This window comes from Pedobacter gandavensis, assembly GCF_032677645.1.
Lineage (GTDB): Bacteria > Bacteroidota > Bacteroidia > Sphingobacteriales > Sphingobacteriaceae > Pedobacter > Pedobacter gandavensis_A.
Window position 1 is genome coordinate 57,672 of sequence record NZ_JAVTSB010000007.1, and the last position, 56,357, is coordinate 114,028.

Annotated in this window: 61 protein-coding genes, 1 tRNA gene and 1 pseudogene (2 of these 63 cut by a window edge); 36 read left to right on the plus strand and 27 right to left on the minus strand. The window is 40.6% G+C overall.

Annotated elements, in window-relative coordinates; genetic code table 11:
- On the minus strand, positions 1-952 hold the 5' portion of the coding sequence (locus R2Q66_RS12645; RefSeq protein WP_316749475.1) for a dihydroorotase. Its footprint begins 383 nt before the window's first position; only the first 952 of its 1,335 coding nucleotides appear in the window; its start codon is at positions 950-952; its stop codon lies beyond the left edge, outside the window.
- Between the two features lie 26 nt (positions 953-978).
- A complete protein-coding gene (locus R2Q66_RS12650) occupies positions 979-2,904 on the minus strand; it encodes a M1 family metallopeptidase (RefSeq protein WP_316749477.1) in 1,926 nt (641 codons plus the stop codon).
- Positions 2,905-3,017: 113 nt separating this feature from the next.
- Here R2Q66_RS12650 and R2Q66_RS12655 point away from each other — a divergent pair, with 113 nt between their 5' ends.
- Genes R2Q66_RS12655 through R2Q66_RS12670 form a run of 4 tightly spaced genes read left to right on the plus strand, consistent with a single transcriptional unit; the run spans position 3,018 to position 5,404 of the window.
- The gene (locus tag R2Q66_RS12655; protein ID WP_316749479.1) at positions 3,018-4,349 is read left to right on the plus strand and encodes a DEAD/DEAH box helicase; all 1,332 of its coding nucleotides are present in this window, start codon (positions 3,018-3,020) and stop codon (positions 4,347-4,349) included.
- Positions 4,350-4,359: 10 nt separating this feature from the next.
- Positions 4,360-4,638 carry a hypothetical protein gene (locus tag R2Q66_RS12660; RefSeq protein ID WP_316749481.1) on the plus strand — a complete coding sequence of 93 codons (279 nt, stop codon included), beginning with the start codon at positions 4,360-4,362 and terminating at the stop codon, positions 4,636-4,638.
- Complete coding sequence (gene gldC / locus R2Q66_RS12665) at positions 4,639-4,974, plus strand: gliding motility protein GldC (RefSeq protein WP_316749483.1); 336 nt, start codon at positions 4,639-4,641, stop codon at positions 4,972-4,974.
- Positions 4,975-4,981: 7 nt separating this feature from the next.
- A complete protein-coding gene (locus R2Q66_RS12670; RefSeq protein WP_316749485.1) occupies positions 4,982-5,404 on the plus strand; it encodes a hypothetical protein in 423 nt (140 codons plus the stop codon).
- Between the two features lie 59 nt (positions 5,405-5,463).
- Here the strand turns inward: R2Q66_RS12670 and R2Q66_RS12675 are convergent, their stop codons facing one another.
- Both R2Q66_RS12675 and R2Q66_RS12680 read right to left on the minus strand, forming a co-directional pair.
- On the minus strand, positions 5,464-5,979 hold the full coding sequence (locus R2Q66_RS12675) for a DUF421 domain-containing protein (protein WP_316749487.1): 516 nt from the start codon (positions 5,977-5,979) through the stop codon (positions 5,464-5,466).
- Positions 5,980-6,020: 41 nt separating this feature from the next.
- Positions 6,021-6,518 (minus strand): methylated-DNA--[protein]-cysteine S-methyltransferase, encoded by a 498-nt coding sequence (locus R2Q66_RS12680; RefSeq protein WP_316749488.1) that lies wholly within the window; start codon positions 6,516-6,518, stop codon positions 6,021-6,023.
- An 81-nt stretch (positions 6,519-6,599) separates the two neighbouring features.
- Here R2Q66_RS12680 and R2Q66_RS12685 point away from each other — a divergent pair, with 81 nt between their 5' ends.
- The 14 genes from R2Q66_RS12685 to R2Q66_RS12750 all read left to right on the plus strand — a co-directional run bounded on the left by R2Q66_RS12685 (position 6,600) and on the right by R2Q66_RS12750 (position 17,642).
- Complete coding sequence (locus tag R2Q66_RS12685; protein WP_316749490.1) at positions 6,600-6,944, plus strand: hypothetical protein; 345 nt, start codon at positions 6,600-6,602, stop codon at positions 6,942-6,944.
- 300 nt (positions 6,945-7,244) lie between these two features.
- On the plus strand, positions 7,245-7,904 hold the full coding sequence (locus R2Q66_RS12690; protein WP_316749988.1) for a heme exporter protein CcmB: 660 nt from the start codon (positions 7,245-7,247) through the stop codon (positions 7,902-7,904).
- Positions 7,905-8,044: 140 nt separating this feature from the next.
- Entirely contained in the window at positions 8,045-8,707 is a 663-nt protein-coding gene (ccsA, locus tag R2Q66_RS12695) for a cytochrome c biogenesis protein CcsA (protein WP_316749492.1), read from the plus strand.
- Between the two features lie 47 nt (positions 8,708-8,754).
- Entirely contained in the window at positions 8,755-8,958 is a 204-nt protein-coding gene (locus tag R2Q66_RS12700; RefSeq protein ID WP_316749494.1) for a CcmD family protein, read from the plus strand.
- Positions 8,959-9,126: 168 nt separating this feature from the next.
- Positions 9,127-10,548: a Glu/Leu/Phe/Val dehydrogenase gene (locus R2Q66_RS12705; protein ID WP_316749496.1), complete on the plus strand. Its 1,422-nt coding sequence runs from the start codon at positions 9,127-9,129 to the stop codon at positions 10,546-10,548.
- 157 nt (positions 10,549-10,705) lie between these two features.
- Complete coding sequence (gene msrA / locus R2Q66_RS12710) at positions 10,706-11,368, plus strand: peptide-methionine (S)-S-oxide reductase MsrA (protein ID WP_316749498.1); 663 nt, start codon at positions 10,706-10,708, stop codon at positions 11,366-11,368.
- A 157-nt stretch (positions 11,369-11,525) separates the two neighbouring features.
- Positions 11,526-11,936: a cytochrome c maturation protein CcmE gene (locus R2Q66_RS12715; RefSeq protein WP_316749500.1), complete on the plus strand. Its 411-nt coding sequence runs from the start codon at positions 11,526-11,528 to the stop codon at positions 11,934-11,936.
- Between the two features lie 5 nt (positions 11,937-11,941).
- Positions 11,942-14,407 carry a heme lyase CcmF/NrfE family subunit gene (locus tag R2Q66_RS12720; RefSeq protein ID WP_316749503.1) on the plus strand — a complete coding sequence of 822 codons (2,466 nt, stop codon included), beginning with the start codon at positions 11,942-11,944 and terminating at the stop codon, positions 14,405-14,407.
- 72 nt (positions 14,408-14,479) lie between these two features.
- A complete protein-coding gene (locus R2Q66_RS12725; protein WP_316749505.1) occupies positions 14,480-15,241 on the plus strand; it encodes a Rossmann-like and DUF2520 domain-containing protein in 762 nt (253 codons plus the stop codon).
- A gap of 44 nt (positions 15,242-15,285) precedes the next feature.
- A complete protein-coding gene (locus R2Q66_RS12730) occupies positions 15,286-15,618 on the plus strand; it encodes a 2Fe-2S iron-sulfur cluster-binding protein (protein ID WP_062547207.1) in 333 nt (110 codons plus the stop codon).
- Positions 15,619-15,637: 19 nt separating this feature from the next.
- On the plus strand, positions 15,638-15,880 hold the full coding sequence (iscX, locus tag R2Q66_RS12735; RefSeq protein WP_062547208.1) for a Fe-S cluster assembly protein IscX: 243 nt from the start codon (positions 15,638-15,640) through the stop codon (positions 15,878-15,880).
- Between the two features lie 5 nt (positions 15,881-15,885).
- Positions 15,886-16,413: an HAD-IIIA family hydrolase gene (locus R2Q66_RS12740; protein WP_316749510.1), complete on the plus strand. Its 528-nt coding sequence runs from the start codon at positions 15,886-15,888 to the stop codon at positions 16,411-16,413.
- A 177-nt stretch (positions 16,414-16,590) separates the two neighbouring features.
- Positions 16,591-16,968 carry a hypothetical protein gene (locus R2Q66_RS12745; protein WP_316749512.1) on the plus strand — a complete coding sequence of 126 codons (378 nt, stop codon included), beginning with the start codon at positions 16,591-16,593 and terminating at the stop codon, positions 16,966-16,968.
- 92 nt (positions 16,969-17,060) lie between these two features.
- Entirely contained in the window at positions 17,061-17,642 is a 582-nt protein-coding gene (locus R2Q66_RS12750) for a Maf family nucleotide pyrophosphatase (protein WP_316749514.1), read from the plus strand.
- Here R2Q66_RS12750 and R2Q66_RS12755 read toward each other — a convergent pair.
- The 8 genes from R2Q66_RS12755 to R2Q66_RS12790 all read right to left on the minus strand — a co-directional run bounded on the left by R2Q66_RS12755 (position 17,606) and on the right by R2Q66_RS12790 (position 24,816).
- Positions 17,606-18,544, minus strand: coding sequence for an exopolyphosphatase (locus tag R2Q66_RS12755; RefSeq protein WP_316749516.1), 939 nt, complete (start codon positions 18,542-18,544; stop codon positions 17,606-17,608). The genes R2Q66_RS12750 and R2Q66_RS12755 overlap by 37 nt on opposite strands.
- Before the next feature lie 5 nt (positions 18,545-18,549).
- Positions 18,550-19,884 (minus strand): ABC transporter permease, encoded by a 1,335-nt coding sequence (locus R2Q66_RS12760; protein ID WP_316749518.1) that lies wholly within the window; start codon positions 19,882-19,884, stop codon positions 18,550-18,552.
- 4 nt (positions 19,885-19,888) lie between these two features.
- Positions 19,889-20,794, minus strand: coding sequence for an ATP-binding cassette domain-containing protein (locus R2Q66_RS12765; protein ID WP_316749520.1), 906 nt, complete (start codon positions 20,792-20,794; stop codon positions 19,889-19,891).
- A gap of 144 nt (positions 20,795-20,938) precedes the next feature.
- Positions 20,939-22,117, minus strand: coding sequence for a molecular chaperone DnaJ (gene dnaJ, locus R2Q66_RS12770; protein WP_316749522.1), 1,179 nt, complete (start codon positions 22,115-22,117; stop codon positions 20,939-20,941).
- A 6-nt stretch (positions 22,118-22,123) separates the two neighbouring features.
- Positions 22,124-22,705, minus strand: a complete 582-nt coding sequence (locus R2Q66_RS12775) for a nucleotide exchange factor GrpE (protein ID WP_316749524.1) — start codon at positions 22,703-22,705, stop codon at positions 22,124-22,126.
- A gap of 126 nt (positions 22,706-22,831) precedes the next feature.
- Positions 22,832-23,515 carry a cell division ATP-binding protein FtsE gene (locus R2Q66_RS12780; protein WP_316749526.1) on the minus strand — a complete coding sequence of 228 codons (684 nt, stop codon included), beginning with the start codon at positions 23,513-23,515 and terminating at the stop codon, positions 22,832-22,834.
- A gap of 2 nt (positions 23,516-23,517) precedes the next feature.
- Positions 23,518-23,721 carry a fructose-6-phosphate aldolase gene (locus tag R2Q66_RS12785; RefSeq protein ID WP_265841295.1) on the minus strand — a complete coding sequence of 68 codons (204 nt, stop codon included), beginning with the start codon at positions 23,719-23,721 and terminating at the stop codon, positions 23,518-23,520.
- Between the two features lie 75 nt (positions 23,722-23,796).
- Positions 23,797-24,816 (minus strand): acyl-CoA reductase, encoded by a 1,020-nt coding sequence (locus R2Q66_RS12790; RefSeq protein ID WP_316749530.1) that lies wholly within the window; start codon positions 24,814-24,816, stop codon positions 23,797-23,799.
- 75 nt (positions 24,817-24,891) lie between these two features.
- Here R2Q66_RS12790 and R2Q66_RS12795 point away from each other — a divergent pair, with 75 nt between their 5' ends.
- A complete protein-coding gene (locus R2Q66_RS12795) occupies positions 24,892-25,242 on the plus strand; it encodes a 4Fe-4S dicluster domain-containing protein (protein ID WP_316749989.1) in 351 nt (116 codons plus the stop codon).
- Positions 25,243-25,295: 53 nt separating this feature from the next.
- Here the strand turns inward: R2Q66_RS12795 and R2Q66_RS12800 are convergent, their stop codons facing one another.
- The gene (locus tag R2Q66_RS12800) at positions 25,296-25,751 is read right to left on the minus strand and encodes a universal stress protein (RefSeq protein WP_265841298.1); all 456 of its coding nucleotides are present in this window, start codon (positions 25,749-25,751) and stop codon (positions 25,296-25,298) included.
- Positions 25,752-25,957: 206 nt separating this feature from the next.
- Here R2Q66_RS12800 and R2Q66_RS12805 point away from each other — a divergent pair, with 206 nt between their 5' ends.
- Both R2Q66_RS12805 and R2Q66_RS12810 read left to right on the plus strand, forming a co-directional pair.
- The gene (locus R2Q66_RS12805; RefSeq protein WP_316749534.1) at positions 25,958-27,400 is read left to right on the plus strand and encodes a serine hydrolase; all 1,443 of its coding nucleotides are present in this window, start codon (positions 25,958-25,960) and stop codon (positions 27,398-27,400) included.
- A gap of 46 nt (positions 27,401-27,446) precedes the next feature.
- Entirely contained in the window at positions 27,447-28,229 is a 783-nt protein-coding gene (locus tag R2Q66_RS12810; protein ID WP_316749536.1) for a C40 family peptidase, read from the plus strand.
- 19 nt (positions 28,230-28,248) lie between these two features.
- Here R2Q66_RS12810 and R2Q66_RS12815 read toward each other — a convergent pair whose 3' ends face one another.
- The 10 genes from R2Q66_RS12815 to hisG all read right to left on the minus strand — a co-directional run bounded on the left by R2Q66_RS12815 (position 28,249) and on the right by hisG (position 36,805).
- The gene (locus R2Q66_RS12815; RefSeq protein WP_316749538.1) at positions 28,249-28,725 is read right to left on the minus strand and encodes an OsmC family protein; all 477 of its coding nucleotides are present in this window, start codon (positions 28,723-28,725) and stop codon (positions 28,249-28,251) included.
- An 87-nt stretch (positions 28,726-28,812) separates the two neighbouring features.
- Positions 28,813-29,709, minus strand: a complete 897-nt coding sequence (locus R2Q66_RS12820) for a WD40 repeat domain-containing protein (protein WP_316749540.1) — start codon at positions 29,707-29,709, stop codon at positions 28,813-28,815.
- 7 nt (positions 29,710-29,716) lie between these two features.
- Positions 29,717-30,307 (minus strand): bifunctional phosphoribosyl-AMP cyclohydrolase/phosphoribosyl-ATP diphosphatase HisIE, encoded by a 591-nt coding sequence (hisIE, locus tag R2Q66_RS12825; RefSeq protein ID WP_316749542.1) that lies wholly within the window; start codon positions 30,305-30,307, stop codon positions 29,717-29,719.
- Positions 30,304-31,059, minus strand: a complete 756-nt coding sequence (gene hisF / locus R2Q66_RS12830) for an imidazole glycerol phosphate synthase subunit HisF (protein ID WP_316749544.1) — start codon at positions 31,057-31,059, stop codon at positions 30,304-30,306. Before hisF ends, hisIE begins: the two co-directional genes overlap by 4 nt.
- A 4-nt stretch (positions 31,060-31,063) precedes the next feature.
- Positions 31,064-31,813, minus strand: a complete 750-nt coding sequence (hisA, locus tag R2Q66_RS12835) for a 1-(5-phosphoribosyl)-5-[(5-phosphoribosylamino)methylideneamino]imidazole-4-carboxamide isomerase (protein WP_316749546.1) — start codon at positions 31,811-31,813, stop codon at positions 31,064-31,066.
- A gap of 1 nt (position 31,814) precedes the next feature.
- A complete protein-coding gene (hisH, locus tag R2Q66_RS12840) occupies positions 31,815-32,408 on the minus strand; it encodes an imidazole glycerol phosphate synthase subunit HisH (RefSeq protein ID WP_316749548.1) in 594 nt (197 codons plus the stop codon).
- Complete coding sequence (gene hisB / locus R2Q66_RS12845) at positions 32,408-33,541, minus strand: bifunctional histidinol-phosphatase/imidazoleglycerol-phosphate dehydratase HisB (protein WP_316749550.1); 1,134 nt, start codon at positions 33,539-33,541, stop codon at positions 32,408-32,410. The genes hisH and hisB overlap by 1 nt, the downstream gene beginning before the upstream one ends.
- A 6-nt stretch (positions 33,542-33,547) precedes the next feature.
- The gene (gene hisC / locus R2Q66_RS12850; RefSeq protein WP_316749551.1) at positions 33,548-34,591 is read right to left on the minus strand and encodes a histidinol-phosphate transaminase; all 1,044 of its coding nucleotides are present in this window, start codon (positions 34,589-34,591) and stop codon (positions 33,548-33,550) included.
- 2 nt (positions 34,592-34,593) lie between these two features.
- Positions 34,594-35,880 (minus strand): histidinol dehydrogenase, encoded by a 1,287-nt coding sequence (gene hisD / locus R2Q66_RS12855; protein ID WP_316749552.1) that lies wholly within the window; start codon positions 35,878-35,880, stop codon positions 34,594-34,596.
- Positions 35,881-35,953: 73 nt separating this feature from the next.
- Complete coding sequence (gene hisG / locus R2Q66_RS12860) at positions 35,954-36,805, minus strand: ATP phosphoribosyltransferase (RefSeq protein WP_316749554.1); 852 nt, start codon at positions 36,803-36,805, stop codon at positions 35,954-35,956.
- A gap of 291 nt (positions 36,806-37,096) precedes the next feature.
- Between hisG and R2Q66_RS12865 the strand changes: the two genes are divergently transcribed.
- The 14 genes from R2Q66_RS12865 to R2Q66_RS12930 all read left to right on the plus strand — a co-directional run bounded on the left by R2Q66_RS12865 (position 37,097) and on the right by R2Q66_RS12930 (position 51,238).
- Positions 37,097-38,674 (plus strand): L,D-transpeptidase family protein, encoded by a 1,578-nt coding sequence (locus R2Q66_RS12865; protein WP_316749556.1) that lies wholly within the window; start codon positions 37,097-37,099, stop codon positions 38,672-38,674.
- A gap of 21 nt (positions 38,675-38,695) precedes the next feature.
- Complete coding sequence (locus tag R2Q66_RS12870; protein WP_316749558.1) at positions 38,696-40,744, plus strand: BatA domain-containing protein; 2,049 nt, start codon at positions 38,696-38,698, stop codon at positions 40,742-40,744.
- Positions 40,741-42,003 carry a dihydroorotase gene (locus R2Q66_RS12875; RefSeq protein ID WP_316749560.1) on the plus strand — a complete coding sequence of 421 codons (1,263 nt, stop codon included), beginning with the start codon at positions 40,741-40,743 and terminating at the stop codon, positions 42,001-42,003. The genes R2Q66_RS12870 and R2Q66_RS12875 overlap by 4 nt, the downstream gene beginning before the upstream one ends.
- Positions 41,996-42,667 carry a hypothetical protein gene (locus R2Q66_RS12880; RefSeq protein WP_316749562.1) on the plus strand — a complete coding sequence of 224 codons (672 nt, stop codon included), beginning with the start codon at positions 41,996-41,998 and terminating at the stop codon, positions 42,665-42,667. The genes R2Q66_RS12875 and R2Q66_RS12880 overlap by 8 nt, the downstream gene beginning before the upstream one ends.
- 17 nt (positions 42,668-42,684) lie before the next feature.
- Entirely contained in the window at positions 42,685-43,227 is a 543-nt protein-coding gene (locus R2Q66_RS12885) for a DUF4199 domain-containing protein (RefSeq protein WP_316749564.1), read from the plus strand.
- Positions 43,228-43,327: 100 nt separating this feature from the next.
- A complete protein-coding gene (locus R2Q66_RS12890; RefSeq protein WP_316749566.1) occupies positions 43,328-44,281 on the plus strand; it encodes a glycosyltransferase family 2 protein in 954 nt (317 codons plus the stop codon).
- Positions 44,282-44,284: 3 nt separating this feature from the next.
- Positions 44,285-45,253: a glycosyltransferase gene (locus tag R2Q66_RS12895; protein ID WP_316749569.1), complete on the plus strand. Its 969-nt coding sequence runs from the start codon at positions 44,285-44,287 to the stop codon at positions 45,251-45,253.
- The gene (locus tag R2Q66_RS12900; protein WP_316749571.1) at positions 45,250-46,128 is read left to right on the plus strand and encodes a hypothetical protein; all 879 of its coding nucleotides are present in this window, start codon (positions 45,250-45,252) and stop codon (positions 46,126-46,128) included. Before R2Q66_RS12895 ends, R2Q66_RS12900 begins: the two co-directional genes overlap by 4 nt.
- Before the next feature lie 9 nt (positions 46,129-46,137).
- Positions 46,138-47,667, plus strand: a complete 1,530-nt coding sequence (locus R2Q66_RS12905; RefSeq protein ID WP_316749573.1) for a GH3 auxin-responsive promoter family protein — start codon at positions 46,138-46,140, stop codon at positions 47,665-47,667.
- Positions 47,668-48,819: a 1-deoxy-D-xylulose-5-phosphate reductoisomerase gene (locus R2Q66_RS12910; RefSeq protein WP_316749575.1), complete on the plus strand. Its 1,152-nt coding sequence runs from the start codon at positions 47,668-47,670 to the stop codon at positions 48,817-48,819. It begins immediately after the preceding gene.
- Between the two features lie 37 nt (positions 48,820-48,856).
- A complete protein-coding gene (rseP, locus tag R2Q66_RS12915) occupies positions 48,857-50,191 on the plus strand; it encodes an RIP metalloprotease RseP (protein WP_316749577.1) in 1,335 nt (444 codons plus the stop codon).
- A gap of 4 nt (positions 50,192-50,195) precedes the next feature.
- Positions 50,196-50,732: a Fe-S protein assembly co-chaperone HscB gene (hscB, locus tag R2Q66_RS12920; protein WP_316749579.1), complete on the plus strand. Its 537-nt coding sequence runs from the start codon at positions 50,196-50,198 to the stop codon at positions 50,730-50,732.
- 81 nt (positions 50,733-50,813) lie between these two features.
- The gene (locus tag R2Q66_RS12925) at positions 50,814-51,098 is read left to right on the plus strand and encodes a DUF3817 domain-containing protein (protein WP_316749581.1); all 285 of its coding nucleotides are present in this window, start codon (positions 50,814-50,816) and stop codon (positions 51,096-51,098) included.
- Between the two features lie 60 nt (positions 51,099-51,158).
- A tRNA-Leu gene (locus tag R2Q66_RS12930) sits at positions 51,159-51,238 on the plus strand.
- A gap of 722 nt (positions 51,239-51,960) precedes the next feature.
- Here the strand turns inward: R2Q66_RS12930 and R2Q66_RS23910 are convergent.
- From R2Q66_RS23910 to R2Q66_RS12945, 4 genes and pseudogenes are all read right to left on the minus strand, one after another.
- A pseudogene (locus R2Q66_RS23910) lies at positions 51,961-52,740 on the minus strand (recombinase family protein); the annotation flags it as partial.
- The gene (locus R2Q66_RS12935; protein WP_316749583.1) at positions 52,737-52,940 is read right to left on the minus strand and encodes a hypothetical protein; all 204 of its coding nucleotides are present in this window, start codon (positions 52,938-52,940) and stop codon (positions 52,737-52,739) included. The gene R2Q66_RS12935 and the pseudogene R2Q66_RS23910, both read right to left, overlap by 4 nt.
- 687 nt (positions 52,941-53,627) lie before the next feature.
- Entirely contained in the window at positions 53,628-54,725 is a 1,098-nt protein-coding gene (locus tag R2Q66_RS12940; RefSeq protein ID WP_316749585.1) for a hypothetical protein, read from the minus strand.
- Positions 54,726-54,729: 4 nt separating this feature from the next.
- Positions 54,730-55,533 carry a sigma factor-like helix-turn-helix DNA-binding protein gene (locus R2Q66_RS12945; protein ID WP_316749587.1) on the minus strand — a complete coding sequence of 268 codons (804 nt, stop codon included), beginning with the start codon at positions 55,531-55,533 and terminating at the stop codon, positions 54,730-54,732.
- Between the two features lie 348 nt (positions 55,534-55,881).
- On the opposite strand from R2Q66_RS12945, the gene R2Q66_RS12950 reads away from it, so the two are divergent.
- On the plus strand, positions 55,882-56,357 hold the 5' portion of the coding sequence (locus R2Q66_RS12950) for a hypothetical protein (protein WP_316749590.1). The gene runs 46 nt beyond the window's last position; 476 of the gene's 522 nt are visible here — the first part of the coding sequence; its start codon is at positions 55,882-55,884; the stop codon falls past the right edge of the window.

The window sequence follows — 56,357 nt, forward strand, 5'->3', positions numbered from 1 at the left end:
TTTCGGCAATCGTATGCGGAGCATGGTCTGTCGCGATGATGTCGATATGGCCATCCAATACGCCTTTTAAGATCGCATCTTTGTCCTGCTCTGTTTTTACTGCCGGATTCCATTTGATCCAGTTGCCTTTAGTGGCATAATCTCTATCGTCGAACCAAAGGTGGTGTACACAGGCTTCGGCAGTGATTCTTTTATCTTTTAATGGGGTAATGTTATCAAATAACGCGACTTCTTTTGCTGTAGAAATATGCAGAATGTGTAAACGCGTCTGGTATTTTTTAGCAAGTTCTACCGCCATTGACGAAGAAATATAGCAAGCTTCTGCACTTCTGATGAGTGGGTGCATGTCTATGGTGATGTTATCGCCATATTCCGCTTTATAACGCGCCATGTTTTCTCTGATGGTCTTTTCATCTTCACAATGTGTAGCCACCAACATCGGTGCTTCTTTGAAAATGTTTTCTAAAACCGTCGCATTGTCTACCAACATATTTCCGGTAGAAGAGCCCATGAATACTTTAATCCCGCAAACGTTTTTAGGATCAGTTTTCAATACTTCATCCAGGTTGTCATTGGAAGCGCCCATGAAAAACGAGTAATTCGCTAAAGAAACATCGGAGGCGATTTTATATTTATCGGCCAGTAATTCCTGACTTAAAGTATTGGGAACGGTATTGGGCATTTCCATGAAGGAAGTAATCCCACCGGCAACGGCAGCCATACTTTCAGAAAATATATCCGCTTTATCGGTTAGTCCGGGTTCTCTAAAATGTACCTGATCATCGATCATTCCAGGGAAGAGGTGCAAGCCCTCTGCATTGATTTCTTTTGCGCCTTCCGCCTGGATATCTGGCGCAATTTTCACAATAAATCCCTCTTTAATCAGTACGTCAGCAACAAAGATTTGGCCTTCGTTTACCACTGAGGCCGCTTTTATCAGAATGGTGTTCATGCCTTCAAACTTAAATAAAAAAAACGTTATTTGCCCTTCCAGATGTTATCCGAAGGGGTCGCATCCATAAATATACCACCATCAACCTGAATTTTCGCAACTACCTGCTTTGCATTCAGGGGAATGACAGTGCTTTTCTGATTGGCTTTCCAAACGCCGGCAGTCTGGTGAAATACACTGCTGCTGCCATCTTTATAAGTCAGTTTGATATCAAATGGAACCGCAAAACCGCCGATATTATCCAGTTTAACCTGGTAAGCCAGCCCTTTATTAGATACTTGCTTTACCGCCAGGTCAATGTAATTGTTGCTGAAAAACCAGTTGTTCCAGTACCAGTTCAGGTTTTGTCCGGACACGTTGTTGAAGGTGTAGAAAAAGTCCCATGGAATGGGATGTTTGCCATTCCAGCGCTCCATATAGGCATGCAGGTACTTTTTAAAGTTGGCATCGCCCAGCATATCCTTTAAAGCCAGGTAGGCCAGCGCTGGTTTCACATAAGCATTATTGCCATAACCGGGACCGGAAACCTGGGTAGAAAGGCTGATAATCGGTTGATCTTCTTCGGTAGAAGGATCATTGATCCAGCGATCTACACGGAATTTTTTAAAGTTCGCATCTGCTTTCTCTTTTCCGAGTTGCGCGGTAGAGATCAGGTATTCGAAAGTCGTTGCCCAACCTTCATCCATGTGTGCATATCTGGTTTCATTGGTACCCATATAAAAAGGAAAATACGTATGTGCCACCTCATGATTCAGTACAAACTGCGAAAATTCCATATCAGGCGTACTCGAATCATTGATCATCATCGGGTATTCCATGTCCGCAAAACCTTGTACAGCGGTCATTTTTGAATAAGGATAGGCAACCCCCGGCCAGTTGTTGGAAAACCAGGATAGTGATTGTTTGGTCCAGTCCACCGCTTTTGGGAAATCCGGGGCTTTGGCATCATAAGCAGCCTGGGCACTGGCTCTTCTGCCGGTTTTAGCATCAACCAGGACACTGCCACCATCCCATAAATAATGGTTGCTCAGGGCGAAAGTCACATCTGTAATGTGATCTGCGGTAAATACCCAACTGTTCCAGTCGTTTTGTAAGGTTACCAGGCCTTTCGCCATTTCTTCTGCATTGGCAATGGAGCTTATCGCATCACTGGTATAAGATTTTTTCAGTCTTTCCGCAAAAACAGGTTGTAAGACTTCCTGAGGGTTTTGTAGATCTCCGGTAGCCCATACGACGAAGTTTTTCGGAGCTTTTACCGTCAGCTTGTAATCATTGAAATCGTTGTAAAATTCGGTTCTGTCGGTATGTGGAATATAGTCCCAGCCATTGTAATCGTCATAAACGGAAACTCTGGGGAAGGCATAGGCGACGAAAAATGTGCTGCTGTCTAACTGACCTTCTCTGCCACTTTCTTTTGATAATGGATAAGACCAGCTGATGTTGAGTTCAGCCGTTTGTCCCGGATTTAGGGGTGTTTTTAGTTTAATCCCTTCTACGGTTTCCCAATTGTCCGATTTGACGTTATATTTCTGCCCGTCGATTTGAAAAGAACTGATGCTTAGGCCTTCGCTTAAAAAGTCTTTGCTTACCGCATTGGCACGTGGAGAAGTAGGTTTATGGAGGTTGTTGACAAACCTGATGGCGATTTGACCCAGGGTATCCGGACTATGGTTGGTGTATTTTATGATTTCTGAACCAGTTACGATTTTACTAGCTGGGTCTACGCTAATGGTCATGTCGTATTTCCCTTTATTTTGCCAGTAATGCTTGCCTGGTTTACCATCTTTGGAGCGGCTTCCTTTTTCATAAGCCATTTTAATATTTCTTGGCAGGTATAAATCCTGGGCATAAACCGCGGTAGCTCCGTTAAGTAATACGGTGGTTCCGGTAAGCAATAGGGTAAAGGCTTTAGGGAAAATTGCCTTTAACCATCTGTATTGTTGTTTTTGCATTTGGTTGATTCGTTATACTTATAAAAGTACAGTTTTTATGATTTTTTAAAACAATCGCTATCATAAATAATACGTTGAGCGCTTGATCCTATAAATAATAGTATCTTTGCAAAATGCCCAAAACATTTGAAGAGTTTAACCTTAATCGACAGATTTTAAATGCTGTAGCTGATGCAGGGTTTACTGTTGCCACCCCAATACAAGAAAAATCAATAGCACCTGTACTATCAGGACAGGATATATTCGGCATTGCCGAGACAGGAACCGGAAAAACAGCGGCTTATGTTTTACCGATCCTGATGCAATTAAAATATGCTCAGGGCGATGCGCCAAGAGCTTTGGTCCTTGCACCAACCAGAGAGTTGGCGATGCAGATCACTGAACATGTCAAAATTTTCTCTAAATATACAGACTTACGTACCGTTGTCGTTTTCGGCGGTATCGGTCCAAAAACACAAATCGAACAGATTAAAGCGGGTGTAGACATTATTGTGGCTACTCCGGGAAGATTTTTAGACATCTATTTAGCCGGACACATCAATACGCAATACCTGAAGTTTTTGGTGTTGGATGAAGCGGATAAAATGATGGATATGGGCTTTATCGGCTCTATTCACCGTATTTTAGAAGTGGTGCCACGTCGTCGTCAGAACTTATTATTCTCCGCTACCATGAGTGATCTGGTACAGAAAATTGCGGGTGACTTCCTGAAACACCCAACTATTATTGAGGTAGGCATGCAAGCTACACCTGCGCAAACGGTTACGCAAAAACTGTATGAGGTTCCCAATTTCAAAACCAAGATCAATTTATTGCAGCACTTGCTGAAAAATGATGAGGAGTTCAAAAGACTGATCATTTTCTGTAAAACAAAAACTGTTGCCGACAATATTTTCAGCTTTATCGAGCGTAGATTCGGTGCAGATGCGGTAAGGGTAATCCATGCCAATAAAGGTCAGAATACACGTATCAACTCGATTAACAGCTTTAAAGAAGGAAATATCAGGGTATTGGTGGCTACAGATGTGGCTTCCCGTGGTATTGATGTTTCTGAAGTGAGTCATGTAATCAACTTCGATGTACCGATCATTATTGAAGATTATGTACACCGTATCGGACGTACTGGTAGAGCTTATGCCAAGGGAGATGCCTTGACTTTCGCTACGCCTGCGGAAAAATATTACATTGAGAAAATAGAGAAGTTGATCAGACAACAGATTCCTGTGTTACCTTTGCCAGCGGAAATTTTCGTGGAAGAGACGCCATATGAAGAACGTCAGGCAATTGCCAGATCAATTGATGACCAGAAGCGTAAGGATGATCCTGAGTTTAAAGGTGCTTTCCATGAGAAGAAACATGCAGCAGCGATTGCAGCTTCGGAAAGAGAGAAAATGAAAAATAAAGCTCCTGCCTGGAAGTCGAAGAAATTCAAAAACAAAAAGTAAAACAAGGGAATTGAAAGTAAAACTGACCCCACTTAACATCATTTCAGCGATCTTTTTAACGATTGCTGCAGTGTTGGTATTCGAAAAAAGGACGCCATCAAATTCGCATATCATCGATATACAGCCAATCCTGATTGGTTTTAGCCTGTTGATTGCGGTGGTTGCTTTTATATCCGATCAGATTTTCAGGAAGTTTATCCCTGAATTGAAAAAGATCTGGATTATCGAGTGTACAGTGATCCTTTTTACCGTTCTCTTATTTATTATTATAAAAGTCAGCATAAATTAAATGAAACAAGCAGAAATTAAAATTACCGTTGAATTAGACGACAATAATGTACCGGAAAATATCCTTTGGGAATCTACAGATTCAGAAACTAAAGACCAGGTGCCTGTGAAATCGATGATGTTAGCTCTTTGGGATCATAATTATAAGAACTCTATGCGTATCGATCTATGGACTAAAGATATGCCGGTTGATGAGATGAAAAGATTCTTTTATGAAACTTTGCAAACTATGGGTGATAGCTTCCTTAAAGCTACAGGAGAGACACTAATTGTCGAAGATCTACGCGATTATTGCGCGCATTTTGCCGATAAAATGGGAATTAACCAGCAACAATAAGGTCAGAATGAAAATTCAGGGAGTTATTGGTGCAGTAATTATGGCTGTTGGAGGATTGTGTCCTTTAATGCGCTTACCGATTATCGGAAACTGGAACTATTTTGATGTAGATCCGCGTTTAGCTACTGCTTTGTATGTGTTGGTTGCGGTTGCTTTATTAGGTTCATTTATCAATAAAACAGGCTTAATCAAATTTGCAGGTTGGGCAGTAATGGCCTTGGTTGCGATTTCACTGGTTGGTATTTATTTCAAAGTCCACGATTCTTTTGGCTTTCTTCACTTTAAAAATATGGTGAATATTGCTGCAGGAATGGTGAAATTGAAATGGGGCTGGTATGTGATTGTAGTCGGTGCCGGTGTTTTAGTGACCGTTAGAAAACCAAAAGTAGTGTTGGTGCAGGCTGCTCCGCCAGCTGTTGCCACCGTATAATAGTTGAAAATATAAAAGAGCTGACCCTTATGGATCAGCTCTTTTTTTTATAAGTCAATTTAGTTTAAACCTCCCAGCGCTTTTTGTTTTCTTTTGCGCTTGTAATGCGTTTGTTTGAGACTATCTGAACCGCTAATGATGCTAATGTTTCCATCTACTTCAAAAATCGCGAGCTTCACTTCTTTGAACTTTTCTACGCCATGTTCTCTCATGGCCTCCCTCAATTCGTCGTCAGTGATGTCTAGTTTGGCTAGCTTTTCAAAATCGAGCTTGCCATTATGGATCAGGATTTCTGGTTTTTCGGAAAGCAGATTCCGAAACCAGTTGCTTTTATACATGAGCTTTTTTAGGGCAAAGTTTAAGGCAAAAAGCACTGCGGCAGCGATCAAACCACCTTGTAAGCTGGTATTGTTACCAACCATGGCATTTTGTACCGCATTACTGATCAGTAAAATCAGCACCACATCAGTGGTGTTGAGCTGAGAAAGTTCCTTTTTACCGGTCAAACGAATGGCGACCAGCATAAAGGCGTAAACAGCGAGGCTTCTCAGAATAATATCCAGATATTGGTTCATAGGAGTAGGGGAAAATAGTTTATAAATCCGGGTTTTCAGGTTTAAAAATCAAGCGTCATTTGTCCTTTTTTACTGATGGCTCTTTCGTGATCCAGCAACCATTTTTTGCGCCATAATTCTCCGGCATAGCCCACCAGTTTGCCATTACTACCAATCACCCTGTGACAAGGTACCACAATTGCCAGTTTATTTTTACCGTTTGCAGCGGCAATCGCACGAATGGCCAATACGTTATTTTGTTGCTTAGAAAATTCCAGATAGGAGCAGGTATTGCCGTAATCAATGGTTTGTAAGGCGGTCCAGACGCCTTGCTGAAATTGCGTTCCATCTTGTTGTAATGGTAGGTTGAAGGCCGTTAATTTCCCTTCAAAATAGTCATTTAGCTGTGCTGCTGCAAGTTTGCTAAGGCTATTTTCTGAAAGGTCTTTCGTATCGCTTTCCTTGAAAGTGATTTCCCTGACCGATTCCTCCCCGGCAAAGATGTAAATCGCGCCAATCGGACTATGTAAAATACTGCAATAGCTGGTGCTCATGGGCATACTTAGGTAAAGTTTTGCTATTCAAATGTATAAAATTTTAACGCTTTAGTTTTTTTTGCTAGTATTGTCGGGATTAAAAAAATGGAAGCGCAAGAGTTTGTTGATATTGATGAGCTGGACTTCAACAGAAGTATGGCGAGGTGGGTGAAGAAAAACCCACATATTATGCGTGCAATGACAGGTCATCATTTGTTGATCCTGCTGGCTAAGGGTAATCTGCGCATTAACCTGAACCATTTTAGTCCGGATTATCAGGATAAATTTATTGACCATAATTTTGAACATTATTGTCTTAAATTTATAGACCGTCTGGATGAACCGATTGCCGGTTACCTCAGCACCTGGGGGATTCCTCAATTCGGACTTCATTTTGTCTTCCTGCTCAAAGGAAGAAGTTTTCAAAAGTACATTTCTTATCAGCTTTAGGGCTTAGGGAAGTGCGATCTACTGAACATATAAACGTGCTATTGTACTTGTATACTGCTGCTATAGTAGTGCTGGATGATGAAGAGTTGTTCAAGGGTACTTGAAGAGTCCCTGGAGTATATGCCTTAAGCAGCCTCCGCGAGCTCTTCACCGATTCTCCGGCAGTCCTTCAGCAACCAGCACCAGAATAGCCTTTTTATAGCAACGCTCCAGCAGCTTAATATTACTTTTTACCGGTATTTAACTTAATTATCCTGCTCATTAGTAAATCGGATGATTAACAATTATCTTTGCGACCGGATGAATTTAGCAGAGCAGATCAAACATTTAATAAAAAAGGAATTGTTGTTAGAGTGGCGTTCCAAATACGCTTTAAACGGGGTGCTTTTATACGTCGTGTCTACGGTATTTGTCTGTTTTTTATCTTTTGTGAGTACAGATAAGGTCACTTTAAACGCTTTATTCTGGATCATCATGCTTTTCGCTTCGATCAATGCCGTATCTAAAAGTTTTCTACAGGAGAGCAGGGGCAGGCAGGTTTATATCTATACGATTGCCAGTCCGCTAGCTTTGATTATCTCCAAAACCATTTATAATTCCTTGTTGATGATGGTGCTTACCGTGATTGCACTCGGCTTTTATATCCTTGTTTTTGATTTTAGTCCGGAGGATTTAGGCTTGTATTTACTGGCTGCTTTACTGGGCAGTCTGAGCTTTTCCACGATTTTCACGATGGTATCAGCGATTGCTTCCAAAGCTGGAAACGGTGGGATGCTAATGGCGATATTGAGTTTTCCAATCATCATTCCGGTGTTGGTGGTACTGATTAAGCTCACCAAAAACGCGATGGACGGCTTAGACCGTAGTGTGAGTCTGGACGAAATCGGTCTTTTACTCATCATTAATGCTTTAGTGATGTCGGTATCGGTATTATTATTCCCCTACCTCTGGAGGGATTAAGCTTTCCGTAAGCCTCAGGTCATTTATCAGGGTTTAAACCCAAAGAGCCGCTGTTTATCGGCTGATGTATGACTGAAATAGCAAAATTTGTAGCTACATTTACCGATTAACAGCATAAAAGAGATCAAATTTTAATGTCAATGTATAAGAACTGGTGGAAAGTATTAGGCGCAATATTGGTGATTTATTCAACCGTTGCGGGTTTTCTAATGAAAACTCCTGAATTGCCGATTATTAGAGAGAGCATCCGGAACCTTTATTTTCATGTGCCGATGTGGTTCAGCATGATTGTATTGTTCAGTATCTCTGTTTTTTACAGTGTCAAATCATTGAGAAGTAATGATCCTGCGGATGATATTAAAGCCGTAGAAAGTGTCAATGCAGGCGTGATTTTCGGTCTTTTGGGTATCGTAACCGGTGCAGTCTGGGCTAAATTTACCTGGGGACAAGCCTGGAGCTTCGATGTAAAGCAAAACTTTGCGGCCATCGCGATCTTACTTTATTTTGCTTATCTGGTACTTCGCAATGCGATTGATGAAGAACAAAAGAGAGCAAAGATTTCTGCGATTTACAATATTTTCGCCTTCCCGATTATGGTGGTATTATTGTTTGTATTGCCACGTTTATCGGATTCGCTACACCCTGGTAATGGCGGTAATCCCGGCTTTAACGCTTACGATCTGGATAAACACATGAGAATGGTGTTTTACCCCGCTTGTCTGGGCTGGATTTTAATCGGCTGCTGGATTTACAATATCCTGTACAGACTCCGCGATTTAGAAAGAAATAAATTATCGAAATAAATAGGAAACGGTCTTTCCGTAGCCTTTAAACCTCAAAAGATATTCTAATGAAAAAATTTACAGCAACCTTTTTAATGTTCTTATTGACACTGCAATTGTTCGCTCAGGAAACAGGTTCTGCCATCAGTGATACGCTTTATTCGAACGGTAAAATCTACGTGGTAGTGGCTTGTGTATTGGTAATTTTGCTTGGCTTGCTTTTCTTTCTGTTTACAATAGAAAAAAGATTAAAAAAGTTAGAAAAGAAATAAGCGACAAAAAACTTATTTTAAAATCATTTAATGCCTGTTTTGGCGCTTGTTTTGATGTAGTGTTTGCCTTACACTAAGTGATTTACCATTTGCATAAGTGGTGTTTTTTACTGCAATTTTGCAGGTAATTAGTATAAGAACTTATATTCAATTCATAAAAAACAAAGAATGGCTAATACAGCAAACGAGACAAATTTTTTTGCAGACGTATGCAAAAACTTTGACAGTGCCGCACAATTTACTTCTCATCCAGAAGGTCTGTTAACCCAAATTAAAGCTTGTAACAGTGTGTATCGTTTTCAATTCCCTATCCGCAGAGGAAACGGGTTTGAGGTAATCGATGCTTGGCGCGTGGAACATTCTCATCACATGAGTCCTACCAAAGGTGGTATTCGTTACAGTGAAATGGTAAATGAAGATGAGGTGATGGCTTTAGCTGCCTTGATGACGTACAAATGTGCGATTGTAAATGTTCCTTTCGGTGGTGCTAAAGGTGGGATCAAGATCACCCCTAAAAACTACACCGTTGGTGAGCTGGAAAACATCACCCGTCGTTATACGACAGAATTAATCAAAAAGAACTTTATCGGTCCTGGTATTGACGTTCCTGCTCCGGATTACGGATCAGGTGAGCGTGAAATGAGCTGGATTGCAGATACTTACATGACTATGAACCCAGGTCAGTTAGATGCTTTGGGTTGCGTTACCGGAAAGCCAATTGCTTTACACGGGATCCGCGGACGTAAGGAAGCAACTGGTCGTGGTGTAGCTTATGCCATCAGAGAATGTGTAGATGTAGCTGAAGATATGGCTAAAATCGGCTTTAAAGCTGGTTTAGGTGATAAACGAGTGATCGTTCAGGGTTTAGGAAACGTAGGTTACCACTCGGCTAAATTCTTAGCTGAATTTGGAGCAACTATCGTTGGTCTTTGCGAGTTTGAAGGTGCCATTTACAATGAAAACGGATTGAACATTGATGAAGTGTTTGCTCACCGTAAATTAACTGGTTCTATCTTAGGTTTCCCGGGCGCTAAAGAGTTTAAAAACTCGATGGAAGGTTTAGAGCAACCTTGTGATATTTTGGTTCCGGCAGCATTGGAAAATGTGATCACTTCGGAGAACATCAGAAACATCCAGGCGAAAATTATCGCGGAAGGTGCCAATGGTCCTTGTACTCCGGAAGCAGAAGAGATTTTCACGGAAATGGGTGGTATCATCATTCCTGATATGTACTGTAATGCAGGTGGGGTAACCGTTTCGTATTTCGAATGGTTGAAAAACCTTTCTCACGTAGCGTTTGGCCGTATGGAAAACCGTTATGCGGAAAACTCAAACAGAAACCTGATCAATACTTTAGAAAGTTTAACCGGAAAAAGCATTCCTGCTGAACACCGTTTAATGATCGTTAAAGGAGCTTCTGAATTGGAATTGGTGAACTCAGGTTTAGAGGATACCATGATCCATTCTTACCATGAAATCAGAGAAACATTAATGAGCAAACCAGGCATCCAGACTTTAAGGACGGCTGCTTTTGTAGGCTCTATAGATAAAATTGCCATTTCTTATATGAATTTAGGAATCTGGCCATAATAATTAGTCGGTTCGAGACTTTTGAGAAAAAGAGGTAGGAGGCAACTCCTCCTCTTTTTTTATGCCCGTTATTTTTGTCATTTCGATGTAGCACTTTCTAATCTGCAACATCTTTTTTTACCCGATTCCCGTATCTTGGGTTAAGCAAGGGTAAATCATGAAGACTTTCATCAGACTAGCAATACTGCTTTTATTCACGGCCTGTTCGGGAGATCAGAAACTGCAGCACCTGGAGAGTAAAGGGGGATTTGCGGTTATTGTTGCGCCAGCAGCGAATGAAAAAGTGGCGACTTTTGCCGGGGGCTGTTTTTGGGCTATACAAGAGGCCATGATGGAATTAAAAGGGGTGCATAAGGTGATCAGCGGTTATGCTGGTGGAAACACTAAAAATCCAGTTTACCAGGATTTACAGTCGCAAACCAGCGGTCATGCCGAAGCGGTTCAGGTGTATTATGATCCGTCTATAATTCCTTTCGAAACCCTTTGCAAAGCATTCTTCTATGTCCACAACCCAACACAGGTGGATGGACAAGGCGCAGACATCGGTCCGGAGTATCGTTCTATTGCTTTTTTCCGGTCGCCGGAAGAATACTATATCATTTCTGCTTTGATACGAAAGCTGGAAAATACCGATTATAAAGGCCAGACTATCGCTACAGAAATCCTTCCTTTCGAGGTAATTTATCCGGCAGAAACGGAACATCAGGATTATTATCAGCGAAACCAGGGACAGTCTTATATCAGAAATGTATCCCGGCCAAAAGTGATGAAACTGAGGGCTAAAATGCGGGAAAACATCAAATCGGAGTACCTGAAATAGCCAAAATATTTTCTTTTTCGATCATGGATCCCTGATTTACACTGTTTTTGTCAGAGAACTATCAATAAATCGTCATCAAAGTGAATTGCCTGGCTCCAAAAGATTTTAGGTAACTATATTTTTTATCTTTGTGTCAATCTAAAATTTTATTAGCATCATGAGAAAAAGTGCAATTATTGGTTTAATCACAATAGCGATCTGCGTAGGCTTCTTAATTAGTTTAAACGCCGGTACCAGCAACTATTCAACTTTTACTGAGGCTGCCAAAGATTCCAGAGAATTCCATGTGATGGGCTTCTGGGAAAAAGAAAAAGGCATGTACTATGATGCTCAGAAAGATGCCAATCATTTCGCTTTCTTTATGAAAGATGAAAAAGGGAAAGTAAACCAGGTGGTTTACAATGGCACCAAACCACAAGATTTCGAACGTTCAGAAAAGTTAGTGTTAATCGGTAAAATGAAAGACGGTACTTTTTATGCTTCAAAAATATTAATGAAATGTCCTTCTAAATACAACAACGACCTTGTTGAGGTAAAAGCGGACGGTCAGGTGATAAAATACAATTAATCTTAATGGATATACAATTTTTTGGAGAGAACCTCCTGCCCGGTAAAATCGGCCAATTCTTTATTGTTTTAGCATTTGCTGCTTCACTACTTTCTACGATAGCTTACTTTTTCGCTACTAAGAATAAAGACCTTGGAGATCGCTCATGGACACGACTAGGTCGGATTTCCTTTCTAATTAACTGGGTAAGTATCCTGGGAATCGGAGTAACTTTATTCTACCTGATTCTAAATCACAACAACGAATATTACTACGTTTGGTCGCACTCTTCGAAACAACTTCCGGTTTATTATATCGTTTCCGCGTTCTGGGAAGGACAGGAGGGTAGTTTCTGGTTATGGGCTTTCTGGCAATCGCTGTTAGGAGGAATCCTGATGTGGAGAGCCAAATCATGGGAAAATGGCGTAATGACTGTCGTGGCATTTTCGCAGGTATTCTTAACCTCGATGTTATTAGGCGTGGAGATTTTCGGAGAAAGAATTGGAAGTTCCCCATTCATCCTGTTAAGAGAAGCTATAAACCTGAAGGATAATGCCCCATTATTTGCTGATCCGGAGAACTATAAAAATTATTTAAAATACATTACCGATGGTCAGGGATTAAACCCATTATTACAAAACTATTGGATGGTGATTCACCCGCCAACGTTATTCCTGGGTTTTGCCAGTATGATCGTTCCTTTCGCTTATGCAGTGACTGGTTTATGGCAAAAGAAATATAAAGAATGGGTTAAACCTGCGATGCCATGGGCTTTATTTGCCGTAATGGTTTTAGGAACCGGTATTATCATGGGCTCTTTCTGGGCGTATGAAGCCTTAAACTTCGGTGGCTTCTGGGCATGGGATCCCGTAGAAAATGCGTCTATCATTCCATGGTTAACGCTGATTGCAGGTGTACACGTAATGATCGCTTTTAAAAATACTGGTCACTCGTTCTTTACCGCAATTATCTTAGTTATCATCAGTTTTGTACTGGTATTATACGCTTCTTTCTTAACGAGAAGTGGTATCCTTGGCGAAACTTCGGTTCACTCTTTCACGGATCTTGGGATGTTCGGTCACCTGATCTTATATAACGTGGTGTTCCTTTCTATTCCGATCGTGTTGTTGATCCTCAGATGGAAAGAATTGCCGATCACCAACAAAGATGAAGAAACTTATTCCAGAGAATTCTGGATGTTTATCGGTGCTTTAGTAGTTACTGTAGCCTGTATTCAGGTGATTTTCTCTACTTCCGTTCCAGTATTCAATGCCGCTTTCGGAACCAATTTTGCCCCTCCGATTGATGCTATAAAATATTACAACCAATGGCAGGCACCTTTTGCCATCCTGGTTACCGTGATCTCGGGTTTTGCCCAGTTCATGAAATACAAAAGAACAGACATCCGTAAATTCTACAGCAGCTTAATTGCTTCTATTGTTTTTGCCATTGTGATCACTGCAGGCTTTGTATACCTGACGAACATCTACACCAACTTAATGTACATCCTGCTTACTTTTAGCTGTGTATTTGCCATTCTTGCCAACGCAAGAGTATTGGCACAAGGGCTTGGTGGAAAACGTAAATTAGTAGGTGCAGCTGTGGCGCACATGGGTTTTGCTTTATTGTTGATTGGCGCTTTAGTTGCCGCTGCAACCAATAAACCGATCTCGATCAATACCACAAACTTTATCCCGGTAAAGGATTTTGAGAAAGCAGAGAAACCTGGTGAAAACATCGTGTTGTACAAAAATGAGCCTAAGAAAATGGGTAAGTACACGGTTACTTATACCAGAGATACCACCATTGCTCCAAACACGATTTACACCTTAAACTTTAGGGTTTATGATGAGAAAACAGGCAAGCTGAAAGAAGATTTTGAATTGAATCCACACGTTCAGGCGAATGAGAAAATGGGATTGATTGCTTCTCCGGATACCAAACATTACCTGACTTATGATGTGTATACCCACATCACCAGTGCGCCTGATAAAAAGGATACGCATGAGGATCATGAAGACCATAATCCAGAGGAAAACTATAAAGCACCTAGAATTGCCAACGTAAAACCCGGCGATACTTTACATACCAGCAGTGGTATCATTACCATCAAGGCCTTGAACAATAAGCCGGCTGCAAAAAGCCTGGTATTGGGCGAAAACGACCTTGCAGTAGGTTTACCAATAGAAGTTGAAGTGAACGGTAAAGTGTACAAAACGGAGCCTATCTTCCTGGTAAAAGGAAATAATACTTTCGATTTTGCACGTAATATTGATGAGCTGGGCTTGAGATTCAGGTTTACGAAAGTACTTCCTGATCAGGGTAAAGTAGAGTTGCAGGTTTTCGAAAAACCTCAGCAAGCTAAGGATTGGGTTGTATTTAAGTCAATTGAATTCCCTTACATCAATTTATATTGGGCAGGTACCATTGTGATGGTGATTGGATTTTTATTGTCGATCCTGAGAAGACAAAAAGAGGCTAAAGTAGTTTAATTAGATATGGCCTGAGCTTTCCTGATGATCTGATCATCAGGAAAGCTCAGGCATTTAAAAGGGGTTCTGAAAATGAAAGTAGTTTGCATCGGTTCTGGTAATGTGGCAACACATTTTTCTACTGCATTTGTTGCAGCAGGACATGAACTGATCCAGGTATGGAGTAAGAATCAGGACCATGCGGTGTTACTGGCAGATCAGGTAGGGGCCAGGGGGATTTCCTTAGTAGCGGATATCAACCTGGATGCCGATTTATACCTGATTGCGGTAAAGGACGATGCAATTCCGGAAATGATCGGGGTATTGGCGGGAGTAAATGGCCTGGTGGTACATACTTCCGGCGCAACAGACCTTAGCGTATTTCCTGCTTCGATGAAGAACTACGGTGTACTTTATCCATTACAAACCTTTTCCCGTACTAAAGCACTCGATTTTTCGAAAGTGCCGCTTTGTCTGGAAGCTAAAAATGAAGAGGTACTGGCTGTCTTGAAAAAGATTGCATTGGGTTTAAGCCCATTGGTTTATGAGGTGAATTCTGCACAAAGAAGAATCCTGCATCTGGCCGCGGTTTTTGCCTGTAATTTCAGCAACCACCTGTATGCGATTGGTCAGGATATTCTGGAAAAGAACCAGCTTGACTTTGAGATTTTAAGGCCTTTAATCATGGAAACCGCAGAGAAAGTGCAACATGCCTTTCCCCGCGATGTACAAACCGGACCGGCCATCCGCAACGATGAACAAACATTATCCAAGCATAAAGAATTGTTAACAGGGATGCCTGAACTTCAGGATCTCTATGAAACTTTAAGTAAAAGCATTAAAAAAACAGATTAATCGCTTAATTGTGGTTTTTGGTGCTTAATTTTGACACATAAATTATGAGTATTTTTAAATTAAAGATAAATTTTGAAGAGAAGGGTAAAGAGCCAATTGAACTTCCTATTGCTGGAGGGGAATCAGTTCTTGATGTATGCCATGATCACGGAATAGAGTTGCAACATAACTGCGGTGGTGTTTGTGGATGTAGTACTTGTCATGTTTACGTGACTAAGGGTATGGATAATATTCAGGAAATCTCCGATAAGGAGGAAGACTTTATTGACCGTGCTGTTCGCCCTAGAATTACTTCCAGATTAGGCTGCCAATGTGTAGTAATCAGCGGAGATATTGAAGTGACGATCCCGGATCAATCCGAATTTTTAGGCCATTAATTAACAAACAAACAGCATCATGCAAGATAAATTTGCCTTACCAATTTATTGGAACGACCACGAAGACATCGCTCAGGAATTATATGAGAAATTTGGGGACGATTTCAATGAAGCCAAAATATACCGTATCAGGTTTACTGAATTATTAGAATGGGTACTTTCTCTGCCTAATTTCAAAGGAACCAAAGAAGAAAGTTCTGAAGGACACCTGGAGCAAATCCAGTCGGCCTGGGTTTACGAATGGAGAGATAACCAAAACTAGACCTTATGTTTCTGCAAAAACTTAAAGAGATTACCACCTTCATTTTCGATGTAGATGGTGTATTGACAAACGGGGATATCCTGGCCTCAGATTCGGGGGAGTTTTTGCGGACATTTAATATTAAAGATGGTTATGCCTTGCAGCTTGCTGTAAAAAAAGGCTACCATGTTTGTATCATTTCCGGCGGTAAAGGTTTGGCTATGCAGAAACGCTTCGAAGGCTTAGGCATTAAAGCTATTTTCCTTGGCGTATCGGATAAGGTACAGGTGCTGAGTAGTTATCTGGAAAAACGTCAGCTGACCATGGCTGAGGTTACTTATATGGGAGATGACATCCCCGATTTAAAGGTCATGAAGCTCGTAGGACTCCCTACTTGTCCGGCAGATGCCGTTCCTGAAATTAAAGCCATTGCCCAATATGTATCTCCTTATACCGGTGGTAAAACTGCGGTTAGAGATATTATTGAAAAAGTAATGCGCGTACAGGAGAAATGGTTTGATGAAAACCCTGCTGCTGCCGATTCCGGTAAATAAATCTAAAGATTTTATAATTTCTCTGCTTCTTTGTGTAATAGATATGTTACATTAGGGGTGTTAAACCATGGGCTTTATTTTTCCTCTAATCTTACAAAAAAGAGGCTCAAAATACAGAACCTAATTTCGTGGATCGGTGTGTTGAACTCAGAATTTTAGACAATTTAAATGAACCACATGAAGAAATTATTAATGATCTGCGGACTGTTATTCAGTGTAATTACATTCGCACAGGCACAAGATGGCGGTCGTCAGAAAATGACACCGGAGCAAAGAGCCCAAAGAAGTGTTGAAGGTTTAACGAAAAAATTAGACCTGAATGAGGATCAGAAAACTAAAGCTACGGCGATATTTTTAGATCAGGTAGCCGCCATGGAAAAAGCCCGTGCAGCGGGTAATACGGACAAAGAGGCGAGAAGAGCAGAAATGATGAAATTATCGGAAGAGACAGATGCAAAGATTGGTGCAATTTTAACTGCCGATCAGAAAAAAGCTTACGAAACGTATAAAGCGGAACGCAAAGAACGCATGAAAAATAATAGAATGGGTCAGTGATCCATAGTGGGGGGGAAGCAATAAATTACTTTTATTGCAAATAATAAAGGCGGCCATTGGCCGCTTTTGTTATTTTTGCACAAATATATTTTATGTATCAGCAAAAACTTCCCATTATCCTGGCCTCGAAATCTCCACGCAGACAAGAGCTAATGACTGCAATGAACCTTGATTTTAAGGTCGTATTGAAAGAGGTGGATGAGACTTATCCGGAAGACTTGCTTCCAGCAGAAATCGCCGTTTATATCGCAGAGAAAAAAGCAAAAGCATTTGATGAAGACAGCAAAGGAAGTATCATCATTACTGCAGATACCATTGTTGCTTATAACGGTGAGATTCTTGGGAAACCGGAAGATGCACACCATGCTACAGAAATGCTAACCAAACTATCGGGTACCAATCACCAGGTATATACCGGCGTTAGTTTAACCCATAATGGCGAAATTCGTTCTTTCTACGATACGACAGAAGTATTTTTCAATAGGTTAACGCCGGCACAGATTCAATTTTACATTAAAAATTACCAGCCTATGGATAAGGCCGGATCTTATGGTATTCAGGACTGGATTGGTTTAATCGCTGTGGCGAAAATCATCGGTTCTTACACCAATGTGATGGGCTTGCCTACAGAACGACTTTACAAGGCTTTGGCTGAAGGTAACTGGTCTGTCTGATCTTTTAAAGCTGCAAGTACGCCCATTTTCAGGTCGTAAGTAGATAAACTCATTTGCTGAAGGTTGCCCAGCTCCAGAATATAATCTGTGAGTAGGGCGGCCATCACAATCATATCCACCCTTAATTTGATCAGACCCGGCATGTTTTCTCTTTCCGCATGACTGGAATTGATAAACCTTGCTGATAACTTCTGAAAATCTTCCAGGGGGATTTTATGGGATTTAAGGCCCTTTAAATCCAGTTCTGGATAAAGCATCCCCGTAAAAGTCTCAAATGCGCCCGCTGAACCAATCAAATGATTTGGCAGGTACTTATCTAAGTTTCCCTTTAAGTCGGCTAATTCAGTGGTTAAATGCGCTGTAATCGCAGATTTATCAGCAGTATTGATGGGGTCCGAATGAAAGTAGGCTTGCATCAGCCTTGCTGCTCCGATATTGTAACTTTTCTTCCAGAAGACCTGCTGAGGATCACAAATGATAAATTCAGTGCTTCCACCACCAATGTCCATGATTAAACAGCGTTCTTTTATAAGTCCTGTGGCTTTTACACCCTGGTAAATAAAAGCAGCTTCTTCTTCACCACTGATCACCGTAATCTCAATTCCTGCGTAACTTCTGGCGGCTTTGACAAAGTCGGCACCATTGGCCGCACTTCTGATGGCGGAGGTAGCAGTGGCTTTAACCAGGCTAACCCCATGTGTTGCGATCAGCAGACTGAATTGTTCCAGAGCCAGGAGGCCTCTTTCAAAAGCCTCCTGGATGATGATGTTGTCATTGATTCTTCCTTCGCCAAGTCTGACGGGCAGATTGGTTTTATAGATGATTTTAGCCTCAGGTCCATCCAGATCAGCGATGATCAGGTGAAAAGTATTCGTGCCTAAGTCTATAACTGCAACTTTCATTTTGATTAGTTTTTATAAGAAAACCATTTTACCATCTCTTTCAAGCTGGTTTTCTTGCCATACATTAAAATTCCTACGCGGTAGATTCTAGAGGCCAGCCAAACGGTACCTATAAATCCGACCACTAAAATAATCATTGACAGCGCCAATTGCCAATCTGGTACACCATATGGTAAACGCACGACCATGGCAATAGGAGAGGTAAAAGGGATCATCGACAGCCAAAAAGCGATAGGCCCGTAAGGGTCATTAGCCACCACGCTTAAAGACAGGGCATAACCGAGTAGTAATGGCATCATGACGGGCATCATAAATTGCTGGGTTTCCGTTTCACTATCTACTGCCGATCCGATGGCTGCATACAGCGCGCTGTAGAACAGATATCCGCCAATAAAGAAAAATATAAATACGGTAATGATTTTGGTTAGTGGTAAGCTGGACAGACTTTTCTGCATCGCTAATACCGGACTGTCCATGCCCGATGTTGCTGCCGGACTGATGGTTGTGCCGTCTTTGGCCTTCATCACCACGGCACTGCTTTCTTTCAGCTTGTCTTTTCCTACAAAAGCGGTTACAGCAACCGTAGAAATGGAAGCGGTCAGTACGATCCATAAAATGAACTGGGTGAGACCAACCAAAGCAATACCGATGATTTTGCCCATCATCAACTCGAAGGGTTTTACCGAGGAAATCATGATTTCTATGATCCTGCTGGTTTTTTCTTCAATCACGCCACGCATCACCTGGATGCCATAAAGCATGATAAACATGAACATCATGATACCGGCAATGCTACCGATAATGGTGCTGGCTCCGGCACTGGAATCTTCTTCCTTACCGCTTTCGCTAATCTTTTTGTTGTCAATATCTACGTTGGTTTCTAAGCCATCCAGATCGGCCTGTGCAATTCCGGAGGCTTTCAGCTTCTGGTTGCGGATCATGTTTTCTACATCGCCGGAGATCCTTCCGTTGAGGGATAAACCAGCTTGTTTGCTACCTAAGAGCTGAATTCCTGTCGGCTTACTCAGTTCAAAAGCTGGTATATACAAGATGTAATCGTAATCTGACTTCTTAAAAGAAGCTTTTAAGGCCTCCAGGGATTGGTCTACATAGGTATAGCTGACGTTTTTATTGGAGCTGATTTGCTCGGTTAAGGCCTTGTTGTCATTAACAACTGCTACTTTACTATGTGTTCCTTTGACCCCTTCAATGGAGAAGTAAATGATCATCCCATAAAAAGCGGCGATGATGATTGGCGTGAGTAAAGTCATGAGAATAAAGGACTTTTTCTTTACCCTAGACAGGTATTCTCTTTGTATAATGAGTAATATTTTATTCATGATTTTAGCTTTGTTGGGTTACTTTTTCAATGAAAATATCGTTCATGGTTGGGATTACTTCGTCTAATCTGCTGATGGCAACGTATGGAAGTAAGGCGGCCAGCACCTGGTTTGCGCTCTGGTTTTCCCTGATTTTGATTTTAAGTCTGGTTTTTCCATGGGTGTTCGTGTTTTCGAGCACCTCAAAGATTTCCCTGCCGTTTTCAATAGGGTATTCGCCCTGGTATTCCAGCCAATAGGTATTGTTGCGGTATTGGGCTTTGATTTCTGCCATGGGGCCGTCCAGGATCTTCTTAGAACGGTGGATCAGGGCGATATTGTCGCAAAGCTCTTCTACAGATTCCATTCTGTGGGTAGAGAAAATGAAGGTAGCACCTTCTTTATTGAGTTCCAGAATTTCGTTTTTGATCACATCGGCATTCACCGGATCGAATCCTGAGAAGGGTTCGTCGAGGATAATTAGCTCTGGTTTATGTAATACGGTAGCCACAAACTGCACTTTTTGCTGCATTCCTTTACTCAGGTCTTCCACTTTTTTGCTCCACCAATCGGCCATATCCAGTTTTTCAAACCAGTATCTGATTCTTTTGGTGGCTTCTGCGGTGCTTAATCCTTTGAGTTTAGCGAGGTACAAGACCTGTTCGCCGATTTCCATTTTCTTATACAGGCCTCTTTCTTCCGGCAGGTAGCCAATTTGAGAAATGTGTTTTACGTTGAGCCTTTCTCCGTTGAAAAGTACTTCTCCGCTATCGGGACCGGTAATTTGAGTGATGATTCGGATCAGGGAGGTTTTTCCTGCACCGTTGGGGCCTAAGAGGCCAAAGATCTTTCCTTTTTCTACGCGTAGACTGACATCATCTAAAGCGCGATGATCAGCATATTGCTTTACAATGTTATTAATAATCAGCATCTTTTAGTTTTAATGGATTAGTAGTTGTTTAGTATACTAACTTATCAAAATGTTACTGATTTTGGCATAATAATTTAAAATGCCATAAAAATGAGACATAAAAAAAGCCACCCTGAGGTGGCTTTTCTAGCTGACTACCAGAGGTTAGTCAAAATATTCTTTCATTTTTTCAAAGAAACTCTTATCATTCTTTCCTGGCTGAGGTTTGAAGTTAGGGGATTCCCTAAGTTTCTCCAGCATATTTCTTTCTTCCGAAGTTAAAGCTTTCGGCGTCCAGATGTTTACATGGATGATCTCATCACCACGGTGGTAAGAATTGATTTCCGGAATACCTTTGCCTTTCAAACGTAAAAGTTTGCCGCTTTGGGTACCTGGTTCAATTTTGATTTTAGCTTTACCATCAATAGTAGGAACTTCCGCACTGTAACCTAAAGCCGCATCAATGATAGAAACATGTAAGTCGTAAACGACATTGTTTCCTTCGCGTTTCAGGCTTTCATGAGGAATTTCTTCAATCAGGATGATTAAATCACCTGGAATTCCACCTTGAGGCGCTGCATTACCTTTACCACTCATGCTCAGTTGCATTCCATCGCTTACTCCCGCAGGAATATTGATGGTAATGGTTTCTTCACCACGTGTGATGCCTTCGCCATGACAGGAAGTACATTTAGAGGTAATCTGTGAACCGCTACCGTTACAGGTAGGGCAGGTAGAGGTCGTTTGCATTTGTCCCAAAATCGTATTGGTTACTCTGCGCACCGCACCGCTTCCACCACAGGTTTGACAAGTGCTTACCGAATTACGGTCTTTAGCACCTGAACCATCACAGGTTTTACAGCTAACTTGTTTGTTAACTTTGATTTTCTTTTCTACACCGTTGGCGATTTCTTCCAGGGTTAGTTTTACTTTAATGCGCAGGTTGGTTCCCTTCGCTACACGTCGGCCACCACCACGAGATTGCTGACCGCCGCCGCCGCCAAAGAAGCTATCAAATGGGCTGCCGCCACCACCACCGAAGATGTCTCCAAACTGACTGAAGATATCTTCCATGTTCATGCCGCCACCACCATAGCCGCCACCGCCGCCAGAAGCACCACCAACACCCGCATGTCCGTAATGGTCATAGCGTTGTTTTTTCTCCGGATTACTTAAAATCTCGTAAGCTTCGGCTGCTTCCTTAAACTTATCCTCTGCTGATTTATCATCCGGATTTTTATCCGGGTGAAACTTAATGGCTAACTTACGATAAGCCTTTTTAATCTCTTCAGCAGTTGAACCCTTGGACACGCCAAGCACAACATAATAATCTCTCTTGCTCATAAAATATTAACTCCCTACAACGACTTTTGCAAAGCGTATAACTTTGTCGTTTAAAGTGTATCCTTTTTCTAATTCGTCCATCACTTTTCCTTTTAACTCCTCAGGAGCAGGAATATTAGTTATTGCCTCATGAAGGTCTGTATCAAATGTCGTATGTAACGTCTCCATTTCTTTCAGTCCTTTCTGGTTCAATGTGCTTTTTAATTTATGGTGAACCAATGCCAGACCCTCAAGGATCGGTGCAACGTCAGTAGCACCTTGCATTGCTTTGTTGGCACGATCAAAATCGTCCAATACAGGAAGCATAGAGACAATTACGTCTTTACCTGCAGTTTTTAAAAGCTCTGCACGTTCTTTTTGAGTACGACGTTTGTAGTTGTCGAACTCTGCGAATAAGCGCAGGTATTTATCATTTAAAGCTGCAACTTCCTGTTGTAGTTTTTCTTCAACGGAAAGCTCTGGTTGTACTTCTTCCGGTGTTGAATCGGCATCTGCACTTTCTTCGGCTTGCACGTTGGTTACCTGCTCATCAGCAGTATTTCCCATAATAGGATCTTCGATGTCGTTTTTTTTCTTCTTGCTAAACATGGTATAGTAGAATTTTTGGATTCAAACTCAAAAGGTTTGCCAATGAATGATATCAGCCATACTGTCAGTTTTCAAATGAAAAGACTGACTAGAATGGCTGAATAATAATAATTTGTCAGAATATGGTTACACAATTTGTGCATCCTCATGCACGATACCACCTTCACATTTTATGATTCTTGAAGGTAAAGTACGGATGATATGGTAGTCGTGAGTCGCCATTAATACGGCCGTTCCTCCCTGACTGATTTGTTTCAGTAACATCACGATTTCTTCGGAAGTATCCGGATCAAGGTTTCCTGTAGGCTCATCCGCCAGGATAATCTCCGGATTATTCAGTAGAGCACGCGCAATAACCACACGTTGCTGCTCTCCACCGGAAAGCTCATGCGGCATTTTTCTGATCTTAGAACGTAAGCCCACTTTTTCCAGTACGTCTTTAATACGCTCCTGAATTAGTGCCGCATCTTTCCATCCGGTTGCTTTTAAGACAAACTCTAAGTTCTTTTCTACCGTTCTATCGGTTAGCAGCTGGAAATCCTGGAACACAATGCCCAGTTTTCTACGTAAATAAGGCACGTCTTTAATCGCCAGATTCTTTAAATCAAAACCAGCGATCTGCCCTTCACCGTTTCCGATATGCAGATCGCCATAAATGATTTTCAGTAAACTACTTTTACCAGAACCGGTCTGACCGATCAGGAAAACGAACTCTCCCTTATCCACATTCAGATTTACATCAGATAAGACCAGGTGTTTCTGCTGGAACACATCTACGTTCTTTAAATTTATAACTGCGTTTTCTGTCATGTTTAAATATCTAATTTAGCAATTTGTCCAAAGGGCAAATCGTTCACAAAATTCATTATAGCCGTTAATTTCTCGCCTAAACCGAGTTTTTCCAGGGACTTCTCAGGCCTGTCTACCCTAAAATACGCCAATAGCGTGAACTTTTCGTCCCGCAACTGTACATAGTCTGGGATTTTGGCAATGCCTTTAACTTTGATTACATACATTTTGTTCAAAAATAGTATTTCAAAATGAGAAATGAAGGGGCCAGCCCTAATTTTAGCGTTACAAGAATCAGACCTTTATATCTGGTTCAGGAATTCAATGGTGTTTACATTGTCTGCATAATCCCATAATTTAGGTGCCTGACTTTGCCCTGGTGCCAAAACAGTAGTATTTAGCTTTAAATCAGCCTTAGAAATCACGCATTGGATGTTTTCTTCTTCTTTAGTTAGTCTTTCCTGAACCTCTTCGAGGTTTTTGTAGCGCTCGTAAAACAGGACAGCCAAAGGCGATACCATATTGGTGTCTTCTTTCAGCAACAGGAATCCATTGTCGAAATGCGTAGCTGCATTGACCAGGTAAATAGATTTGTTATAATCGTAATTGTTGTTGTATTTGAAATGGTTGATGATGTCCTGGTAACCTTCAATCGGCTCATAGAAATCCTTAATGTCGTAATCTTCCGGAATGAAAAGTTTAGATACATTTCTGCAACCTAATCCGAAGTAATCAAAAATATCATGACCTAACATGGTGATTTCTTCCCTGCTTTCTTTGCCGGTTAAGACCGCTACACTATTTCTGTTTTTTCTAATGATATTAGGTACTTTACTGAAATAGTAATCGAAATATCGGGAAGTATTGTTACTGCCGGTCGCAATTACTGCATCAAAATCTTTCAGTCTTTCTATATAAACGATTTGATCTGCCAGTAACGGTTCAAATTCAACCAGTCTTTGCAGTAGGGCAGGTAACAACTTGTCATCTGAACCGGAAAGTTTGATTAATGCAATATTTCCGGTAGCCAGTACAGAAATTACATCATGAAAACCAACCATCGGGATATTCCCCGCTAAGATTAAACCGACTCTTTTTGGCGTCTCGCTAACCTTGATCGATTTGAACCAGGTTTCAATATCCTCGTCGTTGAGCATGTGATGCAACGCTTTTAAGGCTTTTTCTACTTCCTCAACGGTGAACCAGGCATTGCTGTTTGGTGCTGCTAAAATTAAATTTTTAAAGTCAGGATCGGGATTGGCTGTAAATTGACCAAGCTTTTTGAGTGCAATTTTGAGTTTTTCAGCAGTAAGGATTGCCATATTCCAATTATTTTAAAGTTTATGTGTTATATTTGCCTTGCAAAGGTAACCTTAGCATTAGAATTAGACGAAGACATGGCTATTAAAATAACAGACGAATGTATTAACTGTGGAGCATGTGAGCCTGAATGCCCAAATAATGCAATTTATGACGCAGGCACAGCCTGGAGATTCTCTGATGGAACCAATTTAAATGGTATCATTGATTTCGGCGGTAAAGAAGTGGACTCAGAAGCAGCTATGGAAGCTGGTTCGGACGAAGTTTATTATATCGTTTCCGATAAATGTACAGAGTGTAAAGGCTTTCATGATGAACCTCAATGTGCGGCAGTTTGCCCGGTAGATTGCTGTGTTGATGATGAAGACGTGCGTGAAACTGAAGAAGAGCTATTGGCTAAAAAGGCCTGGTTACATCAGGAAAACTAAGAACAGAAGTATTGAAAAATATAAAGGACGCTTTTGGCGTCCTTTTTTTATGCTTAATCTTTATCTTCAAATTTATTGGGAACGATCAGTACCGGACAGGCGGATTTTCTGGCTACGTGTTCTGCAACACTTCCCATTAAGAAATGGTAAAGACCAGTTCGGCCGTAAGTACCGATCACAATCAGGTTAGAACCCCATTCGTCGGATTGCTGAATGATGCCATGTGCGGCATTGTCAATCACACTTAAATAAGTGGTTGGAATCCCCAGGCTATATTTAGACTCTATTTCTTTCAATAGCATATTGCTATTCTCTTCACTGTTGTCGTAAGTCTCCAGAAACACAGGAGCAAGCGTCAGATCCGGGTTGATATTGGCCGGAATCGGTTCTATAATGTTAACCAGCGCAACTTCTGCACCAAATGTTTTCGCGATTTCATACCCTGTCTTGGCCGCCTTTTCGGAGCAGGTACTATTGTCGACAGCAATTAAAATCTTTTTAAGGTTCATGGTCTTACAATTTAATGGTTATACTATTAAGACATCTTTTTAAGGTAAATTGTTTGGTTAGCTAAAGTTATATCCTGTTGTGGATTTCCTGAAAAAGGAAATTCTACTGCCTAATATATAGATTTCCAATGGCTTTATGGAAACTCATCACGTAATTTCTATTCTTCATTTTATTGGCTATCTTTCCTTATCAATTAACGTACTCCATGAATTTCAGAATTTTCTCCATTGCCCTGCTTGCGGGTTCTTGCCTGTTAAATCCCGCTTTGTATGCTCAGAATAACGCAGCGAAACTGCAAACTTACTTCGATACGATTTATGCTCAGAAGAATTTAAATGGCTGCATTTTAATAGCCGAAGAGGGGAAGCCGGTTTTTAGCAAAGCTTATGGCTATGCTGATGAGCAGCAAAACCACCTGTTGAACACGGAAACGGCTTTTGAATTGGCTTCGGTTTCCAAAATGTTTACCGCAATGGCGATTATGCAGTTGCAGGAAAAAGGAAAGCTTAATTATGAGGATAGCATAAAGCAGTATTTTCCGGAATTGGATTATCCAAGGGTAACGATTAGGAATCTATTAACACATACCTCAGGTGTTCCTGAATTTTTAGGGTTTTCAGCCAATGATTTAGCTATTAACAAGGTGAACTTTAATACGGATATCATTGAAAAACTAGCAAGTAGTAAACTTAAACCGATTTTTAAACCAGGTGTAGCCTGTAGTTATTCCAATACTAACTATTTGCTGCTTGCGACTATCGTAGAAAAGATATCTGGTCAGTCCTTTGCTGCTTATATGAAAAAGCATGTATTTCTTCCGGTGGGCATGCTACACACGGAAGTTTATTCCAGACTAACCACTCCAAAAAAGATCCTCAATTACGCCAGTGATGAAGTTTGGGATGCTGCGATAAATAGTTATGTTAAAACGGATGATCTTAAAAGTGACATGACGAATTATTTGGACGGCGTAAATGGACCATATGGCATCAGTAGTACGATCAATGATCTCTTTAAATGGGATCAGGTATTATATACAGAGAAACTGGTTAGTAAAGAGACTTTTAAAGCGGCTTTTACCCCTACAAAATTAGTGGGATCCGATAAATTTGCGGAGATGATGCCGGGTTGTCCTTTTGGTTTTGGCTGGATGATGAGTCCAGGGGAAGTAATGGGGGAGGAGATGTTCCATACTGGTGGCTTTGGTGGTTATGTTAATCTGATGCTTAGGAATACCAGATTAAAAAGAACCATTATTCTCTTGACAAATTACAGCAATAAGGCAAGTGTTTATCAATTGATGGCTGGAGCTGTTCAACTCCTTGATGGGAAGCAACCTGAGATTCCAGTAAAAGCAGTCATTAAGAAAAGTATCCCAATTGCTGCAGAAAAATTAAAACCCTTAGCTGGTGAATATGTAGTTGACCAGGCTCCGGCACTTAAAATGAAGATCCGTGCAGATGGAAACCATCTTTATGCCCGTTATCATACTCAGGCAGAGGTTCAGATTTATCCGGAGTCTGAGGATAGTTTCTTTTATACCGTAGTACCGGCAAGGATTAAGTTTAGTCTGGACAAAGATGGTAAAACGAAGAAGTTGGTCTTATTTCAGAATGGGGCCGAAATAGGGATGACTCAAAAATTGTAATATGATGGAGTTATTGCTATTTTTATGGCAGTAGTTCAGTGAACATATGGAACAAGAATATGGAATTTGTAGGGTGGCCATCGCGCCGCTAAGGACTGATGCCTCTGATAGGGCCGAAATTAGTTCTCAATTGCTTTTTGGGGATCATGTAGAGATCCTGGAAAAGAAAGAAAACTGGTGGCTGGTTTATAATGCTTTTGATGGTTATGAGGGTTGGATGGATTTCAAACAGCTGGTCATGATTACCCTGGAGCAGTATGTGAACAACCATTCCTGCGACCATGTGGTTCCTGCAGAATTGATGGGAACAGTGATTGATGAGCAGGGTACTAAATATTACCTTTCTCCGGGAAGTAACCTGCCGATGTTAGAAAACGGCTTTTGTACCATTGGAGCAGAAAAATTCGCGGTCATGTTTACGCCTCTAAAAATCACGGCTTTCCATACCCCGGAAGAGCTGATCCAGCATGCACTTTTCTTTTTAAATGCACCTTATTTATGGGGTGGCAGGAATTTATTCGGGATAGATTGTTCGGGATTTGTACAGATTGTATTTAAACTGAACGGTTTTCAATTGAAACGTGACGCCTGGCAGCAGGCAGAGCAAGGAGATGTAGTCGATTTTCTACCAGCCGTGAAACCTGGAGATGTTGCCTTTTTCGACAATACTGAGGGTAAGATCATTCATGTGGGCATCATGCTCAGTGCAGATCGCATTATCCATGCCTCAGGTAAGGTCAGAATCGACCCGATAGATGATCAGGGGATCTATAATGCAGAGTTGGGACGTTATAGTCACCAACTCAGAATCATTAAACGCTTTATTTAAGCTGATTTATTTAAAGGAGTTAATTGCCTTCTATGATGCAGCTGGGTTCACACTTCACCGGAAAGTTGCAGGAATTGGCAATGAAACACATTTTATGTGCCTCCTCATGTAGGGCATTCGCCTTATCCTGATCAATCGCTCTGGTGATGGTAACCACCGGATGTAAGGTAACTTCGGAAAAATAACCACTACCATCTGCGTTTTCCAGCATCGTACCTACGGCATTGTCTTTGTAATCCATCACAATAATATCGTTCTGAGAACACAGGTGAAGGTACCAAAGCATGTGGCAGGAGGATAGGGAAGAAACGAGTAAATCTTCTGGATTGTGTTTGGTTTTATCGCCTAGAAATGCGGAATCTGAAGAACCTGAGATGTCGGCTTTATGGACAATGGAAATCACGTAGCTTCTGTCGAATGAGCGATAGTCCATTGTCCCTGAACCTTTATTTCCTGTCCAGGTGACTGCGGTTTTATATTGGTGTTCTTTTGCCATGATCGGTACTATTTTATACCAATTTAAACATTCTTAGTTTTCTTTCCTCAGTTTTTTGAAAGTAAATGGCAGTATTCTGATAACCTGTTAGTTAAAATCCCAAACCATCACTTGCCTGTCGTCTCCGGTAGAAATCAGGTATTTCCCATCGGTACTCCAAATCAGTTTATTGATCGAATGGAAGTGTCCTTCGGTATTCTTTTCGAGGCTCATTATTTTGTACAATTTGAAATCGGTACTGCCCCAGATTTTAATGCCTTTATCCTGACTACAGGTCGCAAAATAGGGCTTGGTAGGATGAAAGGCAATGGCGTAGATACTGAACATGTGTGCAGCAATGCTATTGATCAGTTCATAACCAGGCAGGCTCCATACTTTTAACTGTGCATCGCGGCTTCCCGAAATCAGATAATCTCCGGTAGGGGAGTATTGCAGGGCGGTAACAGGGTGGGTATGCGCTTTAAGTTCTTTAAGAAGGCTGTAATCCTCTGTATTGTAGATTCTGATGAGGCCATCTTTGGCACCCAATGCCATTTCTTTCTCATCATTACTCAAGGCAATGACTCTGACCGTTTGAGGAATCACCTCGAAATGATACAATAAAGAGAAGTCTGCTAAAGACCATACGGCAAGGGTTCCATCTTCTCCGGTACTCAGCAATTCATTTTTATAAGTAATGGTCTTGAGGTCGAACACCCCTTTCTGATGGAAGTTTAAAGTGGTAATTACTTTTTCTTCCTCCAGGTTGAAGACCAGGATGGAGCCACTACGTTGCGCAATGAATAACAAGTTGCCGAAGCGGTGCAAAGCATAGACAGAGCTTTGCACCGGTACAAGCACTTTTACAAAACCCATCGTTTCCAGCGACCATTGTACTACGCCTTTGTCATTACCGGCACTAAAAAAGGTATCTTTTTCAGGCGCATTCGCTAAGGCATAAATTGGGTTCTGGTGTCCGTTTAGGGTATGTAAGTGTTTCAGCATGATAATTTTATTTACGGTGTCTTTTTTCTAGGTTCTGCGCAATCTCCGTTAAGCTTTTTCCTTTTTCTTTCAGCAGGACTAAAAGGTGGAAAATCAGGTCGGAACTTTCATTGACAAAATCTTCATCGGTTTCATTTAAAGCAGCAATCACGGTTTCAACACCTTCTTCACCTACTTTTTGGGCAATTTTGTTCAGTCCTTTCTGACGAAGTTTGTTGACATAAGACTCTTCTGAAGGGTTTTCGTACCTGTCGGAGATAATGCTTTCCAGTTCAAAAAGGAAGTTTTGATTGTAGTCGGTTTTAAAGCAGCTTCTGCTTCCGGTATGGCAGGTTGGGCCTACCGGACTTGCTTTAATCAAAATCGTATCGCGGTCGCAATCAATATGCGTGTCTTTTACGAAAAGGAAATTACCACTTTCTTCACCTTTAGTCCAGAGGCGGTTTTTAGACCTGGAAAAGAAGGTTACTTTGCCTTCTTCCTGAGTTTTTGTCCAGGCCTCCTGGTTCATATAACCCAGCATTAAAACTTCCAGTGTCTGGTCGTCCTGAATGATGACAGGAACCAGTCCGTCTGTTTTTTCAAAATCTATATTCATAACCTTACAGGTATATTGTGGTATTTTAATTTTTGTTTCAGGTCGGGGATAGGAATCTCACCGAAGTGAAATACCGAAGCCGCAAGGGCTGCATCGACGCCTGTTTTTTCAAATACTTCTATGAAATGTTCTACCGTTCCGGCACCTCCGGAGGCAATCACAGGGATGTTGATCATTTGAGTGATGGTTTTCAATAAGCCACAGTCAAACCCTTGTTTTGTCCCGTCATGGTCCATAGAGGTGAGCAGGATTTCTCCGGCACCCATACTTTCCGCCTGGCGGATCCAGTTTTCAGTTTCCAGTTCGGTGATTAACCGGCCACCGTTCAGGTGAACGCGGTTTTTACCTTCCACCAATTTGGTGTCTACGGCCACCACTACAAATTGAACGCCAAATGCAGCAGCCAGTTCTTCAATTAAAGCAGGGTTTTTGACCGCTGCTGAATTGATGCTGATCTTGTCTGCACCTGCGTTTAACAGGGCTTCTGCATCCTGAATCGTGGTAATTCCGCCGCCAATGGTAAAAGGGATATTCAGCTGACGGGCAACTGATTTCACCATTTCTATCATCGTTTTACGACGTTCGTGGGTAGCGGTAATGTCCAGAAATACGAGTTCATCGGCACCTTGCTGTGCATATTGCCAGGCCAGTTCTACCGGATCTCCCGCGTCTTTAAGGTCTACAAAGTTGACCCCTTTAACCGTTCTGCCATCTTTAACATCCAGGCATGGAATGATACGTTTACTTAGCATCGGCCTAAAGAGAAGTCATTTGCTTTAAATTCCATTCTTTGATCTCCTCAATGGTAATTCTGTTTTCATAAATGGCTTTACCCACTACTACAGAACGGATGTCTAATTTCGCAAGCTCTTCAATATCTGCCATCGAACTTACACCGCCCGAAGCGATCAGTTTAATGAATGGAGAATGCTCCAATAGTTTTTTATAGAGGTCTACAGCGGCTCCGCCTAGTTTTCCGTCTTTGTTGATGTCGGTACAAAGGAATCTGAAAAAGCCCAGTTGCAGACATTTATCCACGTAATCCATTAATTTGATTGGTGAACTTTCCATCCAGCCAGAATATTTGATCACTTCATCCAACACATCAATCGCAACCACGATTCTGTTGGCATAATCATATTTCTTGCCTACTTCCTGACTTAATTCCGAAAGGAAATCAGGGTTAGTAATGGCTTGTGTACCTACGATAACGCGGTGAATTCCAGCATCCAATAGGTCTGTAACCTGTTGGATGGTGCGTACTCCGCCTCCGTATTGTACACGCATATCAGTTTTACTGATGATTTCAAACAATGCTTTCTGGTTACTGAAATCTCCTTTAGCACCGTTTAGGTCAATAATATGTATGAATTCTGTACCGTTAGAACGGTATGTTTCGATCATTTCAGCGATAGAAACATCATATTCAGTTTTCTGGTTATAGTCACCTTCTCTAAGGCGAACGACTTTACCATCTAAAATATCAATAGCAGGAATGATGTACATTTTATTGTTTTAAGTTTGAGAAATTCTTTAATATCTGTTCGCCGGCGCTCCCGGATTTTTCCGGGTGGAACTGAACGCCATAGAAGTTGTCTTTTTGTATCGCAGCAGAAAATGGCGTACCATAATTTGCTGTGGCAATATCAAAAATAGGGTTATATTCAATAAAGTACGAATGCACAAAGTAAAATTGTGTCCCATTAGTAACCCCTTCAAATAATGGATTGTTTTTATGTTCGATATTATTCCATCCCATGTGTGGGATTTTAATACCCTGGTTTTTGTCGAACAACCTGGTTTTTAAAGGGAAGATGCCCATTAATGTCGCGTCTCCTTCTTCTGAATGGCTGGTTAGTAACTGCATACCTACACAGATCCCAAGCACCGGTTTTTTAAGCGCTTTAATGGGCGCTACCAGTCCGGTTTGTTCCAGTTTTTTCATGGCTGCACCAGCATGGCCAACCCCTGGAATGATGATATGGGTATATTTATCCAGATCTTCTTCCGTGTTCACCATCCCATAGTTCAGGTTTTGTCTTTCCAATGCGGAGCTGAGTGAAAAGATGTTGCCTGCGCCGTAGTTTACAATTCCAATCATTACAATACGCCTTTAGTACTCGGTAAGACTAACTTTTCTGCATCGCGTTTAATCGCCATTTTGATGGCTTTAGCGAAAGCTTTAAAGATAGCTTCAATTTTATGGTGTTCATTTTCGCCTTCTGCCTTGATGTTCAGGTTACATTTTGCAGCATCACTAAAGGATTTGAAGAAGTGATAAAACATTTCTGTAGGCATATCACCAACTTTTTCACGCTTAAATTCCGCGTCCCAAACGATCCATGCTCTGCCGCCAAAATCGATAGCCGCCTGTGCTAAACAATCGTCCATCGGTAAGCAGAAACCGTAGCGCTCCAAACCTAATTTATTGCCGATTGCTTTGGCAAATGCCTCGCCAAGGGCGATTCCGGTATCTTCAATGGTATGGTGCTCATCGATATGAAGGTCGCCATTGGTTTTAATTTTCAGGTCGATACTGCCATGACGGGCGATCTGGTCCAGCATGTGGTCAAAGAAGTTTAATCCTGTAGAGATTTCTGCTTTGCCGGTGCCATCCAGATCAATATCGATGCTGATCTTCGTTTCATTGGTATTTCTTTCATGGTGAATGGTCCGTGTTCCGGCTTTCAACATGGTGTAAATATCTTCCCAGTTTTGAGTTTTTAACGCAATATGCTCGTTAAGGGCCTCAATTTTATCCAGATTTTCATTGGCACCTAATTGCATATTATTGCAAAGCCAAATGGCTTTTGCACCCAGATTTTTCGCCAGAATGATGTCATTGATGCGATCACCAATCACAAAAGAGTTTTCCAGGTCGTAATCTCCGTTTAGGAAATGCTGCAATAAACCGATGTTAGGTTTACGCGTCGGGGCATTTTGATGGGCAAAAGTTTTGTCGATGATCACCTCATTGAAGACTACGCCTTCATTGGCAAATGTGTTCATTACAAAGTTGTGTACCGGCCAGAAGTTAGCTTCGGGGTGGGAATCTGTTCCCAATCCATCCTGGTTGGTCACCATTACCAATTCAAAATCCAGCTCTTTGGCTATTTTTGAAAGGTAATAAAGAGAGCGTGGGTAGAATTCCAGTTTCTCAAAAGAGTCGATCTGCTCATCAGGTGGTTCATTAATGAGGGTGCCATCTCTGTCAATAAATAATACTTGTTTCATGTTTTATTAGTTAAGCGCTTTTAAAGCTGCCAGAAGGATTTCGTTTTCTTGTGGGGTTCCTATCGTGATTCTAAGGCAGCCCTCACATAAAGTTACTTTAGAACGGTCTCTCACGATGATGCCCTGGTTTACTAAAGCGTCGTAAGTTTTCAACGCATCAATGACTTCAATTAGTATGAAATTGGCATCAGAAGCATGAACTTTTTTAACGATTGGTAAATCGATCAGTGCTTCGCTCAGGTTTTCTCTTTCTGAGACGGTAATTTTAATCCACTCATTTACCTGGGCGATGTTTTCCAAAGCTTTCAAAGCAAGATCCTGAGTGGCCTGATTGATGTTGTAAGGCGGTTTTACTTTATTGAGGATGTCGATAACCGGACGGGCAGCAAATGCCATTCCTAAGCGTAATGCGGCAAGACCCCATGCTTTAGAAAAGGTTTGTAAAATAACCAGGTTAGGGTATTCTGTGAGCTCCTTAATAAAAGTGCGTTGTTTCGCGTAGTTGATATAAGCCTCATCAATGATCACCAATCCCTGGAAGTTAGCCAGGACCGTTTCGATATCTGTGCGGATAATAGAATTTCCGGTTGGATTATTTGGTGAACAGATGAAGATCAGTTTCGTGTTTTCATCAATTGCTTCTGCAATTTTCTCCAGGTCTAACTGGTAATTTGGTAGCAGGTTTACTTTTCTGGCCTCTACATTGTTGATGTTGGCAGAAACTTCATACATCCCATAAGTTGGTGGAAGGATGATCACATTGTCTTTTCCAGGCTCACAAAAAGCGCGGAACAATAAGTCTATGGCTTCATCGCTGCCATTTCCAAGGAAAGTATTTTCAATGGGTACACCTTTGATTTTGCTGATGGCATCTTTAAGATCCAGTTGCAATGGATCCGGGTATCTGTTAAAGTTGACATCTAATGGAGAACCGTATCCGTTCTCATTGGCATCTAAAAATACACTGGCCTGTCCTTTATATTCATCTCTTGCGGTAGAATATGGTTTCAGATTTTTGATGTTTTCTCTTTGGAGGTTATTGATATCCATCTTTATGATTTTAAACGAATAGTGATTGCATTTTTGTGCGCTTGCAGACCTTCTGCTGCGGCTAATACTTCAACGGTGTTGCCAATATTGGCTAATCCTTGTTCCGTGATGTGTTGAAAGGTGATTTTTTTAAGGAAAGAATCCAGAGATACGCCAGAGTACGCTTTCGCGAAACCGCTGGTAGGTAAGGTATGGTTAGTTCCTGAGGCATAATCACCGGCACTTTCGGGAGTCAGGTTACCTAGAAATACGGAACCTGCATTCTCAATCAGGGGGATCAGTTGCTCAAATTTAGCGCTGGCTAAGATGAGGTGTTCCGGTGCATATTCATTGCTAAATTCCATAGCCTGTTCCAGGTTCTCTACCAATACGACATAAGAATTGGCGATCGCTTTTTCGGTAACGTCTTTTCTGGGAAGTATAGCAATCTGCGCTTCAATTTGTTTTAACGTTTCGGTCACTATTTCCTTTGAAGTAGCTACTAAAATCGCCTGACTATCGGCGCCATGCTCTGCCTGAGCCAGCAAATCGGAGGCAATGAAAGCTGGGTTTGCACTTTCATCCGCAATGACTAAAACTTCTGAAGGCCCCGCAGGCATATCAATTGCCATCATGCTGCTGGATTGGATCAGTTGTTTTGCCTGGGTTACGTAACGGTTCCCCGGACCAAAGATCTTGTAAACTTTAGGCACGCTTTCCGTTCCATAAGCCATGGCCGCAACAGCTTGTGCGCCGCCAATCATATATATTCTTTTGATACCAAGCTTTAGGGCACAGTAAGCAAGGTAGCAATTGGTTTTTCCGTCTTTTTGAGGAGGGGAGCAGACTACAATTTCTTTACATCCTGCCAATACAGCGGGGATACCAAGCATCAGAAAGGTGCTGGGTAAAACTGCCGATCCGCCGGGAATGTATAATCCCACACGGCCGATTGGTCTGGATTCCCGCCAGCAGGTTACGCCGGGCATGGTTTCCAACTTATCTTCTGTGTTGGCCTGGGCCGCGTGAAAGGCCCTGATATTGGCATAAGCAGTATCAATGGCGGCTTTTTCTGCTGCCGGAATCGTAGCCGCAATACTTTCAATTTCGGCTTCCGAAAGGTATAATTCCGTTAAGGCTACCTGATCAAATTGCTGCGCATAATCGATCAATGCAGCATCTCCGCGGGTTTTTACCTGCTCAATGATTTGAGTTACACGATCCAGAATAGAACTGTCGTCTTCCAGCTGTCTTAAACAGAGGTTTTTGATTTCCTGTTCAGTTAAATCTTTATAACTATAGATTTTCATCAAAGTATATTTTAAGGGTTATGAAACGATCATCAGCATGATGGTTTCCATATGATTAGTTTTTAAGCGGAGCTTAAGCGATGATTTTCTCAATTGGCATCACTACAATTCCCTGAGCACCGGCAGCTTTCAGGCTGTTGATCTTTTCCCAGAAATCGTGTTCTGCAATTACAGAATGAACGGCAACCCATTCTTCATCAAACAAAGGAACTACTGTTGGACTTTTCACACCCGGTAATAAATCAACTACTTTTTTCAGGTTGATTTTCGCTACGTTCAAGACCACATATTTGGTTTCTTTAGCGCGTAACACTGAAAGTATTCTTTGTAATAGCTCCTGAACTTCAGGAAGTAGCTCAGAACCTTTGCTTCCAATAAGGATCGCTTCAGATTTCATCACTTCCGAGAATGGTTTTAAACCATTGCTCTTTAAAGTACCACCAGTAGATACGATATCGCAGATGGCATCGCTCAATCCTAAACCAGGACCGATTTCTACAGAACCGGAAATGGTTCTTACTTCTGCATTGACATGATTTTCTTTCAGGTATTTTTCTAAGATGACCGGGTAAGAAGTCGCGATGGCTTTACCTTCTAATTGTGCGATCTCTGTGATTCTGCTTTCGTTTGGAATGGCAATTTTTAAAGTGCATTTTCCAAAGCCTAAACGTTGGAGATAAGATACATCTGCGCCAGCTTCTACAATGACGTTTTCGCCAACAATACCTAAATCGGCAATGCCATCCTGAACATATTCCGGAATATCATCATCTCTCAGGAAAAGAATCTCTAAAGGGAAATTAGTAACGGTGGATATTAGGGAACTTTTGTAGTTTTCGAATGATAAACCACAATTTTTAAGAATTTCTACTGACTTTTCGTTTAATCTACCAGATTTCTGGATAGCTATTTTAAGTGTTTTCAATTATGCTATAGTTGAATTTGTTGAAAATTGGACAAGAAGGTAATTCGGAAACAAGTTTTGAAGTACAAAACATTACATATACATCGCCGACAGGCGATGGTGCAAATGTAAGTGATGGTTCAAAATTAGTGTCATAATTATTTTTAAGTCCTTAATCAACAAGTATTAGCATGCTGTGGAACTGCAAATATATAGATTGAAAGCACAAATCAAAATATATATGGCATTTAATTTGCCTAATTCAGTTTGATAATGACAATTAACATCTAGTTTTGTAAAAAAAATACCACATTGAAAAAAATACTGTTCCTTTTAATCCCGTTCTGTCTACTATTAAACGCCTGTTCCTGGTTTAAGGATACGCCGGAGATTGGTTTAGTGCTATCTAAGCATTTTGACAAAAAACTTTACAAAGATTTTGATACCGCTGAATATAATGTAGTCTTTAAGCAACGTTTTGATGCTTTGAAAGGAAAATTAACCAATCCAAATACGATTAAAAACTTTTATGCGAGCCATAATGAGGAGCCACGTCTGGTGACTCAGTTTTTCATTACCGGCGGATTGGATACCTTAACAGCTTACATCGCAAGGGTAGATGCCCATGGTTACAATCCGGAGCTTTTCCGTTTGGAAGAATTGAAAAAGGCTTTACAAGCCCTTTCTGTTAATCAATTTAAAACCATTCAGGAAGTTTATCCTGTCCTGGCAGACTTAGAACTGAATGCTGCGGAAAGCTTAACGAAGTATGATAATTTTGTTAGTTACGGCAGTGTAAACCCACGTAAACTGTTCTCCCGTTATTATGTCCCGGTAAAACGCCCGGATAGTGTAAGTATGTCTAAGGTGATGGAAACTAAAGATATCCAGGTTTTACTGAAAGAAATTCAGCCAGCTTCTAAGCAATATTTAGCCTTACAACACAAACTAGCCGATTTAAAATCTGCGGGTTTGGGGAAAAGCGATCAGGCGAAAACGATTCTGGTAAATATGGAACGTTTAAGGTGGAAGTTGCCCGAGATGGGGAATGAGTACGTGGAAGTAAATATCCCTGATTTCTCTTTGACCTGGTTTAGCAAAGAAGATACGCTAAGCCATATGAAAGTTTGCGTAGGCGGAAAGAGAGAAGATGGATACACAGAGAAAATCGCTAAATACCTGAAAAGTGGGAACCTCGATGATAAACCAAAAAACCATGAAACACCGATCTTATATAGTAAGCTGAACTCTATTCAGGTAAATCCGATCTGGAATATTCCAGTGAGTATCGCCAGAAATGAAATCTATTGGATGGCCAGAAAAGATCCTTATTATCTTTCTAACAGCAATATCAATGTGTACCGCAATGGGAAATTGATTGGCGAGCCCGATACCATTCAGTGGAGCAACTACTCGAGAGAGAAATTACCATACCAGTTTAAACAAGGTTCCGGAGATGGGAATGCTTTGGGTAAATTCAAATTTATCTTCGACAATGGTTCCAGTATTTACCTGCACGACACCAATAATAAAAGTGGTTTTGCAAGAGCCAACCGCGCCATCAGTCATGGTTGTATCCGCGTTGAAAAACCTTTAGAATTTGCCCAGAACCTGGTTAAAGATAAAAACCGTTACGATCAGCTCAGGATGGAAGTCAACCTTCCGCCTTTAGACACCACTAAAATGGCTCTGTATCGCAAGAAACTGGCAAAAAAAGCAGATACCGTTAATTTATTTAAGCTAAAACCAACCTGGTTCGGTACCAAAAAGCAGGTTCCATTGATTATCAATTACATTACTGCCTGGTCACAGAACGGTTCAATGCAATATCGGGCAGATGTTTATGGTTTAGATGAAACTTTATGGTCAGCTATGAGGAAATTCATGTAAAAGTTCTACCTTTGGTTTTTAATGAATTTCCTATACCCAGGTTTTCTTTTCGCACTGCTGGCAATAGCCATTCCTATTGTAATTCACTTATTTAATTTTAGGAAATTTAAGCAGGTATATTTCAGTAACGTACAGTTTCTTAAAGAAGCTAAAGAACAGAATTCTTCCAGGGATAAGCTACAGCATTTATTGGTATTGGCCTGCAGGATTCTTGCAGTGATGTTTTTGGTGCTTGCTTTTGCAAGGCCTTATATCCCCCTGGAAACAGGTGCAGACCCTAATAAAGGTAATCTCATCAGTGTTTATATCGATAATTCCTACAGTATGGAAACGGTAAACAAGGAGGGGAACCTATTGGATGAAGCAAAGCGCAAGGCGAAAGAAATTGCCGGAGCCTATCAGCTGAACGACCAGTTTCAATTGCTGACCAATGATTTTGAAGGGAAACATCAACGTAAATTAAACAAAGAAGCTTTTATTCAAATGCTGGAAGATGTGAAAATATCTCCGGCCAATAGAAACCTGCAACAAGTGGTTAACAGGCTACAGCAGGAGGGTGATTCCAGAAAAAATCAGATCGTTTACCTGCTTTCTGATTTTCAGCAGAACTTTGCAGGGACATCAAAAATAAAATCTGATCCTGAGATCAGGTATTCCCTGATTAAATTAAATGCCAATGCACTTCCGAATATTGCGGTAGACAGTGTCTGGAGCTTATCGCCGGTTCATCAGCCAAATCAGGCGGAAAAACTAGTCGTACAGCTGCATAATTATGGTTCTGAGGATGCCAATGATGTTCCTTTGAAACTGCTGATCAATCAGCAACAAAAAGCCATCAGTAGCATTAAAGTCCCTGCCGGAAAATCTGTGAAAGACACTTTAGCTTTCAGCGGTTTGCAAAAAGGATGGCAAAAAGGCCTGTTGTCTATTAAAGATTTCCCGATCACTTTTGATGATGAACTGAATTTTAGCTTCCGCGTGAATAGCGAAATGAAGGTTTTAAGTATCTCTGGCGATCCCAGCCAACAATTTATCAAATCACTGTTCGCTACCGATCCTTATTTTAAATTAAAGGAAATGGCAGAGGCGAACATCAATTATTCAAGCTTCCCGGAGTATAGTCTGATTGTGCTGAATGGTTTAAAACAACCTTCCTCCGGACTGGCGCAGCAACTTAAAAGCTATGTGCAAAACGGTGGTTCTTTATTGATCTTTCCGGATCTGGATGCTGGTGCTGCGGTTTATACCCCGTTTTTAACAGCATTATCGCTACCTGCCGTACAGAAATTAAATACCGGAACAGCAGTAAACAGCAGCATCGAACTGAAAGATCCTTTGTTTAAAGATGTATTTGATCAGGTTCCTGCTAATATGGACCTTCCTTTGGTGAACAGGTATTTCAGTTATCTGGAAAGAAATACAACCGGGAAAGAAGGTATTCTTCAATTGCCATTAAACCAGACGCTTTTTGCGAGATATCCATCCGGAGCAGGAGATATATATTTATCGGCCAGCAGCTTAAAACCTGAAGACAGTAATTTATCCAGACATCCGGTCTTTGTGCCCCTCTTGTTTAAGGTAGCTTTTAGCAGTGCTAAAGAACAGCCCATGTATTATACTGCCGGCAAAGATGATTTGCTGGAGCAGCAAAAAACTACAGTTGGCGCCAATCAATCGTTGATCCTTAAATCTGCTGATGGCCAGGAAATCATTCCTGAAATCCGTCAGACACCAGGGAAAACGCTGCTGTATATTGCAGACCAGATTAAGAAAACTGGCTTTTACGACCTGAAAAGAACCGATTCTGTACTCGCAGTATTGGCTTTTAATGACGACCGTAGGGAGTCCGATATGAATTACATAAACGATCAGAAGCTGAAGGACTTATTTGCCGGACAGCAGGTCGCGATGCACAATTCTCAGAAAGATGCCTTGTCCTTAAATATACAGGCGAAAAATAGCAGTATAGAGTTATGGAAACTTTGCCTAATTTTGACTGTTGTTTTTTTAGCCATCGAAATACTATTGATCCGATTTTTTAATAAAACAAAAAACATACAAAAACCATGAATCTTCTCATCACTGGGGTAACCATTGCCGACCCAAATAGCCAGTTCCATCAAAAAACTTGTGATGTACGTGTAGAACAGGGCAAGATTACTGCAATTGGTAGTAACCTGCAATCTTCCGGCAAGGAAGAAATTTTTGACGGAGCAGGTGCCATTTTATCACCAGGCTTTTTTGACCTGAACTGCTCCATAGGAGATCCTGGATTTGAGACTAAAGAGGATGTAGAAACGGGAACCCGCGCCGCTATGGCTGGTGGTTTTACTGGATTGGCGGTTTTGCCACATACCAGACCGATTGTTCATTCTAAAGGAGAAATCGCTTATATCATCAACAAAGCCAAAGGAAATCTGGTAGATGTATTGCCAATCGGGGCAGTTAGTCGTGATCTGGAAGGAAAAGAGCTGGCGGAGATGTACGATATGCAACAGGCAGGTGCCGTTGCGTTTTCTGATGGTACAAAACCGATTTGTGACGATGGATTCATGAGTCGCGCTTTGCAATACCTGAAAGGCTTTAACGGCCTGATGATGGTGCATCCGGAAAATAAATCGATCTCTGGTAAATCGCAGATCAATGAGAGTAAAACCAGTGTATTGCTGGGCATGAAAGGTGTGCCGGCTTTAGCGGAAGAAATGCACATCAGCAGGGATATCTTCCTGGCTACTTACCATGAAGCGCCATTACACATCAGTAATATTTCTACTGCTGGTTCGGTAGCGCTTATTAAAAAGGCAAAAAAAGACGGTTTAAAGATCAGTTGTGATGTGGCTGCGCACCATTTGGTGTTCACCGAAGAGCTTTTAAATGATTTCGACAGCAATTACAAGGTGAAACCACCATTACGTGGCAAATCTGATGTAAAAGCATTGATCAACGGCTTAAAAGACGGTACTATTGATGCGGTATGTTCTCAGCATCGTCCGCAGGAAATAGAATTTAAAGCGGTAGAATTTGAAATCGCTGCTTATGGCATCATTGCCTTGCAAACGGTTTTACCTTTAATGCTTAAAGCCGGACTGGATGCAACACAGATTGCAGAAAAGCTGGCGATCAATCCCCGCAAATTGTTAAATCTTGCTGTTCCGGTCATTGAAGAGCACGAGATCGCCAATTTCACGGTGTATCACCCAACGCTGGAATGGGAATATAATATTTCAAATAATCAATCAAAATCAGCGAACTCACCGCTTTTAAATAAAAAATTAACCGGTAAAGTTCAACTGGTATATAATAACAAACAATTACAAGCATATGGATAATCATGTTAGAACAGCGCTAATTGCGTCGTTAGATAAATTTGCAGCGGTATCTGGAATAGATTCCATCAAATTAGAAGAGAGGTTGATCGAAATATTTAGTAAAGATCTTGGCTTCCTGGAGAAGGTAGAAGAATTTGATGAGGCATTTGATGAGTACCCTGCATTTGAGGCATTAAGAGAGGTTTTCTTCGATTTATTGATGATTAACTTTTTCGCCAATGATGTGAAAAAACTGGAAGAAGATTACCTGGAAACGGATGAGTGGGCGGATATTGAGGAAGAGACAATCGATAGAGGTACAGAGCTTTTAAATCTGTTATTGTACATCAATGAATGTCATGATGAGCGCATTAAGCCTGAGCTTGGCGACTTCCTGAAAGAATTCTTATTGGTAGAAGAGGATGAGTTCCAGGACGAATTCCATATCTATGAAGATTTGATCACCAACCAGAATCTGGTAGAAAGTAGTGTAGAAGATATTTGCAGTCATGTAGGTATGATCGAATTGAGCGAAGAAATGGAAGATTTATTCATTCCTTTCATGTGTTTCTTCCATGCACCAAAAGAAAGTGAAGAAATCGTTAAAGATTTAGAAGAGTATAGCCCTAATAAGGAGTTTGACATTGCAGTATATACGTTAATTGCTAATTTTAACAAAAACTAACACATAAATCATAATATATGGACCAAGACTTAATTGAGATGGAAAAAAAGCCAAATAAACTGGCTTTTCAAGCAGCTATAGCTTTCGCACTATACTTTTTTGTACTGATTTTTGTGTTTAAATTTCTGAACATCAGTCCTGCGAATACCCATTTGTCTACCGCTTCTAAAGTGGTGAGTCAGTTATTATCTTATGTTCCTTTCTTTTTGGCTATTGTCTATGTGCAAACGAACCATAAAAAAGAACTCGGTGATTTCATGAGTTTTAAACGTGGTTTTTCTGCGGGATTTAAAGTTGCGGCTTATGCTGGATTGCTACTCTTTCTGGTACAGGTAATCTATTATTTTGTAGATAAATCGGCTACGGATGAATTGTTTGCAGCTGCGGCTGAACAAGCTGGTGATGATGCTCAAAAACTTAAAGGAGTGGAAATGATGCGTCCTTATATGGGACTATTTGTTGGCTTCGGAACAGCGATTACTTATACGATCATCGGTTTGATCGCAAGTCTTGTTGGCGCAGCAGTTTTCAAGAAGGAAAGAGAGTCTCACATAGATTAAAGTAATTTTAACCTATGTATTTATAAATATACAACGTGCAGTTTTATCATTTTATTTGATGAAATTTGCACGTTGCTTTTTTTTAGCACGTTATTAAGTCATGGATATTTCAATTGTAGTTCCTTTATATAATGAAGAAGAGTCTCTTCCGGAGTTAACTTCCTGGATTGCTAAGGTGATGGAAGCGAATAACTTCTCTTACGAAATCCTGTTTGTTGATGATGGAAGTACTGATACTTCCTGGGCAGTGATTGAAGAATTGAAAACTCAGTTTAATACCGTAAAAGGCATTAAATTCAGAAGGAATTATGGTAAATCAGCCGCACTGAATGTTGCTTTTGAAGCGGCACAGGGTGATGTCATCATCACGATGGATGCAGATTTACAGGATAGCCCTGATGAGATTCCTGAATTATTCCGCAGGATCAAAGAAGAAAAGCTGGACATCATCTCCGGATGGAAGAAAAAGCGCTACGATCCGATTACAAAGACCATTCCGACCAAATTATTCAATGCAGCCACCAGGAAAATGTCTGGTATTCAGTTAAATGATTTCAACTGTGGCTTAAAAGCATACCGTAAAGAAGTGGTTAAAACCATCGAAGTTTACGGAGAAATGCACCGTTATATCCCTGTAATTGCAAAATGGGCCGGTTTCAAAAAGATAGGTGAGCAGGTGGTAGAACACAGGGCAAGGAAATATGGCGTTACTAAATTCGGACTGAGCAGATTTGTAAATGGCTTCCTGGATTTACTGTCTATCTTCTTTGTGGGCAAGTTTGGTAAAAGACCAATGCACTTTTTTGGATCATTAGGCGTGTTGAGTTTCCTTTTGGGAACCATTATGGCGCTTTGGATGATCGGTGTAAAGTTATACCATATCGCGATGTTGATTCCTTATAAAAGGGAAATCACCGACCAGCCTTTATTTTACATTGCTTTAGTAGCCATTATTTTAGGTTCTCAATTGTTCCTAACGGGCTTTGTTGCAGAGCTGGTGACCAGAAATGCACCGGAAAGAAATGCTTATCTTATTGAAAAGGAAATCCTTTAAGCTATGTTTTTTTCTATAATTATCCCTTTATATAACCGTCCACAGGAAATTGATGAGCTGCTGAATACTTTGGTACAGCAGACTTATCCTCAGTTTGAGGTTCTGGTGATAGAGGATGGATCTACAAATGATGCGAAAGCGATTGTCTCGGAATACGAGAATCAACTGGATATTAAGTATTTCTTTAAACCTAATGAAGGGCAAGGCTTTGCCAGAAACTACGGTTTTGAGCGGGCTAAGGGCGATTATTTCGTCATCTTCGATTCTGACTGTCTGATTCCGGATGATTACCTGGAAACGGTGAAAAACTATCTTTTTGAACACCATCTGGATGCTTATGGCGGTCCGGATGCTGCCCATGATACTTTTACACCGGTACAAAAAGCGATCAGCTATGCGATGACTTCCCCTTTTACTACAGGTGGGATCAGAGGAAACAAGAAACACATTGGCCAGTTCCATCCGCGAAGCTTCAATATGGGCGTTTCCAGAGCGGTATGGGAAAAAGTAGGTGGTTTTATCCTGACCCGTTTAGGAGAAGATATTGAGTACAGCATCAGAATCCATGAAAGTGGCTTTAAGATCGGACTCATCCCTGCAGCTAAAGTTTTTCATAAGAGAAGAACCAGCTTCGGCCAGTTTTATAAACAACTGCACTTTTTTGGAAGAGCAAGGATCAATATCTACAAACATTTCCCTTCGGAACTGAAAATAGTCCATTTCTTTCCTGCGGCTTTTACCTGTTTTGTGATCTTCACTTTGTTGATGAATATCATTTGGCCGCCTATGGCTTTTATCTGTAACTTTATGTTGCTGCTGTACTTTGTCATGATCTTTTTTCATTCCTGGCAAATCAACAAATCTTTAAAAGTGGCATTTTTTAGTATCATTGCATCATTCATTCAACTAACCGCATATGGGTTAGGGTTTATGCAGGATTTTTTTAAGCGTGTAGTATTTAAACAACCATGATAAATTTTTTAAAGGAGAGTACGTTTACGGTGAAGGATGTAATCATGCAGGCCTGGATCGTTACGCGCGACAATTATTTCTCTATTGCCACCTTGTGTTTTCTGGTTTTTATAACCGTTTCCACCTCCACTTTTATGGCCTTTTTTATGGGAGAACTTCCTACAGGCGTAAGGGTGGTGATGTTGCTGATCTTTGTGTTATTGTATTGTATCGTTAACCTTTCCCTGCTGAAATACATTTTCCGCCTGCTGGATAAGGAAGACGACAAAGACATTCAGATCATCGAAACTTTACCAACGAGGACGGAAATCATTCGTTTCTTAGTCGGTACGGTATATTTTGGGATCAGTATTTTCCTGGTAGGAATTTTATTACTACCGGTATTGTATGTGCTGGATCTGATTTTAAAGTTTGCCATGAACCAGGGATTCATTGAGAATTTTACTGCTGCGGGTAAGGTGATCGTCAACATTGCAGTAGCCATTGCGATTCTGAGCATCTTTTTTACCTTCATCAGGATCATTTTCTTCCCTTTCTTTATCATTGACAAACATGTGCACCCATTTGAATCGATTAAGCTGAGTCTGGCCACCACCAAGGGAAACTTCATTAAATTGTTGTTTATTTTTGGCGGTTTTGTGCTGATTCAGGCGATTGTTTTCGGGTTTTTCTATATCGTAGTCGTAAGTGGTTTTCAATTGATCAGTCTGATCTTCAACTACGAGATTTATTCCTACGTTTCTTTATTTACAGCTATTTTTAGTTCCTTTATCGTTGTACCGTTCTCCACAGCTTTAGTAACTGTAGCTTACCGTAGAATGGTGAAAGAATATAAGGGAGATGAACATCCTGATATTTTACATAACATCGTTTAAAAATAGTTTATGGGATTAAAAGCGGCATTAAGTAAACCGTTTGCAGCAATTGTAGTCAGAGGCATCAATAAATGGAAAAAAAATGCAGTAGCTGCACAGCATACGATTCTTGCGCAGCTACTGGATTCCTCCAAACATACTGTTTTTGGTAAAGACCATGGTTTCGGGGAAATCCGCAACTATGAAGATTTTAAAAAGCAGGTTCCATTAAGAGATTATGAGGCCTTAAGGCCTTATATTGACCGCGTAGTGGCAGGCGAAGCTGATGTGATGTGGAAAGGAAAACCACAGTATTTCGCCAAAACATCGGGTACTACTTCCGGTGTAAAATACATTCCTATTTCTAAGGAATCTATGCCTGAGCATATCAAGGCAGCAAGAAACGCATTATTAACCTATATTCATGAAACGGGCAATGTGAAGTTCATCAACGGAAAGATGATCTTTTTACAAGGCAGTCCGGTGATGACAAAAAAACATGGCATCAATGTAGGTCGTTTATCAGGTATCGTGGCTCACCTTGTGCCTAAATACCTGCAAAAAAACAGACTTCCTTCATATGAAACCAATTGTATTGAAGATTGGGAAGAGAAAGTAGATGCGATTGTAAAGGAGACTATTCAGGAGAATATGACACTGATATCCGGCATTCCGCCATGGGTGCAGATGTATTTTGATAAGCTGCGGGAGCAATCGGGCGGTAAAAAGATCAAGGATATCTTTCCTGAGTTTAGTCTGTTCGTTTATGGTGGCGTGAATTACGAGCCTTACCGTGCGAAAATTGAAGAAAGCATCGGCAGAAAGATAGATACCATAGAAACTTATCCGGCATCGGAAGGTTTTATTGCTTATCAGGATAGCCAAAAGGATAAAAGCTTATTGTTATTGGCGAAGGCAGGAATTTTTTATGAGTTTGTGCCAGCAGATGAATATTACAATGAAAACCCGACGCGTTTAAGTCTGGGAGAAGTGGAGCTGGAAAAAAACTATGCTTTAATTCTGAATACGAATGCGGGTTTATGGGGATATAGCTTAGGCGATACCATCAAATTTGTATCAAAAGATCCCTATAAGATCATGGTTACCGGAAGAATCAAGCATTTTATCTCCGCTTTTGGAGAGCATGTGATTGGGGAAGAAGTGGAACACGCACTTTTAACGGTAGCCAATGAAGAGGGGGTAGGGATCACCGAATTTACCGTGGCGCCTCAGGTGAATGCACCACAGGGAGAATTGCCTTACCATGAGTGGTTTGTAGAATTCTCAGTTGCGCCAAAAGACCTTGCTGCGTTTAGTAAAAAGGTAGATCAGGCTTTGCAAAAGAAGAATATTTACTATTTTGACCTCATTGAAGGTAAAATACTGCAACCTTTGATCATCCGTTCCCTGCAAAAAGACGCGTTTGTGAACTATATGAGGGCGGAAGGTAAGCTGGGTGGACAGAATAAAGTCCCTCGTTTATCAAATGACAGGAAGATTGCAGATGATTTAAGTAGTTTTACAATTCGTCGTACAGGCGAAGAACAGGGAGAATTTTAATTGAAGAATATATCAATACTAGGGTCTACAGGATCTGTAGGCACCCAGGCATTAGCTGTAGTTGAAGCTAATCCCGGATTATACAAGGTTTTAGCGTTAACCGCTCAATCCAACGCTGCTTTACTGATCAGTCAGGCTTTATCATTTGAGCCACAACTGGTGGTTATCGGAGATGAAAGTCAATATCTGGCGGTAAAATCTGCCTTATCGGGTACTCCAATCAAGGTATTGGCAGGAGAAGAAGCTTTATGCGAAGCTGCTGCTTTGGCAGGAGTAGACCTGGTGCTGACCGCTATTGTGGGTTCTGCCGGTTTAAAACCGACCATTTCTGCAATTGAAGCAGGAAAGGACATCGCCCTGGCGAATAAAGAAACTTTGGTGGTAGCCGGTGATTTAATCACCAGTCTGGCTAAAAAACACGGTGTAAACATCATTCCTGTCGATTCTGAACATTCTGCGATCTTCCAATGCCTGGTAGGTGAGGGAAATCAGTCGCTGGAAAAAATATATCTTACTGCTTCCGGTGGTCCTTTTAGAGGGAAAGACCGCGAGTTTCTGGCCAATGTAACCAAAGCACAGGCCTTGAAACACCCAAACTGGGTGATGGGTGCTAAAATCACGATAGATTCTGCTTCTTTAATGAATAAGGGGCTGGAAGTGATTGAAGCAAAATGGTTGTTTGATCTGGAAGCCGATCAGATTGATGTGATTGTGCATCCACAGTCGGTTATTCATTCTATCGCCCAGTTTAAGGACGGTTCGATGAAGGCACAAATGGGTGTTCCCGACATGAAACTGCCAATTCATTATGCTTTTGCGTACCCGGAGAGAATAAGTACGGACTTTAAGCGTTTTAACTTTCTGGAATACCCGGAACTGACCTTTTATCCGGCGGATAACGAAACCTTTAGAAATCTTGATTTGGCGTATACTGCTTTGAGAAAAGGAGGCAATATGCCATGTATCATTAATGCGGCCAATGAAGTGGTGGTAAACGCATTTTTACAGGATAGAATCGGCTTTTTGGAGATGAGTGAGGTGATTGAAAGGTGTATGGAAGAGATTGGATTTATTGAAGAACCTGGTCTGAATAATTATTTAGAAACGGATCAGCATACGCGTATATTTGCGAATCAACTAGTAACAAAATAGGAATTAACGAATCAAAATTAAAACATTAATATAAGATATGAGCGGATTGATTATGGCAGCCCAGTTGCTTCTGGGGTTATCGATACTGGTAATTTTACACGAATTAGGACATTTTCTTGCAGCGCGTGCTTTTGGGATTAAAGTCGAGAAATTTTACTTGTTTTTTGATGCCTGGGGCTTCAAATTATTTAGCTTCAAACGCGGTGATTGTGAATACGGAATAGGATGGTTGCCTTTGGGTGGTTATGTTAAGATTGCAGGTATGATTGATGAATCCATGGATACGGAGCAATTGAAACAACCGGCACAGCCTTGGGAATTCAGGAGTAAACCAGCCTGGCAACGTCTGATCGTGATGTTGGGCGGTGTATTCGTCAACATTGTGGTAGGTATTTTCATTTTCTGGATGATGACCTTTAAATATGGAGAAACCTTCATTCCAAACAGTTCTGTGCTTCTTGGTATTAATCCAGGTGAGATCGGTAAAGAAATCGGTCTTCAAAGAGGAGACAGGGTAATTGCAGTGAACGGTAAGAAAGTGATTCGTTTTGAAGAACTGTATAGTTCTAAAGTATTGTTGGGAAATACCACTTTAACGATTGTCCGTGGCAATAAAACCTTAGATATTAAAGTACCTGATAATTTGCTGAATAAAGTATCTGATTCTGGAATCGAAGGATTTATCAGTCGTACACCACTTTTTTCGCCAACGGTAGATAGTGTGGTTGCAGGGAAACCAGCAGCAGCTGCAGGTGTACTTAAAGGAGATGTGATTGTGGCCATCAATAAGGAACCTGTTAAAAATAACGTGGATGTCCGCGAACTGATTATCAAAAGCAAAGGTAAAACGACTGATTTCACGATCAATCGTGCCGGACAAAATATGGACCTGATGATTCCTGTGGATACTTCAGGGACTATTGGTTTTATTTTTAACGTCGATGAGATTAAACAGGAAACTATTAAATACAGTTTGTTTGCTGCGCTTCCAATTGGTATAGATCAGGCATGGAAAACATTCTCTGACAATGCTAAAGGCATCTGGAAAGTGGTAACCGGAAAAGTTAATGCGAATAAAGCATTTTCAGGTCCTGTAGAGATCGCACGTAAAGTTTACGGTGGTGAGTGGATCTGGGCTAGATTCTGGGCTTCTACCGGCTTTATTTCTATTGCATTGGCATTTATGAACTTGTTACCTATTCCTGCATTGGATGGTGGACATGTTGTATTCCTGTTAATTGAAATGGTAAAAGGAAAGCCACTTGGTGATAAATTTATGGAGCGTGCACAAATGGTAGGCTTCGTGATCTTATTGTCCTTGATGGTCTTTGTACTGGGGAACGACTTGTTCAAAGTCTTCTTCAAACCTTAACGGCATGGTAGATTATTTTGAATTTTATGGATTACCGATTACTTTTCATCCTGATGCTGCAGTAATTAAAAAGAAGTTTTATGAGCTGAGTAAGCAGTATCATCCGGATTTTTATATTAATGAACCGGAAGAGAAACAAGCAGAGGTTTTGGAATTCAGTACGATCAATAATAAAGCGTATCAGGTATTAAGCGACCCTCAGAAAAGGCTGAATTATATCCTGGAGCTGAAAGGTCAGCTGATTGAGGGAGAGAATTATACGCTTCCTCAGTCGTTCCTAATGGAAATGATGGATGTGAATGAAGCGCTGATGGATTTACAGTTTGATCCGGATGCGGAACGTTTAGCCAGCTTAAAAGCAGAGGTAGATGAAATAGAAAAGGGTTTAAGCGACCAGATCGCGTCTCTAACGACTTCATTTGAAAATAAGGATAAGGAAGCCCAGCTTCGGATCCTGACCGCTGTAAAGGATTTATATTACCGCAATAAATACTTGTACCGAATCCGGGAGAGTATCAAAAAGGCAGAATCTGCCGCATAGGTGTTACGGCATTGTAAAAAAGCCCCTCAAGGCTTTTTTACAATGTTTGTTTAAGCTACTTTTGGGATCAAACCCATTTATATGAACACATTATCCATTTTTAGAAAAGTTGCAGTGGCTGAAGGGCTGTCTTACCTGTTATTGTTATTTGTAGCGATGCCAATGAAATACTGGGCTGGTATGCCACTTGCCGTGAAATACACCGGCTGGGCGCATGGTTTGCTGTTTGTGATGTACATGGTAATCTTAGTTATGGCCTGGATGGAATATAAATGGAATTTCAAAAAAGTAGCGATGATTGGTGCCGCTTCACTGCTTCCTTTTGCCCCTTTTATCGTAGATAAGAAGTTAAAAGAAGAAAAATGAAATAAAAATTTGCTTTTATAAAACAAGTTCCTATATTTGCAACCCGCTAACGAAGCAAATGCCCGGATGGCGGAATTGGTAGACGCGCTGGTCTCAAACACCTGTGGGAAACCGTGCCGGTTCGACTCCGGCTCCGGGTACATACCGGACTGATGTCCGAAGAATCAAAGGGTTGCTCATAAAAAAGCAACCCTTTTTTATTGATCCTCTGCAGGTTATGCCGGAAGGTCGGGTCGATAAAAGCGGTTCTAAGTAGACCCCCCGCCCATACCAGATTATCTTTGAACACCCCCCTTAAAATAGCATGTTTTTGGAAGATGTTACATTTTTCATAGATCTCAAAAAGGTTGGTAAGAGAAGGCAGAACCCGATCAATCAGACTGTCAATTTCTATTTTTGATTTAGGATTTCCATTTAGGCTCATTTCCAAGGATGCTTTTTCTTCTTTGTATTTCTTAAACCAAGTCTGATAAGTTGTGTTCTCGATCTGATTATTCATGAATTTCTCTTCCAGCTCCAGAATTTTAACGTTAATTGCGCTGATCGCATTCAGTTTTTCTTTTGATCTTTCCTGCTTTTGTTTTAGAGGTTCAGCTAGTAGTGCTTTGGCTGCGAGCTGAAGAAATTCTACCTGCTGCGGTTCAAAGCAAATGTCTTTAAGGACTTCGTCAAATTGTTCATGCAAAAGTTTACCTGGTACATTCACATTGTTATGGATATGGCATCTATAATACAGGTAATATTGTTTTCGGCCTTTTGACCATCCCGCAGTCATACTTTGTCCGCACCAGCATTTTAAAACGCCTCTTAAGGGGAAGTCTTCGTCGGGACGTACTTTCTCTGGTCGTTTGTTGCTGAGCATTTTGTTTGCGGTCCAGTATTCAGCTTCGGTGATTATTGGCTTATGGATGCCCTTAACATACTTTTCTGGTAAATCTTTTAGGGCGGGGACTCTAATCAATCCAGCATACAGGCAATTATTCAATATATCATGAATGGCACTATTTCCTTTGTTGGAAAATCCCATTGCTCTAACTGTTTTGTAGATGATGTACGGTGCGATGCCAAGCAGGTAATCATTAAATATTCTTTCTACAATAACGGCTTGGTTCTGATCGATATGGATATGGTTCTTTTTTGAGCCGTCATTAGTGTTTTTATAGCCATAAGGCGCGCGTCCAAGATATCGTCCGTTTTCTTTAGCATTTCTTATCCCTTGCCTTGTTCTGTTGCGGATAGTGAAAAGCTCTTTGTTGGCAATCATGTAATCAAATGCCCTTTTCATGAAAACATCTGGATCAGATGTATCCAGATCTACGCGTTCATTTGTTGATAACACCTTTACACCATGACTGCTTTCCAGATCTGCAATTTTCATTAACGCTTCAGGTAGATTACGGCTGAAACGATCGTGATCCAATACAATGAGGTATTGACATTCTCCCTTAAACTTCTTTAAGAAGACCTCTAGTGCACGATAATCTGGCCGGTCGAAGGTATAGCTGTCTTCTCCGTTATCTTTAAATAGCGCAATTATATTTAAGTTATTTCTCCGGCAATATTCCCGAACCGTCGATTCCTGGTATTCTAAAGATTTTGACTGGTCTTTTGTACTTAATCTCAGGTATCCTATAGCATTCATAATTCCTCTTTTAATATGATTTCAATTATAATTTGTGCGAATAAAGTCAATAACACCTGCTCACTTTGACTAAATTTATATTCGCTTTTTTCCAGTACTTTTTGAACTGGCAAGGGCAAAAAATCAAGTATGTACCCTTCGTCTGGTAGCAAGGTTATTTCTGGTTTGATGATTTTTGGATTTTCCTTTATTGCTGTCATAAACACTGTTTTCAGCAATTTGAGTTTAATCTGATTTCCGTTGTCCCATATGGGAGAATTACAATTAGTTAGCAGAATCTACCAAAGTGCTTATGTTTATGTGCAGAACTTTGGCTCTTTTCGTAGTCCAATTTTCTTTGAAAAAATTGGAGCAAGCGGAAGTTAGGCAGAGCCTTACTTTTCGCCCCTGGCGCTATCGCTAAGGGGGGGTGGGATATACTCCGGGTATATCCATTGGCATTTAAGTGCCTTTAAGCTAGGTTAAACCCATAAAAAAGTATATCCATGGATATATCCACACCTAAAACTTGGCAACAATTAGGTTTTTTTGGAACATAATTCCGCAAAATATTAGCTCTAAAAAAATCAAAAACTTCCTGAAATATTATTCTCTAACTTAATTTTGCTACTTGCTAAAATGGAATAACAGCAGCCCGTTGTATAATTTCTAACTATTTTAGTGAGCATATCATGTGATCTCACCCTACGGCTTTACAAGCAGCCTCAATTATATGTTCATTAATTCTTCAATTTGCTTTTTTAATTTTATACCTGCCCATTAAGGTATGATCAAAAGTAGGCCCGGCTGTTGTATTATTCTTTTAAGAGTGGTTACCTCTAAATGAATATTAGTGAGTACATTGTTTGTCTCACCATGCGGCTTTACAAGCAGCCTCTTTAAATTCCTTATTCAATAATTACCTGAATTCCGGCTTTCTCAGCTTTGTAATTTATTTTATCCTTTAGGCTATAATAGCTCCAATTTTGAAGTAAGAACGGATCCTCTTTTGCTATTTCTTCTTTTTGTTGTTGATTAACCAGGATTAAGGTAGCAGCCTGATGTTTTATACAAAGATCAATTAGTCTACGGCTATAGATATGCAATTTGTACTCAACGTATTTTTTTTCATTGTTTTGATAGTCTACAAGACATTTCTTTTTTCTTTTCTCCCCATGTCCCCCGCGATTGAAGGTGATTCCTTTCTTTACCCTGAAAATGGCCGCTTGTATAGCTAACCTTCTATGTAGAAATTCCTCTTTATTCCCTATGGCGTATTGCTGATCTCCAATTTTAACATTTACCGGATGTTCAATGGAAAGTGTAGCTTCGGCAATTACTGCCGTGTCTAAAACATGTTGTTCTTTTTCAATTTGAATCACTGCCAGAAAATAGATTTTACCTTTATCTAACTGGATGTGGCTGGTTCGTAGTTTTATTGTCCCATTTTTTATTCTATTCAGAAGGATCTTTTTATCAGCTGTATCTTTCCCCAGAAAGGTTCTGAATGGAATTTGAAAGAGCTTAAAACAGAAGTTTTTGTTATCAGGAGCATTATCTAACTTTGTGATCGCTTCTGCAGCAAAAGGCATAGGAATATTTTTTTTGTAGTTTCTCAGCGACTTTTCACCTTTCCAATATGCAACTCTTTCTTTGTTAAAGGTAGCTAGCAATGTGTTATTTAAGTTGCTCAGGATATTGGTTGGAATATGTCCTTTAAAATGATTAGAAAGCAGGCGATAGGTGGTGTTTATTCTGGATGACTTGAGTATGCCGTTTGGTTCTTTTTTTTCATCAGCAATTTTTAGTTTGATTTCATCTGTTAAGTAGAAGAAGTCTTTTACCTGTTCCTGTACAAAGTGGTGGGTCATGATCATATTGGCCGATCGAAAACAAATCGATTGCCAATTGAATAGCTTGTCTTTGGTCTCTTTGATGAACTGATTGTCATCAGAATCAATGAGTAACTGGATCTTGCGGGTGATAATCATTGTGTTATTTTCCATGGCATTAAATTTTTACCTTTTTTATCTTGGTATAGGCCTGTACAAAAACCTTTTGGATATAGCTTTGGCTTAGGTTTAATGTTCTTGCAATTTCTTCAAAGCTGTATTGAAGCTCATATCGCATATTTAGAATTGTAGATTGCTCTTCGCATAGATCACCTTCGAACCTGAAATTGTTTGTTTTTCCAACAACATTGAGCTTTTGGCTATTCGTTAAAATAGATTTAAGAGATTGAAGTGTTTTTTCAATTGTTTTAGCGACCTGATAGTCTGATATGCCGCCCACATGCCAAGCAATACGTTCATAGCTAAATGAATATTTGATGCAAAGGCGGATGAATAACTGTTGATTTTGGGGAAGGTTTGGGAGGACGTTTTCTACTTGTTCCCATTGCTTGCGCATATTTTCGTCAAGCTCTTGTTGGTATAGCACATCTGTATCTTCTTCTTCCCAAGGGTTGTAACCACCGATATATTCCTGGTAATTTTCTAGGTCATCCAGTTTCAACATGTTTCGCTGAAATTTGGTGTCAGAAGTTCTGTAATAAGCTTTACACCCATCTGAAGTCCATTTTTTAACAAATGTTTCAATATGAGCTGGGTCAATAATAGTTTTTCTGATTAGCCAGAGCCTGAGAAATGCATCATTGACAATGCAATCAGCATTAAAGTCATCTTTTATATATTTTAATCCTTTAATATATAAAGATGGATATAGGAGCTTGTAAAAAAACTCAAGTCCCTTTTCATTGCCTTCTTGGAATATGTTAAAATAATACTGCCTGTCGGTTACTTTGTTACTTTTCATGCTCGTAGTTTATACGAGTCTTATTGGAACTTGTGCTCAAAAAATAAGGGAGAGACACCATCTCCAATCAGTTCCCGGGGTCTAACTCCCATAAACGTGATTTTCAACGATAGTGCCCACTCCCTTATCGCGCAAATATAGCACAATATGGTATGTGGGCATAATTTATCGCTCTCCGTTTATTTTAAATGTTAGACTTGGGAACGTGAGACTCTTTATTATACCTTAAAACGTTATTAACTTTTTCAACCTTAAATCATAAATCAAATATAACAAAGAAAACTAGTATATGCAATTCGTTCTTATTTAAGTTCATAATTACATTATAATTATTATTCTTTTTGATTGATGTCGAAAAGAGCGAAAATTTATGAAGCTGATGGAGTGAAACAGCTTATAGGTGAGAAATTGAAAGGTAGACGCCTATCATTAGAGTATTCGCTAAGTGATATTTCTGATATGACAGACTTTTCGAAATCCACCGTCATTAATTTAGAAAAAGGAATCGCTACTAATTTAGATTATTACATTGGGTACGCTAAAGCAATCGACTTTAAACTCACTAAGCTATTCGATTTACCAATTCTCTATAAACCAAAGTATGAGCTTTCAGAAGATAAAAAGAACAGAATTTTTTTATCAAAAAAATTGAGACAATTATATGACACACAGGATTTCTTTAGAAATGCAGTGACAGTAGATGATATTATACTACATTTTGAAAAGCAGAAAGAACTAACCAGAACCAGGAAATTGAGTGTAGATATTTCTAGGATATTATTGAACTGGGTAGAAGATGGAGTTTTATACGTTGTAGAAAAGCG

Excerpts from the sequence above, each read along its gene's own strand:
- R2Q66_RS12810 (WP_316749536.1), top strand. The coding sequence starts at position 27,447 with ATGGAACAAGAATATGGAATTTGTAGGGTGGCCATCGCGCCGCTAAGG.
- msrA (WP_316749498.1), top strand. The coding sequence starts at position 10,706 with ATGAAGACTTTCATCAGACTAGCAATACTGCTTTTATTCACGGCCTGT.
- R2Q66_RS12805 (WP_316749534.1), top strand. The coding sequence starts at position 25,958 with ATGAATTTCAGAATTTTCTCCATTGCCCTGCTTGCGGGTTCTTGCCTG.
- R2Q66_RS12700 (WP_316749494.1), top strand. The coding sequence starts at position 8,755 with ATGAAAAAATTTACAGCAACCTTTTTAATGTTCTTATTGACACTGCAA.
- hisB (WP_316749550.1), bottom strand. The coding sequence starts at position 33,541 with ATGAAACAAGTATTATTTATTGACAGAGATGGCACCCTCATTAATGAA.
- R2Q66_RS12760 (WP_316749518.1), bottom strand. The coding sequence starts at position 19,884 with ATGAATAAAATATTACTCATTATACAAAGAGAATACCTGTCTAGGGTA.
- R2Q66_RS12800 (WP_265841298.1), bottom strand. The coding sequence starts at position 25,751 with ATGAACCTTAAAAAGATTTTAATTGCTGTCGACAATAGTACCTGCTCC.
- R2Q66_RS12765 (WP_316749520.1), bottom strand. The coding sequence starts at position 20,794 with ATGCTGATTATTAATAACATTGTAAAGCAATATGCTGATCATCGCGCT.
- hisF (WP_316749544.1), bottom strand. The coding sequence starts at position 31,059 with ATGCTAAGTAAACGTATCATTCCATGCCTGGATGTTAAAGATGGCAGA.
- R2Q66_RS12775 (WP_316749524.1), bottom strand. The coding sequence starts at position 22,705 with ATGTTTAGCAAGAAGAAAAAAAACGACATCGAAGATCCTATTATGGGA.
- hisD (WP_316749552.1), bottom strand. The coding sequence starts at position 35,880 with ATGAAAATCTATAGTTATAAAGATTTAACTGAACAGGAAATCAAAAAC.
- R2Q66_RS12670 (WP_316749485.1), top strand. The coding sequence starts at position 4,982 with ATGAAAATTCAGGGAGTTATTGGTGCAGTAATTATGGCTGTTGGAGGA.
- R2Q66_RS12905 (WP_316749573.1), top strand. The coding sequence starts at position 46,138 with ATGGGATTAAAAGCGGCATTAAGTAAACCGTTTGCAGCAATTGTAGTC.
- R2Q66_RS12885 (WP_316749564.1), top strand. The coding sequence starts at position 42,685 with ATGGACCAAGACTTAATTGAGATGGAAAAAAAGCCAAATAAACTGGCT.
- R2Q66_RS12900 (WP_316749571.1), top strand. The coding sequence starts at position 45,250 with ATGATAAATTTTTTAAAGGAGAGTACGTTTACGGTGAAGGATGTAATC.
- hisH (WP_316749548.1), bottom strand. The coding sequence starts at position 32,408 with ATGATTGGAATTGTAAACTACGGCGCAGGCAACATCTTTTCACTCAGC.
- R2Q66_RS12940 (WP_316749585.1), bottom strand. The coding sequence starts at position 54,725 with ATGGAAAATAACACAATGATTATCACCCGCAAGATCCAGTTACTCATT.
- R2Q66_RS12815 (WP_316749538.1), bottom strand. The coding sequence starts at position 28,725 with ATGGCAAAAGAACACCAATATAAAACCGCAGTCACCTGGACAGGAAAT.
- R2Q66_RS12655 (WP_316749479.1), top strand. The coding sequence starts at position 3,018 with ATGCCCAAAACATTTGAAGAGTTTAACCTTAATCGACAGATTTTAAAT.
- R2Q66_RS12755 (WP_316749516.1), bottom strand. The coding sequence starts at position 18,544 with ATGAAAGTTGCAGTTATAGACTTAGGCACGAATACTTTTCACCTGATC.
- hscB (WP_316749579.1), top strand. The coding sequence starts at position 50,196 with ATGGTAGATTATTTTGAATTTTATGGATTACCGATTACTTTTCATCCT.
- R2Q66_RS12880 (WP_316749562.1), top strand. The coding sequence starts at position 41,996 with ATGGATAATCATGTTAGAACAGCGCTAATTGCGTCGTTAGATAAATTT.
- R2Q66_RS12895 (WP_316749569.1), top strand. The coding sequence starts at position 44,285 with ATGTTTTTTTCTATAATTATCCCTTTATATAACCGTCCACAGGAAATT.
- R2Q66_RS12820 (WP_316749540.1), bottom strand. The coding sequence starts at position 29,709 with ATGCTGAAACACTTACATACCCTAAACGGACACCAGAACCCAATTTAT.
- R2Q66_RS12795 (WP_316749989.1), top strand. The coding sequence starts at position 24,892 with ATGGCTATTAAAATAACAGACGAATGTATTAACTGTGGAGCATGTGAG.
- R2Q66_RS12890 (WP_316749566.1), top strand. The coding sequence starts at position 43,328 with ATGGATATTTCAATTGTAGTTCCTTTATATAATGAAGAAGAGTCTCTT.
- R2Q66_RS12680 (WP_316749488.1), bottom strand. The coding sequence starts at position 6,518 with ATGCCCATGAGCACCAGCTATTGCAGTATTTTACATAGTCCGATTGGC.
- R2Q66_RS12745 (WP_316749512.1), top strand. The coding sequence starts at position 16,591 with ATGAAGAAATTATTAATGATCTGCGGACTGTTATTCAGTGTAATTACA.
- dnaJ (WP_316749522.1), bottom strand. The coding sequence starts at position 22,117 with ATGAGCAAGAGAGATTATTATGTTGTGCTTGGCGTGTCCAAGGGTTCA.
- hisA (WP_316749546.1), bottom strand. The coding sequence starts at position 31,813 with ATGTACATCATTCCTGCTATTGATATTTTAGATGGTAAAGTCGTTCGC.
- R2Q66_RS12675 (WP_316749487.1), bottom strand. The coding sequence starts at position 5,979 with ATGAACCAATATCTGGATATTATTCTGAGAAGCCTCGCTGTTTACGCC.
- R2Q66_RS12685 (WP_316749490.1), top strand. The coding sequence starts at position 6,600 with ATGGAAGCGCAAGAGTTTGTTGATATTGATGAGCTGGACTTCAACAGA.
- R2Q66_RS12725 (WP_316749505.1), top strand. The coding sequence starts at position 14,480 with ATGAAAGTAGTTTGCATCGGTTCTGGTAATGTGGCAACACATTTTTCT.
- R2Q66_RS12740 (WP_316749510.1), top strand. The coding sequence starts at position 15,886 with ATGTTTCTGCAAAAACTTAAAGAGATTACCACCTTCATTTTCGATGTA.
- R2Q66_RS12650 (WP_316749477.1), bottom strand. The coding sequence starts at position 2,904 with ATGCAAAAACAACAATACAGATGGTTAAAGGCAATTTTCCCTAAAGCC.
- R2Q66_RS12935 (WP_316749583.1), bottom strand. The coding sequence starts at position 52,940 with ATGACAGCAATAAAGGAAAATCCAAAAATCATCAAACCAGAAATAACC.
- hisIE (WP_316749542.1), bottom strand. The coding sequence starts at position 30,307 with ATGAATATAGATTTTGAAAAAACAGACGGACTGGTTCCTGTCATCATT.
- R2Q66_RS12750 (WP_316749514.1), top strand. The coding sequence starts at position 17,061 with ATGTATCAGCAAAAACTTCCCATTATCCTGGCCTCGAAATCTCCACGC.
- R2Q66_RS12790 (WP_316749530.1), bottom strand. The coding sequence starts at position 24,816 with ATGGCAATCCTTACTGCTGAAAAACTCAAAATTGCACTCAAAAAGCTT.
- R2Q66_RS12925 (WP_316749581.1), top strand. The coding sequence starts at position 50,814 with ATGAACACATTATCCATTTTTAGAAAAGTTGCAGTGGCTGAAGGGCTG.
- ccsA (WP_316749492.1), top strand. The coding sequence starts at position 8,045 with ATGTATAAGAACTGGTGGAAAGTATTAGGCGCAATATTGGTGATTTAT.
- rseP (WP_316749577.1), top strand. The coding sequence starts at position 48,857 with ATGAGCGGATTGATTATGGCAGCCCAGTTGCTTCTGGGGTTATCGATA.
- R2Q66_RS12715 (WP_316749500.1), top strand. The coding sequence starts at position 11,526 with ATGAGAAAAAGTGCAATTATTGGTTTAATCACAATAGCGATCTGCGTA.
- R2Q66_RS12945 (WP_316749587.1), bottom strand. The coding sequence starts at position 55,533 with ATGAAAAGTAACAAAGTAACCGACAGGCAGTATTATTTTAACATATTC.
- hisC (WP_316749551.1), bottom strand. The coding sequence starts at position 34,591 with ATGGATATCAATAACCTCCAAAGAGAAAACATCAAAAATCTGAAACCA.
- R2Q66_RS12690 (WP_316749988.1), top strand. The coding sequence starts at position 7,245 with ATGAATTTAGCAGAGCAGATCAAACATTTAATAAAAAAGGAATTGTTG.
- R2Q66_RS12870 (WP_316749558.1), top strand. The coding sequence starts at position 38,696 with ATGAATTTCCTATACCCAGGTTTTCTTTTCGCACTGCTGGCAATAGCC.
- R2Q66_RS12875 (WP_316749560.1), top strand. The coding sequence starts at position 40,741 with ATGAATCTTCTCATCACTGGGGTAACCATTGCCGACCCAAATAGCCAG.
- R2Q66_RS12785 (WP_265841295.1), bottom strand. The coding sequence starts at position 23,721 with ATGTATGTAATCAAAGTTAAAGGCATTGCCAAAATCCCAGACTATGTA.
- R2Q66_RS12780 (WP_316749526.1), bottom strand. The coding sequence starts at position 23,515 with ATGACAGAAAACGCAGTTATAAATTTAAAGAACGTAGATGTGTTCCAG.
- R2Q66_RS12705 (WP_316749496.1), top strand. The coding sequence starts at position 9,127 with ATGGCTAATACAGCAAACGAGACAAATTTTTTTGCAGACGTATGCAAA.
- iscX (WP_062547208.1), top strand. The coding sequence starts at position 15,638 with ATGCAAGATAAATTTGCCTTACCAATTTATTGGAACGACCACGAAGAC.
- gldC (WP_316749483.1), top strand. The coding sequence starts at position 4,639 with ATGAAACAAGCAGAAATTAAAATTACCGTTGAATTAGACGACAATAAT.
- R2Q66_RS12720 (WP_316749503.1), top strand. The coding sequence starts at position 11,942 with ATGGATATACAATTTTTTGGAGAGAACCTCCTGCCCGGTAAAATCGGC.
- R2Q66_RS12730 (WP_062547207.1), top strand. The coding sequence starts at position 15,286 with ATGAGTATTTTTAAATTAAAGATAAATTTTGAAGAGAAGGGTAAAGAG.